This window comes from Lysinibacillus sp. TE18511, assembly GCF_054062295.1.
Map to the genome: position 1 here is coordinate 57,384 of NZ_JBSSFD010000009.1, position 57,671 is coordinate 115,054.

At 38.5% G+C, this 57,671-nt stretch carries 55 protein-coding genes, 1 pseudogene and 3 riboswitches (2 of these 59 cut by a window edge); of the genes and pseudogenes, 40 read left to right on the forward strand and 16 right to left on the reverse strand.

All coding sequences use genetic code 11. The features are described from left to right. Positions 1-78, reverse strand: partial view of a stressosome-associated protein Prli42 gene (gene prli42, locus ACVWXS_RS09070; protein WP_175401735.1) — the 5' portion only. It extends 18 nt beyond the left edge of the window; only the first 78 of its 96 coding nucleotides appear in the window; the start codon lies at positions 76-78; its stop codon lies beyond the left edge, outside the window. Positions 79-203: 125 nt separating this feature from the next. On the opposite strand from prli42, the gene mce reads away from it, so the two are divergent. The 7 genes from mce to ACVWXS_RS09105 all read left to right on the forward strand — a co-directional run bounded on the left by mce (position 204) and on the right by ACVWXS_RS09105 (position 6,552). After that, on the forward strand, positions 204-617 hold the full coding sequence (gene mce, locus ACVWXS_RS09075) for a methylmalonyl-CoA epimerase (RefSeq protein ID WP_068984742.1): 414 nt from the start codon (positions 204-206) through the stop codon (positions 615-617). Between the two features lie 5 nt (positions 618-622). Next, complete coding sequence (locus ACVWXS_RS09080) at positions 623-2,170, forward strand: acyl-CoA carboxylase subunit beta (protein WP_223553380.1); 1,548 nt, start codon at positions 623-625, stop codon at positions 2,168-2,170. A gap of 92 nt (positions 2,171-2,262) precedes the next feature. Beyond that, positions 2,263-2,496 carry a hypothetical protein gene (locus ACVWXS_RS09085; protein WP_456957754.1) on the forward strand — a complete coding sequence of 78 codons (234 nt, stop codon included), beginning with the start codon at positions 2,263-2,265 and terminating at the stop codon, positions 2,494-2,496. Positions 2,497-2,544: 48 nt separating this feature from the next. Beyond that, complete coding sequence (locus tag ACVWXS_RS09090; RefSeq protein ID WP_456957756.1) at positions 2,545-3,504, forward strand: hypothetical protein; 960 nt, start codon at positions 2,545-2,547, stop codon at positions 3,502-3,504. Between the two features lie 249 nt (positions 3,505-3,753). After that, complete coding sequence (locus tag ACVWXS_RS09095; protein ID WP_456957758.1) at positions 3,754-4,869, forward strand: M20/M25/M40 family metallo-hydrolase; 1,116 nt, start codon at positions 3,754-3,756, stop codon at positions 4,867-4,869. A 25-nt stretch (positions 4,870-4,894) separates the two neighbouring features. Beyond that, positions 4,895-5,389 carry a chemotaxis protein CheW gene (locus ACVWXS_RS09100; RefSeq protein ID WP_456957760.1) on the forward strand — a complete coding sequence of 165 codons (495 nt, stop codon included), beginning with the start codon at positions 4,895-4,897 and terminating at the stop codon, positions 5,387-5,389. A gap of 138 nt (positions 5,390-5,527) precedes the next feature. Then, positions 5,528-5,621, forward strand: a riboswitch (cyclic di-GMP riboswitch). Between the two features lie 43 nt (positions 5,622-5,664). Next, positions 5,665-6,552: an amidase gene (locus ACVWXS_RS09105; RefSeq protein ID WP_456957762.1), complete on the forward strand. Its 888-nt coding sequence runs from the start codon at positions 5,665-5,667 to the stop codon at positions 6,550-6,552. A gap of 42 nt (positions 6,553-6,594) precedes the next feature. On the opposite strand, the gene nspC is transcribed toward ACVWXS_RS09105, so the two are convergent. From nspC to ACVWXS_RS09125, 4 genes are all read right to left on the reverse strand, one after another. After that, positions 6,595-7,734 (reverse strand): carboxynorspermidine decarboxylase, encoded by a 1,140-nt coding sequence (gene nspC, locus ACVWXS_RS09110; protein WP_068984736.1) that lies wholly within the window; start codon positions 7,732-7,734, stop codon positions 6,595-6,597. Next, positions 7,731-8,960 (reverse strand): saccharopine dehydrogenase family protein, encoded by a 1,230-nt coding sequence (locus ACVWXS_RS09115; protein ID WP_374966181.1) that lies wholly within the window; start codon positions 8,958-8,960, stop codon positions 7,731-7,733. The genes nspC and ACVWXS_RS09115 overlap by 4 nt, the downstream gene beginning before the upstream one ends. A gap of 215 nt (positions 8,961-9,175) precedes the next feature. Continuing rightward, on the reverse strand, positions 9,176-9,412 hold the full coding sequence (locus tag ACVWXS_RS09120; protein ID WP_456957765.1) for a hypothetical protein: 237 nt from the start codon (positions 9,410-9,412) through the stop codon (positions 9,176-9,178). Positions 9,413-9,654: 242 nt separating this feature from the next. Then, the gene (locus ACVWXS_RS09125) at positions 9,655-9,849 is read right to left on the reverse strand and encodes a hypothetical protein (RefSeq protein WP_368636685.1); all 195 of its coding nucleotides are present in this window, start codon (positions 9,847-9,849) and stop codon (positions 9,655-9,657) included. 317 nt (positions 9,850-10,166) lie between these two features. On the opposite strand from ACVWXS_RS09125, the gene ACVWXS_RS09130 reads away from it, so the two are divergent. Both ACVWXS_RS09130 and ACVWXS_RS09135 read left to right on the forward strand, forming a co-directional pair. Further along, the gene (locus ACVWXS_RS09130) at positions 10,167-10,907 is read left to right on the forward strand and encodes a tetratricopeptide repeat protein (RefSeq protein WP_456957767.1); all 741 of its coding nucleotides are present in this window, start codon (positions 10,167-10,169) and stop codon (positions 10,905-10,907) included. A gap of 465 nt (positions 10,908-11,372) precedes the next feature. Then, positions 11,373-12,005: a LysE family transporter gene (locus ACVWXS_RS09135; protein WP_456957903.1), complete on the forward strand. Its 633-nt coding sequence runs from the start codon at positions 11,373-11,375 to the stop codon at positions 12,003-12,005. A 34-nt stretch (positions 12,006-12,039) separates the two neighbouring features. Here ACVWXS_RS09135 and ACVWXS_RS09140 read toward each other — a convergent pair whose 3' ends face one another. Then, positions 12,040-13,086, reverse strand: coding sequence for a Cj0069 family protein (locus ACVWXS_RS09140; protein WP_456957769.1), 1,047 nt, complete (start codon positions 13,084-13,086; stop codon positions 12,040-12,042). A gap of 535 nt (positions 13,087-13,621) precedes the next feature. Between ACVWXS_RS09140 and ACVWXS_RS09145 the strand changes: the two genes are divergently transcribed. Then, entirely contained in the window at positions 13,622-14,116 is a 495-nt protein-coding gene (locus ACVWXS_RS09145; RefSeq protein WP_456957771.1) for a MarR family winged helix-turn-helix transcriptional regulator, read from the forward strand. 1 nt (position 14,117) lies between these two features. Next, positions 14,118-15,155, forward strand: coding sequence for a beta-carotene 15,15'-monooxygenase (locus tag ACVWXS_RS09150; protein WP_456957773.1), 1,038 nt, complete (start codon positions 14,118-14,120; stop codon positions 15,153-15,155). A gap of 121 nt (positions 15,156-15,276) precedes the next feature. Here the strand turns inward: ACVWXS_RS09150 and ACVWXS_RS09155 are convergent, their stop codons facing one another. Next, positions 15,277-15,741, reverse strand: a complete 465-nt coding sequence (locus ACVWXS_RS09155) for a hypothetical protein (RefSeq protein WP_456957775.1) — start codon at positions 15,739-15,741, stop codon at positions 15,277-15,279. 372 nt (positions 15,742-16,113) lie between these two features. On the opposite strand from ACVWXS_RS09155, the gene bioD reads away from it, so the two are divergent. The 5 genes from bioD (at position 16,114) to ACVWXS_RS09180 (ending at position 20,605) form a co-directional block, all read left to right on the forward strand. Beyond that, entirely contained in the window at positions 16,114-16,818 is a 705-nt protein-coding gene (gene bioD / locus ACVWXS_RS09160; RefSeq protein WP_456957777.1) for a dethiobiotin synthase, read from the forward strand. After that, a complete protein-coding gene (gene bioA / locus ACVWXS_RS09165) occupies positions 16,799-18,205 on the forward strand; it encodes an adenosylmethionine--8-amino-7-oxononanoate transaminase (RefSeq protein WP_456957779.1) in 1,407 nt (468 codons plus the stop codon). The genes bioD and bioA overlap by 20 nt, the downstream gene beginning before the upstream one ends. Continuing rightward, the gene (locus tag ACVWXS_RS09170) at positions 18,169-18,759 is read left to right on the forward strand and encodes a biotin transporter BioY (RefSeq protein WP_456957781.1); all 591 of its coding nucleotides are present in this window, start codon (positions 18,169-18,171) and stop codon (positions 18,757-18,759) included. The genes bioA and ACVWXS_RS09170 overlap by 37 nt, the downstream gene beginning before the upstream one ends. 288 nt (positions 18,760-19,047) lie before the next feature. Then, a complete protein-coding gene (bioB, locus tag ACVWXS_RS09175) occupies positions 19,048-20,043 on the forward strand; it encodes a biotin synthase BioB (protein ID WP_068984723.1) in 996 nt (331 codons plus the stop codon). A gap of 361 nt (positions 20,044-20,404) precedes the next feature. After that, positions 20,405-20,605 (forward strand): hypothetical protein, encoded by a 201-nt coding sequence (locus ACVWXS_RS09180; RefSeq protein WP_402986262.1) that lies wholly within the window; start codon positions 20,405-20,407, stop codon positions 20,603-20,605. 239 nt (positions 20,606-20,844) lie between these two features. Here the strand turns inward: ACVWXS_RS09180 and ACVWXS_RS09185 are convergent, their stop codons facing one another. Further along, complete coding sequence (locus ACVWXS_RS09185) at positions 20,845-22,008, reverse strand: aminotransferase-like domain-containing protein (protein WP_456957783.1); 1,164 nt, start codon at positions 22,006-22,008, stop codon at positions 20,845-20,847. A 128-nt stretch (positions 22,009-22,136) separates the two neighbouring features. Between ACVWXS_RS09185 and ACVWXS_RS09190 the strand changes: the two genes are divergently transcribed. Then, positions 22,137-23,534, forward strand: coding sequence for an aminotransferase-like domain-containing protein (locus ACVWXS_RS09190; protein ID WP_456957785.1), 1,398 nt, complete (start codon positions 22,137-22,139; stop codon positions 23,532-23,534). A gap of 170 nt (positions 23,535-23,704) precedes the next feature. On the opposite strand, the gene ACVWXS_RS09195 is transcribed toward ACVWXS_RS09190, so the two are convergent. Then, a complete protein-coding gene (locus ACVWXS_RS09195) occupies positions 23,705-24,142 on the reverse strand; it encodes a hypothetical protein (protein WP_456957787.1) in 438 nt (145 codons plus the stop codon). 445 nt (positions 24,143-24,587) lie between these two features. Between ACVWXS_RS09195 and ACVWXS_RS09200 the strand changes: the two genes are divergently transcribed. Continuing rightward, the gene (locus tag ACVWXS_RS09200; RefSeq protein ID WP_456957789.1) at positions 24,588-25,502 is read left to right on the forward strand and encodes a DNA/RNA non-specific endonuclease; all 915 of its coding nucleotides are present in this window, start codon (positions 24,588-24,590) and stop codon (positions 25,500-25,502) included. Positions 25,503-26,309: 807 nt separating this feature from the next. Beyond that, positions 26,310-27,539: a DNA polymerase IV gene (locus ACVWXS_RS09205; RefSeq protein WP_456957791.1), complete on the forward strand. Its 1,230-nt coding sequence runs from the start codon at positions 26,310-26,312 to the stop codon at positions 27,537-27,539. A gap of 221 nt (positions 27,540-27,760) precedes the next feature. Here ACVWXS_RS09205 and ACVWXS_RS09210 read toward each other — a convergent pair whose 3' ends face one another. After that, the gene (locus tag ACVWXS_RS09210; protein WP_456957793.1) at positions 27,761-29,854 is read right to left on the reverse strand and encodes a hypothetical protein; all 2,094 of its coding nucleotides are present in this window, start codon (positions 29,852-29,854) and stop codon (positions 27,761-27,763) included. A 293-nt stretch (positions 29,855-30,147) separates the two neighbouring features. On the opposite strand from ACVWXS_RS09210, the pseudogene ACVWXS_RS09215 reads away from it, so the two are divergent. Next, positions 30,148-30,963, forward strand: a pseudogene (locus ACVWXS_RS09215) (alpha/beta fold hydrolase). 82 nt (positions 30,964-31,045) lie between these two features. Here the strand turns inward: ACVWXS_RS09215 and ACVWXS_RS09220 are convergent. Next, on the reverse strand, positions 31,046-31,588 hold the full coding sequence (locus ACVWXS_RS09220; RefSeq protein ID WP_456957795.1) for a DUF402 domain-containing protein: 543 nt from the start codon (positions 31,586-31,588) through the stop codon (positions 31,046-31,048). 302 nt (positions 31,589-31,890) lie between these two features. On the opposite strand from ACVWXS_RS09220, the gene ACVWXS_RS09225 reads away from it, so the two are divergent. Then, positions 31,891-32,331, forward strand: coding sequence for a GNAT family N-acetyltransferase (locus ACVWXS_RS09225; RefSeq protein ID WP_368636704.1), 441 nt, complete (start codon positions 31,891-31,893; stop codon positions 32,329-32,331). 262 nt (positions 32,332-32,593) lie between these two features. On the opposite strand, the gene ACVWXS_RS09230 is transcribed toward ACVWXS_RS09225, so the two are convergent. The 5 genes from ACVWXS_RS09230 to ACVWXS_RS09250 form a co-directional block, all read right to left on the reverse strand. Continuing rightward, positions 32,594-36,091: a S8 family peptidase gene (locus ACVWXS_RS09230; protein WP_456957797.1), complete on the reverse strand. Its 3,498-nt coding sequence runs from the start codon at positions 36,089-36,091 to the stop codon at positions 32,594-32,596. A 442-nt stretch (positions 36,092-36,533) separates the two neighbouring features. Further along, positions 36,534-37,370, reverse strand: a complete 837-nt coding sequence (locus tag ACVWXS_RS09235; RefSeq protein ID WP_456957799.1) for an energy-coupling factor ABC transporter ATP-binding protein — start codon at positions 37,368-37,370, stop codon at positions 36,534-36,536. After that, a complete protein-coding gene (gene cbiQ / locus ACVWXS_RS09240) occupies positions 37,370-38,140 on the reverse strand; it encodes a cobalt ECF transporter T component CbiQ (protein ID WP_456957801.1) in 771 nt (256 codons plus the stop codon). The genes ACVWXS_RS09235 and cbiQ overlap by 1 nt, the downstream gene beginning before the upstream one ends. 5 nt (positions 38,141-38,145) lie before the next feature. Further along, positions 38,146-38,418, reverse strand: coding sequence for an energy-coupling factor ABC transporter substrate-binding protein (locus ACVWXS_RS09245; RefSeq protein ID WP_068984711.1), 273 nt, complete (start codon positions 38,416-38,418; stop codon positions 38,146-38,148). Between the two features lies 1 nt (position 38,419). Further along, complete coding sequence (locus tag ACVWXS_RS09250) at positions 38,420-39,184, reverse strand: energy-coupling factor ABC transporter permease (RefSeq protein ID WP_456957905.1); 765 nt, start codon at positions 39,182-39,184, stop codon at positions 38,420-38,422. Between the two features lie 239 nt (positions 39,185-39,423). Then, a riboswitch (cobalamin riboswitch) is annotated at positions 39,424-39,608 on the reverse strand. A gap of 226 nt (positions 39,609-39,834) precedes the next feature. Beyond that, a riboswitch (cobalamin riboswitch) is annotated at positions 39,835-40,018 on the forward strand. Between the two features lie 141 nt (positions 40,019-40,159). On the opposite strand from ACVWXS_RS09250, the gene ACVWXS_RS09255 reads away from it, so the two are divergent. From ACVWXS_RS09255 to ACVWXS_RS09345, 19 genes are all read left to right on the forward strand, one after another. Further along, positions 40,160-40,531 (forward strand): (2Fe-2S) ferredoxin domain-containing protein, encoded by a 372-nt coding sequence (locus ACVWXS_RS09255; protein WP_402986292.1) that lies wholly within the window; start codon positions 40,160-40,162, stop codon positions 40,529-40,531. Between the two features lie 4 nt (positions 40,532-40,535). Continuing rightward, entirely contained in the window at positions 40,536-42,209 is a 1,674-nt protein-coding gene (cobJ, locus tag ACVWXS_RS09260) for a precorrin-3B C(17)-methyltransferase (protein ID WP_456957804.1), read from the forward strand. A 15-nt stretch (positions 42,210-42,224) separates the two neighbouring features. After that, the gene (locus ACVWXS_RS09265; RefSeq protein ID WP_456957806.1) at positions 42,225-43,154 is read left to right on the forward strand and encodes a sirohydrochlorin chelatase; all 930 of its coding nucleotides are present in this window, start codon (positions 42,225-42,227) and stop codon (positions 43,152-43,154) included. Then, positions 43,151-43,912, forward strand: coding sequence for a precorrin-6A reductase (cobK, locus tag ACVWXS_RS09270; RefSeq protein ID WP_456957808.1), 762 nt, complete (start codon positions 43,151-43,153; stop codon positions 43,910-43,912). The genes ACVWXS_RS09265 and cobK overlap by 4 nt, the downstream gene beginning before the upstream one ends. A 12-nt stretch (positions 43,913-43,924) precedes the next feature. Then, positions 43,925-44,584, forward strand: coding sequence for a precorrin-8X methylmutase (locus ACVWXS_RS09275; protein ID WP_053483787.1), 660 nt, complete (start codon positions 43,925-43,927; stop codon positions 44,582-44,584). After that, a complete protein-coding gene (locus ACVWXS_RS09280; protein ID WP_456957810.1) occupies positions 44,584-45,717 on the forward strand; it encodes a cobalt-precorrin-5B (C(1))-methyltransferase in 1,134 nt (377 codons plus the stop codon). Before ACVWXS_RS09275 ends, ACVWXS_RS09280 begins: the two co-directional genes overlap by 1 nt. Further along, entirely contained in the window at positions 45,674-46,894 is a 1,221-nt protein-coding gene (gene cbiE / locus ACVWXS_RS09285; protein WP_456957812.1) for a precorrin-6y C5,15-methyltransferase (decarboxylating) subunit CbiE, read from the forward strand. The genes ACVWXS_RS09280 and cbiE overlap by 44 nt, the downstream gene beginning before the upstream one ends. Then, positions 46,887-47,594, forward strand: coding sequence for a precorrin-2 C(20)-methyltransferase (cobI, locus tag ACVWXS_RS09290; RefSeq protein ID WP_068984704.1), 708 nt, complete (start codon positions 46,887-46,889; stop codon positions 47,592-47,594). The genes cbiE and cobI overlap by 8 nt, the downstream gene beginning before the upstream one ends. Then, a complete protein-coding gene (cobM, locus tag ACVWXS_RS09295) occupies positions 47,594-48,379 on the forward strand; it encodes a precorrin-4 C(11)-methyltransferase (protein ID WP_456957815.1) in 786 nt (261 codons plus the stop codon). Before cobI ends, cobM begins: the two co-directional genes overlap by 1 nt. Next, positions 48,372-49,493, forward strand: a complete 1,122-nt coding sequence (locus ACVWXS_RS09300; RefSeq protein WP_427419348.1) for a cobalt-precorrin 5A hydrolase — start codon at positions 48,372-48,374, stop codon at positions 49,491-49,493. The genes cobM and ACVWXS_RS09300 overlap by 8 nt, the downstream gene beginning before the upstream one ends. An 11-nt stretch (positions 49,494-49,504) precedes the next feature. After that, entirely contained in the window at positions 49,505-50,872 is a 1,368-nt protein-coding gene (locus tag ACVWXS_RS09305; protein ID WP_456957817.1) for a cobyrinate a,c-diamide synthase, read from the forward strand. Beyond that, the gene (locus ACVWXS_RS09310; protein ID WP_456957819.1) at positions 50,865-51,503 is read left to right on the forward strand and encodes a precorrin-2 dehydrogenase/sirohydrochlorin ferrochelatase family protein; all 639 of its coding nucleotides are present in this window, start codon (positions 50,865-50,867) and stop codon (positions 51,501-51,503) included. Before ACVWXS_RS09305 ends, ACVWXS_RS09310 begins: the two co-directional genes overlap by 8 nt. Then, positions 51,500-52,267: a uroporphyrinogen-III C-methyltransferase gene (gene cobA, locus ACVWXS_RS09315; protein ID WP_368636720.1), complete on the forward strand. Its 768-nt coding sequence runs from the start codon at positions 51,500-51,502 to the stop codon at positions 52,265-52,267. The genes ACVWXS_RS09310 and cobA overlap by 4 nt, the downstream gene beginning before the upstream one ends. Positions 52,268-52,306: 39 nt before the next feature. Then, a complete protein-coding gene (locus ACVWXS_RS09320) occupies positions 52,307-52,867 on the forward strand; it encodes a nitroreductase family protein (RefSeq protein ID WP_368636721.1) in 561 nt (186 codons plus the stop codon). A 14-nt stretch (positions 52,868-52,881) separates the two neighbouring features. Beyond that, the gene (locus tag ACVWXS_RS09325) at positions 52,882-53,418 is read left to right on the forward strand and encodes a cob(I)yrinic acid a,c-diamide adenosyltransferase (protein ID WP_368636722.1); all 537 of its coding nucleotides are present in this window, start codon (positions 52,882-52,884) and stop codon (positions 53,416-53,418) included. A gap of 269 nt (positions 53,419-53,687) precedes the next feature. Next, entirely contained in the window at positions 53,688-55,187 is a 1,500-nt protein-coding gene (locus ACVWXS_RS09330) for a cobyric acid synthase (protein WP_456957822.1), read from the forward strand. Next, complete coding sequence (locus tag ACVWXS_RS09335; protein WP_456957824.1) at positions 55,184-56,020, forward strand: class I SAM-dependent methyltransferase; 837 nt, start codon at positions 55,184-55,186, stop codon at positions 56,018-56,020. The genes ACVWXS_RS09330 and ACVWXS_RS09335 overlap by 4 nt, the downstream gene beginning before the upstream one ends. 95 nt (positions 56,021-56,115) lie before the next feature. After that, positions 56,116-57,048, forward strand: coding sequence for a ribonuclease Z (gene rnz, locus ACVWXS_RS09340; RefSeq protein WP_456957826.1), 933 nt, complete (start codon positions 56,116-56,118; stop codon positions 57,046-57,048). Positions 57,049-57,411: 363 nt separating this feature from the next. Next, positions 57,412-57,671 carry the 5' portion of a methyl-accepting chemotaxis protein gene (locus tag ACVWXS_RS09345; protein ID WP_456957828.1) on the forward strand. The gene runs 1,735 nt beyond the window's last position, so 260 of the gene's 1,995 nt are visible here — the first part of the coding sequence; it begins with the start codon at positions 57,412-57,414; the stop codon falls past the right edge of the window.

The window sequence follows — 57,671 nt, forward strand, 5'->3', positions numbered from 1 at the left end:
ACCAAATGCTAGAGATGAAATTAACATAATCGCGATCATAGTATAGATAACGATTTTTTGAAATTTTTTATTACTCATATGCTCGTTCGCTCCTTCTTTTCTTATAAATAGTTTAGCAAATCTGAAAAATTTCTCAAGTAGTAGAGTTTTGACGAAAAAGTCTGTAAAATAGATTATGTACCATAACAGAAGGAGATGTCACCATGGAGAGAGTAGATCATATTGGGATTGCAGTCCGCGATCTTGATGAACGCATTACATATTATACAGAAACTTTAGGCTTAAAGTTACTGAAAGTGGAAGAGGTAGAATCTCAACAGGTTCGTGTTGCATTCATTGATGCGGGTAACGTAAAAATTGAGTTATTAGAACCGATGAGTGAAAAAAGTGCTATCCACGGATTCATCGAAAAACGTGGGGAAGGTATTCACCATGTAGCTTTCGGTGTGACAGGAATTCGTGAGCGTATGGCAGAGCTTCGCGAAAAAGGCGTACGTCTATTATCCGATGAACCAGGACCAGGTGCTGGTGGTGCTGAGGTTGCTTTCATGCATCCGAAATCATCTTTCGGTGTGTTATATGAATTATGTGATAAAAGTGGAAAAGGGGATAAGTGATCAGTATGGATATGTTCGACAAAATTAATGACTTGTATGACCGTAAGACGGTAATTGAACTTGGTGGTGGCTATGAACGCATCGACAAGCAACATGAAAAAGGGAAATTAACAGCTCGTGAGCGTATTGAATTATTACTTGACGAAGATACATTTTTTGAAATCAACCCATTCATAACACACCGTACAGTAGACTTCGGTATGGACAAAATGGAAGGTCCTGGTGATGGTGTAGTCACAGGTTTTGGTAAGATCAACGGACGTCCAGTATACTTATTCTCTCAAGATTTCACAGTATTTGGTGGAGCACTTGGTGAAATGCATGCCAAAAAAATGGCAACAGTAATGGACCTAGCTGCGAAAAATGGTACACCATTCATCGGTATAAATGATTCAGGCGGTGCTCGTATTCAAGAGGGTGTACTTTCACTAGACGGTTATGGCCATATTTTCTATCGTAATGCAATCTACTCTGGAGTAATTCCGCAAATCTCCGTTATCATGGGACCATGTGCTGGTGGAGCGGTATATTCTCCAGCAATCACAGACTTTATTCTAATGGTTGATAAAACATCTCAAATGTTCATTACAGGACCTAAAGTTATCGAAACAGTAACAGGTGAAAAAATCTCTGCAGAAGATTTAGGTGGTTCTAAAGTAAACAACGCTGTAAGTGGTAACGCTCACTTCCGCGCACCATCTGAAGAAGAAGCAATTAATCAAATTAAAAAACTATTAAGCTACTTACCACAAAATAATAAAGAAAAAGCTCCAAGACAGCCACGTCCAGAGGTTGATGACTATCTTCCAGAAATCGTGGATACTGTGCCAATCGAAACAACTCGTCCTTATGATGTACGTAAAGTAGTGGAGCAAGTAGTGGATGAAGGTTCATTCATGGAAGTTCACTCGGAATTTGCTAAAAACGTAGTCGTTGGTTTTGCGCGTATTGCTGGTGAATCTGTTGGTCTAGTATGTAACCAACCTAAAGTACTAGCTGGCGGGTTAGATATTGATTCTTCGGACAAGGCTGCTCGTTTCATTCGTACTTGTGATGCTTACAATATACCAATCATTACATTTGAAGACGTTTCTGGCTTCTTCCCAGGCGTTAAACAAGAGCATGGTGGGATCATACGTCACGGAGCTAAAATCCTTTATGCATACTCAGAAGCAACTGTGCCGAAAATTACAGTCATTCTGCGTAAAGCATATGGTGGTGCATACGTTGCCCTTAACTCTAAATCAATCGGAGCAGACCTTGTATTTGCTTGGCCTAACGCAGAAATCGCGGTTATGGGAGCGGCAGGTGCGGCAAACATCATCTTCGCGCGTGAAATTGCAAAATCAGAAGATCCAGAAGCAACACGTGCAGCGAAAATTGAAGAATATAAAGAAAAGTTCGCGAATCCATACGTTGCAGCATCTCGCGGTATGGTAGACGATGTTATCGATCCACGTGATACACGTATTAAGCTAATTCAAGGGCTAGATATGCTATCAAACAAACACGAAACACGTCCAGAGAAAAAACACGGAAACATTCCTCTATAAGAATTGTACAAGTCTAGTAGTCATTCGATTACTAGGCTTTTCTTTTAATCTTGAACTAATTTGAGAAGTTAAAGCCTACGCGGATTACGCGAGTGGAGCGGCACATCGGACGCCCTCAGGAAGCTTTGCTCTTTGCGAAAGCGAAGCGACAGCGACAAATGTTTTATCTGTGCGAAAGCGAAGCGACAGCAACAAATGTTTTATCTGCGCGAAAGCGAAGCGGCAGCGGCAAATGTTTTATCTGCGCGAAAGCGAAGCGACAGCAACAAAGCGCCCAGCCGTTACGGAAATCAACCACACGTTATGGTGATGAGAAAGATAATTGAAACATATCTTCGTTTCATCCGTACATATATGTAGAGGAGTTGAGATGAATGGAATGGAAACAATTACAAAAAGAGCAGGAAATGATTCATGCACAATTAAGAACTGTCAGTAGGTTAAGTGAACAAAGGGATTTAATTGAAAAGCAAATCGAGCATGCACAACAGGAAATTTATAAACATTCTACAGCACTCAATCAAATTCGTATGAAACTCGATAAGTTAGAAGGCTTTTCTTTTATGAATATGATCCGAACGTGGACAGGGCAACAAGATGAGCTACGTGCAGAAGAAATCGACAAGGCAGCCGTGTTTGAATTAAAAATAAATGAAGCAAAGAAGATGGAAACTGATTTGACAGCTGATTTAGGGCAAGTAAACACTAAACTTACTCAAATTGATGAACAAGTGTTGCACGAAGCGTTAAGCGTATTAAATGCTAAAAAGAAAAGCTACTTACAAATACATGAGCCTAAACAGGCAAAAAGGCTTGAACAATTAGCGCATGAAGAAATGTTAACGAAACAACTAATTGTAGAAATAAAGGAAGCTGAAGAGGCTGGTGAAGCAGCACTTACTAAGCTTGGACAAGCAGCAGAGTCCTTACATTCCGCAAATGGATACTCAACATGGGATACGTTTTTTAGTGGGGGACTTATTGCTACACATTTAAAGCATGATGCACTTGATAAGTCGGAAAATTATCTTCATAATGCTCAAATAGCTTTGCAACGTTTTCATAACGAACTACTGGATGTACATGATATGTCTACGAAGACATTACCAGTTGAAACAGATGGATTTGTAAAATTTGCGGACTATTTCTTTGATGACATTTTTTCAGCTTGGTCCGTCCATTCCAAAATATCAACAGCAAGAGAACAGGTTTCTCGTGTACAAGATGATGTACATAATACGATTTGGCGTCTGCAGGATAAACATAACAAGGCAGAGGATTATTTGCAGTCTCTACAAAAAGAGAAAGAAGCTATTTTCCAAGCATCGATATAAAGCAACCTGTGAAAAGAATCTCCTTCTTTCACAGGTTTTTTCTTCATTTCGCAATAAAAAAAGTTAGCTCCTCGGCAACATTAGCGGAGGAAGCGGCTCGACGCTCGCTCGCGGGAAAGCGAGTAGACCGTACCCAGATAAAATAACGTAGTTCTTAAAAGCGAATGATTTAAACTCTGCAGACGTTGTGCTAAAATAAAATATATACTATAACGTGGAAAAACACGTAAACTAAGGGAGTCTTACAACATGACAAGTCGTTTAGTAGAAGAGTTTTTTGAACTCGTACAAATCGATTCAGAAACAAAACATGAACAAGTGATTGCACCGATTTTAATCGACAAATTAACAGCACTAGGTTTTACAGTAGAACAAGATGATGCACATACTCGTAACGGGCATGGAGCAGGGAATATACTTGCAACATTAAAAGGTTCGTTAGATGTCGAACCTATTTATTTTACTTCGCATATGGATACAGTTGTCCCAGGTAAAGGTATTAAACCGTCTCTTCGTGAAGATGGCTATATCGTATCCGATGGCACAACAATTTTAGGTGCTGATGACAAAGCTGGCCTTGCTGCTTTATTTGAAATGGCTAAACGCTTAAAAGAGCAAAATATTGAACATGGAGATATTGAATTTATTATTACAGCTGGTGAAGAAAGTGGACTCGTTGGAGCTAAAGAGTTAGATCCATCTAAAATTAAAGCAAAATATGGTTTTGCAGTAGACAGTGATGGCAAAGTAGGCGGTATTGTAACAGCGGCACCATTCCAAGCAAAAATCTTTGCAAAAATAATTGGGAAAACAGCTCATGCTGGTGTTGCTCCAGAAAAAGGAATATCTGCGATTACGGTTGCTTCTAAATGTATTGCACAAATGAAGCTTGGTCGTTTAGATGAAGATACGACAGCAAATATCGGTCGCTTTGAAGGTGGCCAGGCAACAAATATTGTATGTGATGAAGTGACAATACTAGCAGAAGCACGTTCTATCGACAAAACGAAGCTTGATGCACAAACTAAGCATATGCAGGAGACGTTTGAGCAAGTTTCTGCTTCATTAGGGGCAAAAGCTGAAGTAGAAGTAAAACTAATGTATCCTGGCTTCCGTGTAACAGAAAAGGATAAAGTTGTTCAAGTGGCAATGGCAGCTGCACACAGCATTGAACGTACACCAAAGCTTGGTATTTCTGGTGGTGGATCTGATGCCAATGTTATTGCTGGCTTCGGTATCCCAACAGTAAATTTATCTGTTGGTTATGAGGATATTCATACAACAAATGAAAAAATACCAGTAGAAGAATTAGAAAAATTAGCAGATTTACTTGTCGAAATTGTAAAAGAGTCTGCAAAAAAATAACAACAGAGTCTAAGGATGTGACCGCATGGAAAGTGTAAAGGCAGTAGTCTTTGCTTGTGGTACAGAGGAATATGCAGTACCTGTGGAGCAAGCGATTTCGATTGAAAAGTTAGAGCATGTAACACCTATTCCTCATTTACCCAATTATCTACTAGGCTTCACAAGAATTCGTGGTGAGCTAGTGCCTGTGCTTGATTTTGAACGTATTCTTTACAATCGTTCTTCAAATACTGCAACAGCACGTGTTATCGTATTGAACACGGATGTTGTGAATTATGGATTACTTGTGACAGAAGCTCGTGAAATTCTTGATTTTGATGAGTCTGTATTAAAGCAAGTGGGACTTGTCAATTATTCAAAAACACGCTACTTTACAGCTGTGGCAAATCTGGAAAATCGTATGATTACATACGTAGACCCAAAAATACTTGTGAATTCATTAGAAGGTATTCGTGAAATTATTAATTATTTGCACAAATTGCTTGAAAATGAAAATGAAAAGGAAAACGTAGAGGCTTGAGTACTCTACGTTTTTTTTTTGTTGCTATAGTAAAAATCACCTGTGTTTATACGATTTTATCGAACAGTACTCCCGATAATTATCAATTGGACCTACAGACATTTTCGTTATAACTGCGTATTATGTAATGTAATAAAACTACTGTAAAGGCAAACTTCACCGAAAGGGAAGGACGCAAAGCCATGAGTCTAAACACTATATTAGTATAGTGCATGATTGTCAGGTTGCCAGGTTCTGTTCTATGAGCCTTGGTAAATAGAATGGAGATGTAACATATGGTAAGTCGTTCACTATCAAAAGCAATCATTGCTTTTATAGTAACAATTGTAAGTACGCTAGGATTAACAATAGGAAAGGTAGAGGCAACGGCCATGCAAGATAGGGCTACTTGGTTATGGGATACGACGAAAATTGTTGAAGATGAAACAGGCGTACTCCAATTTTTAGAAAGCAAAGATGTTAACAAAGTCTATTTACAGATTAATACTGATATAGCAAATGACAATTATAAAAGCTTTATTGACAAAGCAACAGCAAAAGGTATAAAAGTATATGCATTGGATGGTGCTGCAAGTTGGGTGTCAGAGGATGGCTATAAAATGCAGGATCAACTGTTTGAGTGGTTAAATACATATAATGAGAGTGCATTAACAACAGAGCAATTTTCTGGGGTCCACCTGGATGTAGAGCCCTATCTAAATAGTGGGTGGAGCTCGAATCAAGTAAATACAATCGAATCCTATCAAGCGCTCCTTACTAAAGCGAAAGAGGAGGCCAATCAATTACAAATACCTTTGGAAGTCGATATGCCATTTTGGTTTGATGAGATCGCTTATAGCAATCAATATGGCAATGGTATATTAGCTGAATGGGTTATCGATCAAGTGGATAGTGTTTCGATCATGGCCTATCGAGATGCAGCTAAAAACATTATCAAAATCGTTGAAAATGAAATAGAGTATGCACAAAAAGTAAATAAATCAATTGTGATTGGTGTAGAAACAGGCGCTTCTAATGAGGGGAAAACAATTACCTTTTATGATAATGGAGAAGCCTATATGAATAAACAATTAGCAACGGTTCATCGTCATTATGCCAATAAAACAAGCTTTAATGGTTTTGCTATTCATCATGTCGATAGTTGGATGAATATGCGGCCATAATAAAAAATCCTCTCCAGCTGAAGTTGGAGAGGATTTTTTCTATTAGGAAAGTCGACCGCTATAGTCTTCAAATTTAAATTCACGAATAACTTTAATGCCTTCTTCATCGTTATAAGAAACGATTGATGGAAGGTTTACCCCATTAAACATATGGTTTTTCACCATTGAGTAATGTGCCATATCCGTAAATACAAGACGATCTCCTGGTTTTAAAGGTTGTTCAAATGAATAATCACCAATAATGTCACCAGCAAGACATGTAAGTCCGCCTAGACGATATGTGTGTGCTAGCTCATTTGCTTGACCAGAACCGATAATCATAGGGCGGTATGGCATTTCTAGAACATCTGGCATATGACATGTTGCCGATGTGTCTAAAATTGCTAAGTCCATACCGTTTTTCTGAATATCAAGAACAGTTGCTACTAAATAACCAGTATTTAGTGCAACAGCTTCACCTGGCTCTAAATATACGAGAAGGTTATACTTGTCTTGGATGTAATTAATGATATTCACTAGCTTTTCTACATCATAATCTTCACGAGTGATATGGTGACCACCGCCAAAGTTTAACCATTTCATTTGATGCAAAACATCACCAAATTTTTCTTCGACAACTTGTATAATACGCTCTAACGTATCTGAATTTTGCTCACACATTGCATGGAAGTGTAAGCCATCAATACCGTCAAGCTGTGACTTGTCGAAGTTGGCTAATGTTGTACCTAGGCGAGAATTTGTGTAGCAAGGATCGTAAAGAGCTGTTTCAATTTCAGAGTACTCAGGATTAATACGAATACCACATTCAATTGTTTTACCAGCAGATTTTACTTTATCCTTGTACTGTGCCCATTGGTTAAATGAGTTAAACACGATGTGCTCAACATAGCCCAGAAGCTCGTCCATCTCATGCTCCATATAAGCAGGTGCATAAACGTGTACTTCCTTGCCCATTTTTTCATAGCCAAGTCGCGCTTCGTGAAGTGAACTTGATGTAATGCCGGCTAAATATTTACCTACTAAAGGGAATGTTGAATGCATTGAAAACCCTTTTAAGGCAAGTAAAATACGACAGCCAGTGCGATCTTGAATTGATTTTAAAAGCTCAAGATTTTTTGTTAATAATCGCTCATCCACTACGTAAGAAGGGGATGGAACTTTTGAGAAATCAATTGGTTTCATTGGTTTATTTCCTTTGCATCTAAATCAAGGTCAAGTAATTCTGGATTATGGCTTTCTTGCCATGGTAGACCCCATTTATTTAGCGCATCCATGAATGGATCTGGATTGAAATCTTCGACGTTCCAAACGCCTGGTTTACGCCATTCACCGTTCATCACAAGCATCGCGCCAATCATTGCAGGTACACCAGTTGTGTAAGAAATCGCCTGTGAACCAACTTCGTTATAACATTCTTCGTGGTCACATACGTTGTACACATAATACGTTTTTTCCTTGCCATCTTTTAGACCGCGAACGATACAACCGATATTTGTTTTCCCTTTTGTACGTGGTCCAAGTGATGCTGGATCAGGCAGTACTGCTGTAAGGAAGTGGATTGGTTGAATCATTTTTCCTTCAAACTCGATAGGCTCGATAGAAGTCATACCAACATTTTCTAATACTTTTAAATGTGTTAAGTATTTTTCTGAGAATGTCATCCAGAAACGGATTTGCTTTAAGCCTTTAATGTTTTTAGCAAGAGATTCTAACTCTTCATGGTATAACAGGTAAATATCTTTTGGTCCAATTTCCGGTAAGTTATACACTTCTTTTTTCTCAAGTGGTGCAGTTTCTATCCACTTGCCTTCTTTCCAGTAACGACCATTCGCAGTAATTTCACGAATGTTGATTTCTGGGTTGAAGTTTGTTGCAAAATGATAACCATGATCACCAGCATTTGCATCCACAATATCAATGTAGTGGATTTCATCAAATTCATGTTTTTGAGCATGAGCTGTGAAAACGCCCGTTACACCTGGATCAAAACCACTACCAAGTAATGCAGTTAAGCCAGCTTTTTCGAACTTCTCTTTGTAAGCCCATTGCCATTTATATTCAAATTTTGCCGTTTCAGGTGGCTCGTAGTTTGCAGTATCCACATAGTGTACACCTGTCGCTAAGCAAGCATCCATAATCGTTAAGTCCTGATAAGGTAGTGCTACGTTAATGACAACATCTGGTCCAAAGGCTTTAATAAGCTCAATAACCTCTTCTGTATTGTCTGCGTCTACCTGTGCAGTTTGGATCTTTGTTTTTCCGCCTTCTAGTTTTTCTTTTAGAGCGTCACATTTTGAAACAGTTCTACTTGCGATACAAATTTCCTCAAATACGTCCGAATTTTGAACACACTTGTGTACCACAACACTGGCTACTCCGCCAGCTCCGATAATCAATGCTTTACCCAATTGTCTACCCCCAAGTTCATAAAAGTATTGTCAAACAAGCTGATTATACAGAAAATTGATTTACTACTCAATCATTGTTTTTAAATTTTCTACAAAAAAATTTATTTTTCTACAACAATCAGTCGTATTCAGAGGGGAATACCACGAAAAAAGAAGCTTTCTATGAAAAAAAATCCCTTTACTACTGCTGTAGAAAAGGGGAAAAATGAGGCTCATCACCATAACGTGTGGTTGATTTCCGTTCCGACTGGGCGCTTTGTAGCTGACGCTTTGCTTTCGCTACAGATAAAACATTTGTCGCTGACACTTCGCTGTCGCGCAGATAAAACATTTGTCGCTGACGCTTCGCTTTCGCGCAGATAAAACATTTGTTGCTGTCGCTTCGCTTTCGCACAGAGCAAAGCTTCCTGGGGGCGTCCGATGAGCCGCTTCGCTCCAGGATCTCGGGCCAACAAATGTTTTCTGTGCGAAAGCGTAGTGCAAACGCAGCGTCAGCGACAGGATGTTGGTCACGAAGGCGTTATCACAGGACGTGATGCTATTAGCCTTCGTTCCTCTATATCGCTAATCCCCAAGGAGTCGCCCAGTCTCCACTCCAATCAACTAATATACAGTCCATATATTTAAAAAAATGATAGCTCATCACAATTCTAGTAATAAGCTTCAAAACTATATTTTCCACCCAGCGATTTATTTAGAAAAACGATTTGAAATTTTCATCCCGCCATAAATAAAAAAAGATAATGAGTAATGTACTTAAAATTCCCGTCACAAGGGCATAAGTACTGAGGGCCACGTCCACTTGACTTTGCAGAGCATAAATGAAAATAGCTCCTAGTGTAAATAAGTTTCCAATAATAAGCGATATAAAATGAAAGCGACTATTCATAGCAAGCCCTCCTTTATATTGAATGCACAAATGATGTAGATAGAACACTTCAATTATCTCATAATTCAGAACTTTATCAACCTTTTTTGATAAGGATAAATAAACAGTACTTTTCTAATACAATGTCTTGCTATTGAAATAGAATGATAAGAGAAAAGTCCTGGTAGAGATGTTAATACCAGCTCAACAAATGGAACATACGGCATATTAAATTAGTTGAATTGAAAGAATTTTTAGATGATAATAGCTCCTTTTCTCTCCAAAGATGGTAAACTACCTATAAGACTTTTCTTTTGGTGAAGGTGAGGATTTTAATAGTGATCAAACAGTTTGATGAGCAAGTCCAACAGATAAATGAATTATTTTTAAGTGGAAAAGTGAAAGAAAGCTATCAGTTAGCGAAAATAGTTTTAGCTGATAGAGCGTTTATTGAACATGAATCATTGGCAACAATTCAACAGCACGTCGCGTTGTTAGAAGCGAACGGCTATGCAAATATGCCTGTTCCGTCTGCTGAGAAGGAGAAGCAAAGTGTTGAACGGGCAGATGGCTCCTACCCAGAGCGTGATGTACTCGCTGCTTATTTAGGAAGTCAGGATGATGAACAGTTTGCTAAAGTGGTAGACGAATTATTAGCTGGATCCATTGAAGCGCAAGCGAATGCCTACTATACAATGGCTGAATATTTTGTTCTTGCTAAGGAGCATGATAAGGCAATGGCGCAATTTGCTGAAGCGGTAAAATTACAGCCAAATAAAGCGCTTTACTGGGGAGCCTTTGCACAGTTTTTGAACCGTAGTGAAGGCAGTCCGTATTTGGCACTGCGTCTCATTGAAGAAGCAATACAGTTAGATAGCATGAACCCACGCTGGTACTATATTCAAGGAAATATTTTCTTGCAACTTGTTGCAGCAACAAAAAATTTAAGCTATTTACCGGCTTTAGAAGAAGCCTGGGAAAAGGCTAAAAAACGCTGCTCTGCTAAACAGATTGCCCTAAAAGTGGACATTGCGAAATCCAATGACCTACTATTGCAATGGAAAAAGCAAATGTTATAGAAAGAAAGGATACCTCTCGTAGTTAGGGGGGCTTAGAAAACTATAAGTCTGACTCCAAATAATGTCATATAATTAAGGAATCATAAATAAAATAGGGAATGAACAATCAGGTTTAATAATATTAATAATTATTCCATAAAAATGAATAATTATTAATATTTACGTCTTTTTCCGTATTTTTATGCTATAATACAACTATAAACGGACGTATGAAACTTATTTTATCTTCATTCAAGCAGATCTTTTCTGTAGCGAAAGCAAAGCGACCGTTACATCCACCTTTCTAGGTGAAGAGATGAATGCGGATTTGGTTCCTTTTCAGTGGGTACCCAAGCACCGACTGAATGAAGATAAAGCCTCCGGCGGATGTCATGGATTTTGAAAGGAATGAATTGTGCGTGCACAATTCAAAATCCGGACGCAATTACGCCAAGGCGAAATTGATTGCATGAAAGAAGTGTTGCTTTGAGTTTATATGTAGCGTATGTGTTGGTAGGACTTGCAATTGCCATGCCTGTAGGAGCCATTACAGTAGAAATGACAAAGCAAGGACTAAAAAATGGTTTTATGCATGGCTGGGCTGTAGGGCTTGGTGGTATGACAATTGATGTTGTATTGGTTTTTGCTTTGTATATGGGACTAGCCTCCATTTTAGCAATGCCCATCATTCAAATTCCTATGTGGCTTATAGGGGCTGGCTTCTTATTCCTTTTAGGTTTGGATTCAATAAAAAATGCTGGCCAGGATATTACGCTGGCAGGAGAGAAAGTAACAAAATCGTTTTTCACTTCTTATCGAAATGGTTTACTAGTAGCAATTTCGCCTGGAAATCTAGTTTTTTGGGTAAATGTTTTTGGTGTCGTACTAGCCAAATCATATGGGCAAGGGGAGTCGGATAATTTTTTAGTCATTGCTGCAGGGGTTCTGAGTGGCATATTGTTACATGATATAGGCTTGATGACCATTGTTTCTGTTACCCGTAAAGCGATGAGTCGTAAAGTCATTAAGTCGCTTACAATAGTAGCGGGCGTATTATTAATTGGCTTTGCAGGGTATTTTATTTATGAATTTATACAAGCCATCAAAGTGTATATATAAAAAGTGCGATCCCAAAAGATCGCACTTTTTCATTTTATGCTGAAATATCGATTTTTTCATTAATACAAGCCAAAATTTCTTCTGCTACTTGATGTGCTAAAGAGAGTTCAGAAGTGAAGCCTACACATGAACAATTCATTTCCCCTAAAATATAGCAATCCTCGCCAGCCTCGTTTGTATCTAACATGAAATCGGCTGTCCAAATGAGTGGTAAGTCATAATTGCCGAGTAGGCTAGTAACGAGAGGGAGCTGGGTTAAAAAGTTTTGTACAAGCTCTTCCCAGTCTTCCGGTGCGTCATAGCGATATTGCGCGCCTGAGAACAGTGTTGCACTAAAAGCGTCTTCGGAATCTGCTGGTTTTTTATGTACTACGTGAACTGCTTTATCACGCAACATAAATAAGCGGATTTCACCTTCAGTAATACGAGGAAGGAAGCGCATATCAATTAGCATGCCATTTGGACCTGTAATGTACTGTTCACAGAACGTCATGAAATCTCCAAGTTTCCAATATTCCACATGATTATCTTTTGCTTCGGTACATTTAATCTCCGCATCAAGTGGCACTTCTGTGATCCCTTCAGCAAGAGGTTCAACTAATTTTACTCGCCATATCCCTTCGCCTGTTGAACCACGATTTTGCTTTAGAACTCGTTCAGTAATAGCAAGAGAGGTAGGGAATTGGGCTTTAAATGCTTCAATCGTATAATAAGCAAATGTATCATTGGGCACTAAATTTGTAGAAGACAGCTTTGATAATACATCTTTAGAGCCATAGCCAATCATTGCATCTGGATGAGGCATACCGATGACACCCTCATTACATAGCTCGCGTAACATATCAAAATATTCTTCCTCATGCTGTAAGTTTCCTGGATTTATACGTGATACATAGGCTGCACCATGCTCTTTGACATAATGATAAATTTCCTCTTTTTTTGTAACATCAAAGAAAATGACTTCTGCATCCTGTCCTCGTTGTTTTAGCGCATTCACCATTGGCATTGTATCTTGTCGATAGCCATCTGGTCCCTTATCTGTGCCGCCACGAACTTCGAAAAAAATAACTTTTTTATCCATAAAAAATACCCCTTTAAAATGATTGATGATATTTTCAGTATACTGGACAGACAAGGAAAAAGGATATATAAAATAAGTAAATTTTATGTATAGATTTATAATTTTATGATCTTTTATAGGAATTAACGACTAATATTTTTCGGAATAATCAAAATTTATTGAATTTATGCTAAGCGTGTTTTTTTCTGAAAAACAGTGAGGTATAAAATCATACATAGAATAAGCAATGTTCCGATAAATTGAAAACCACCGAAGGAAATTTTAAGCCAAAATACATTTGTTATAACAACTGTAAGGGGTTCTAGGCTGCAAAGCAAGAATACCCGCGGAAGAGAGGTAAATATCCGCGCGAAGCTAGGGAATAGCCATGAAATGAGAATCAAATCCCCATTTGTGAAAAATTATTGAAAATTATAGGTAAAAGGATGGAGCCTTTTGCACTGGATTTATTTACAGCTATAACCAAATGTAGTAAAGTAAAGTTAATAGTAAAGAAGACTTTACTATTAACTTCACTTAAAGGATTTGGTTTTTAATGAAAAAGGATGAAGAACTTCTATATCACCTTGTACAGGAAATAAATGATGCCATTTATTCGATGGATAGTCATTTCATTAAGTTACATCAGAATTTAGTGACTGATGATTTATCACCTAAGCAACTAATTTTATTAGATTTTATTGAAAAAAATAGCCAAGTGACGATAGGACAGATTGCAAGTTATTTGAATATTACTTCAAGTGCTGTCGGTCAATTGGTTAGTAAACTTGAAGAACAGCAATATGTAACTCGGCGTATTAATCCTGAAAACCGACGTGAAATATTTGTAAGTCTAGATACTTCAGGCTTTAAGTATTTTGAACGAGAGGAAGAAATAAAACGATTTATTATCTCTAAATATTATTCAAAGCTCGAATTAAGTGAGCTTGTGCAATTAAAAGAGGTTATTCAGAAACTCAATCAAATTGTCATTAAGGAAGGCACTATCGATGCATTAAATGATCATCATTTGAAAAAAGGGGAGCTGTAACATGATCGCTTTAAAGAAAAAGCAAAATATATGGCTAGCATTTTTGTTAGTCGTTCTTGCTAGTAATTACACACTCTATAACACGGGACTTGGCTTATCTATTTTACCAACTGAAACAAATGGAGTTGTCATAGGTTCATTAATTGATTTTCTCCTTGTAATGCCTGTTTTATTTATGCTGTATAAGGGTAAGTTTTCTGTAAAACAAGCGGTAATTTTAGCAGCGTCTGGTTGTATTGCAGCCCGTTTTATTATTCCAATCGAGCATCTACAGCCTTTTGTTGCGGTTACGTGGGTTGGATTTGCCATTGAAGGTTCGATTATTTTATTAGAAATATTACTAGTTGCAACTCTTGTTCGTTACATGCCAAGAATTCTAGCAGATGTACGATCAAATACTTTACCAGATCTGTTCACATTTCCACAAGCAGTTGAAAAACATGCCCCAAAGCATCTTATTATACAAATGCTGTGCACAGACTTTTTAGTACTTTACTATAGTTTGGCAAGCTGGAAGAGAAAAGAGCGTCCAGGATTAACCTTACATAAAAACTCCAGCTATATTGCTTTTCAAATTATGATCATCCATGGAATTGCCATTGAAACAATAGGAATTCACTGGTGGCTACATGAGAAATCAATGGTTCTTTCTATTCTATTGCTTATTTTTAATGTATACTCTGTTGTATTTTTTATTGCAGATATGCAGGCAATTCGTTTAAATCCTGTCTATGTAACATCTGATAAGCTGTATTTGTCTTTAGGTTTGATGAAACGTGCAGAAATTCGCTTTGAAGATATTGAAGAACTTATTGAAGATAAGGAACAATTGGAAGGGAAATTATCTAAAGATACGATTGATTTTGTAGCACGTGATTTTGGTGAGGCCTACCCACAGTTTATTTTAAAGATGAGGAAACCTGTGGAAGTGACTTTTATGCTTGGACTAAAAAAACGTTATAACAAAGTGGCGATTAAAGCGGACCAAGTGCAGGAATTTAGAAATATGCTATTATACGGAATGGAAAATAATAGATAATAAACTACAGGTGCTAGCAACTAAGCTAGCACCTGTTTAATTTACAAGACTAAAATAACTAAGATAGCAAGAACACACAATAATTAAACCACTTCTAGCTATATGAATTTGTTCATTTTATTTAATCTATGTGGGCAATTGCATTTAATATATCTTCACTGACTGCATCCCAAAATTGTTGCTGTACAGAATCACAATATAGATATAGCTCTTTATTTTGAACATGCTCATATAGCTCCGTAATCGCTTCCTTTTGGAAATGGAGTCGATGGTTTAATGCTTCTCGTTCTTCCTCGATACAAAACGATTTAAATATATCTGCGAGGCGCTCAAGCTTTGCCAATTGTTGTTTCGTTACCTCATATTGTGTTTTGTGAAAGCGACCTACTGCTGTAGTCATCGTAATCTTTGCTCGATGCTCAGTATTTAACGTTCGCAATTCTTCCTGACGAATAGCCACGCGATACCAAAATTCATAACGAATAGGTAAGTCTTTTAGCTCGTATGTGAGCAAGTATTTTAAAATAAAAGAAACTTGCTCATATGTATCTATAATCTTTTCTGATTCTTTAAAAATACCAAACATACAACCACCCCCGTCTAGTTTTAATACTACGAATGAAGAAGGAAATCCTTTAAATTTTTGATAATATACGGAAAAGTACCAGTCGGAACAGAAATCACCCCCTCGTATTGCCGAAGAGTCACAATTTATTTAATTGGACAAATATCATTGACATAATATAGTTTTTTAACAACATGGCACTAGATTTTTACCTCAAGGTAAGAACCTAGTGTTTTTTGTGAATTAAAAAATTATTAAATTATCACAAAATTCCTTATTTTTTGTTAAGAAAAGTATCGTTTATGAAGAAATATGGAAATAGCATTTACAAAATAAAAATATATGTGTTAACTTTAGAAATGTAACTAGTTAACTTAAAGGGGGAGGTTAACAATGCAACATTTTTGGATTGTTGGGACAGATACAGATGTCGGTAAAACGGTTATCACCACATTACTGATGCGACAATTACAGCAGCATGATCTACAAGTCACGCCTTACAAGCCTGTGCAAACTGGCGAGGTACATGAGAATGGGCATTGCTATTACTACGATACAGCAATGTATGAAAAGTATTCATTACAAAGACTGGAGCCAGATAATTTAAATGGCTATTCGTTTAAGGAAGCCGCATCACCACATTTTGCTGCGCAACTGGAGGGCCAGCAAATTAATGTGGAGCATTTATTACAACAAATTCAGAAGTTACAGCAATCAAACGATGTCGTGATTTGTGAGGGAGCAGGGGGACTTTTTGTTCCATTGGATACATTTGGAGAAAATACGCTCCTTGATGTAATCGTTCAAAGTAAGCTTCCAGTTGTTATTGTCACACGAACAACACTAGGAACGATTAACCATACATTGCTAACTCTTGAGGCTTTACATACTCGAAATGTTGAGGTTCTTGGCATTGTATTTAATGGAGACACAGGCAGTAAAATGGAACAAGATAATGTGAAAACGATTCTACAACATCATGATTTACCATATGCGACGATTCCAAAGCTTCAAGATATTTCACAAGCTGTTGACTATTCCATTTCACGTACATCTTTGTTTGAAAGGCTGGTCAACTATGAAACAAGCATTAACTGAATTGCAGAAAAGAGATTTACAACATGTCTGGCATCCGTGCTCACAAATGAAGGACTATGAGCAATTTCCACCTATTGTACTTAAAAAAGGACAAGGTGTTTGGCTTTACGATGAAAATAATCATCGCTATTTAGACGCTGTATCTTCTTGGTGGGTTAATTTGTTTGGACATGCGAATCCTCGTATTAGTCAAGCATTAAGTGATCAAGCATTTACATTAGAACATGCGATTTTTGCAAACTTTTCACATGAACCTGCGATTAAGGTGGCAGAAAAATTAGTAGCCTTAACGCCAGATGGTCTAAATAAAGTATTTTTTGCAGACAACGGCTCATCGGCTATAGAAGTCGCATTAAAAATGAGTTTTCAGTATCATATGCAAACTGGAAAAACAACGAAAAAGCGGTTTTTAGCTTTAACGGATGCTTATCACGGTGAAACACTTGGTGCCTTATCTGTTGGAGGAGTAGGGTTGTATAACGAAGTGTATCAGCCACTTTTATTGGATACGGTGCGAGCACAAGGGCCAGATTGCTTCCGATGTCCTTTCAAAGAGAAGCCTGAAAGCTGTCATGCCCAATGTATACAATTTGTTGAAGAAGAGCTTCATCAGCATCGTGAAGAAATTACAGCTGTTATTATTGAGCCACTAATTCAAGCGGCAGCGGGTATGAAAATGTACCCTCCAATTTATTTGAAGCGATTACGAGAGCTTTGTACAAAATACGATATTCATTTAATCGCAGATGAAATTGCAGTTGGTTTTGGACGTACAGGTACATTATTTGCCTGTGAGCAAGCGGATATTGCTCCAGATTTTATGTGCTTGTCAAAAGGTTTAACAGGTGGATATTTGCCACTATCCGCTGTATTAACGACTGATGATGTTTATAACGCTTTTTATGATGATTACGGCACGATGAAAGCGTTTTTACACTCTCATAGCTATTCTGGTAATACCCTGGCTTGTCGAGTAGCTCTGGAAGTTTTGACAATGTTTGAAGAGGAGCGTGTGATCGACATTGTACAAAACAAGGGTGAACGTATGCGGAAGCTAGCTATGCAGGCATTTGAACAATTGCCATTTGTTGGCGAATATCGACAGGTAGGGTTAGTTGGCGCTATTGAACTAGTCGCCAATCGTGAAACAAAGGAGCCACTTCCAAGTGAGGAACGTATCGGTTATCAAATATATAAACGTGCTTTAGAGAAAGGCTTACTGATTCGTCCTCTTGGCAATATATTATATTTCATGCCTCCTTACATTATATCTGATGATGAAATGCGTTTTATGATTGATACAACAAAAGAAACGCTTATGCAATTTTTTGAGGAGTGGGAGGGAGTAGTTTGTTCAAACGACAATCAACACTGTCACTTGTCATGATTGCGATGTTTGCCGCTTTAACCGCAATCGGGGCGTTTATTAAAATACCACTACCTGTAGTGCCCTTTACATTACAAATTGTCTTTGTTTTTTTAGCAGGTTGCTTGCTCGGCAGTCGCAATGGATTTCAAAGTCAGCTCGTCTATATAGGCGTTGGTTTAGTTGGTTTGCCCGTTTTTACACAAGGTGGAGGCATCACCTATGTACTGCAACCAACATTTGGTTACCTGATTGGCTTTGCACTGGCAGCTTTAGTCATTGGTTTCATCATTGAAAGAGTGGATACTCCAACGAAAAAACATTTTATCGGTGCAAATATTGTCGGGCTTATCGTTATTTATGCGGTGGCCGTTCCATATTTATATGTGTCTTTGAATTTCTGGTTACACATGGAAACTAGCTGGTCACATATTTTCTTAGTTGGCTTTTTAAACAGTATTGTTGCAGATTTTTGCTTAGCAATCGCTTCTGCACTTCTGGCTGAGCGACTTTACAAAGTATTTAATTCAGCAAGAGCAATAACTTCTTTCAGCGGAAGTCTCCCACCTCTATAGGTGGAGAGATAAATGCAGATTTAAGTTGTTTTTTAGCGGATATTCAACATTAGCTGAAATAAGTTATAGCCTCCGGCGGATGTCACGGAATCGGAAAGGAATACTTAGGGGATGTTAGCCTAAAATCATCGCATCCATGCGATAACGGCTAACTGACCTGCATCGGTGCTGCTGCCGCTTCGCTTTCGCGCAAAAAACATCTGCAGGCCTAAGCACAAAGCCGATTCCGGACACAATTATGCCGAGGCATAATTGATAGATTGTACAAGTAGAGAGGGAGAATGTCTAATGAATTGGTTACAGTTAGCAGAGGAAGTTATTGAGGGGAAGATCATTAGCAATGAGGAGGCTCTTGCTATTTTAAATAGTGACGATGATGAGCTTTTGAAGGTGATGGACGGAGCTTTTGCCATTCGTAAGCACTATTATGGGAAAAAAGTAAAATTAAATATGATTATGAATGCTAAGAGCGGTTATTGCCCAGAGGATTGTGGCTATTGTTCACAGTCATCTAAATCAACAGCTCCGATTGACAAATATCCATTCATTACGAAAGAGGAAATTTTAGCGGGGGCAAAACGAGCATTTGACAATAAAATTGGTACTTATTGCATCGTGGCAAGTGGTCGTGGTCCGACTCGAAAGGATGTCAATGTAGTAAGTGAAGCTGTGTCAGAAATTAAAGAAAAGTATGGCTTAAAAGTATGTGCCTGTCTTGGCTTATTAAAAGAAGAACAGGCACAGCAATTAAAAGAAGCGGGGGTAGACCGTTACAACCATAACTTAAATACATCTGAACGACATCACTCCTATATTACTACGTCCCATACGTATGAGGACCGTGTGAATACGGTTGAGATTGCGAAAAAGCATGGAATATCACCTTGCTCAGGTGCCATTATCGGTATGAAAGAAACAAAAGAGGATGTCGTGAATATTGCACGTGCACTTCATCAATTAGACGCGGATTCTATTCCTGTCAACTTCTTAAACGCGATTGACGGTACGAAACTAGAAGGAACGAAAGAATTAAATCCACGCTATTGTTTAAAGGTTTTAGCGTTGTTCCGTTATATTAATCCAACAAAAGAAATTCGTATTTCTGGTGGTCGCGAAGTCAATCTTGGGTCACTTCAGCCACTAGGTCTATATGCAGCAAACAGTATCTTTGTAGGGGATTACTTAACAACTGAAGGTCAAGAAGCAAACAGTGATTATCGTATGCTTGAGGATTTAGGCTTTGAAATTGAATTATCAGCAAAGCAAGAAGAAGCATTCTGCTAAATAAAACTTATGAAATAAAATTTACTACTACTACTTAATTATCATCGAAATTAAAAAGCCGTATGTGCGTCGTGGAAAAGGCGTACATACGGTTTTTTGTATTGGACAGATAAGAAAGGAGAAAGTGATCGATAGAGTACCCCGAACGACGGATAGAAAGGGTAAAGTGACGGAAAGATCTCAAGTGACGGATAGACAATATTAAAATGGTAGAAAGATTGTTTTTATGCCTTGAAAATTCAGGTTTTCACAAATTGTTCAAGTGAAAGCGTTTTGAAATTGAACAGTTTGTGAAGGGCTTCACATAATACTTTCTTTTTAAAAAAATCGGCGTAAAATAAGAATTGAGCAAGAGGTTATTGTGAAACAGTTAGAAAAAGTAGCACGATTTTCATTGGTTGTTATATTACAAAAACAAGTTGGAAGGGAGATTTTATTAATGTGGGTTATTACAGTATTTGATAAAAAGGACGTTCGAATTTTTGAGTATACAAACAAAAATGAGGCAACACAAGCTTTAGCTAAATTTAAAAAAAATGCCGTTTTAACATATACAAAATAATATAAGTAGTGAAAGATCAGCAACCCTCTTTGTGCGCTATCGCGTCGAAGAGGGTTGCTTTTTACGTTGTACAAAACTATGGATGAATGAGAATTGAAAGGGCACTATACACTAATAAAAGCGCCATCGAATCTAGGGATACTTTAACACGATTAAGTATGACCATCTATTATCCTGAATAATGTAGAAAACCGTATGAGCGTTATGCAGAACGCTCATACGGTTTTCTCTTGTCTTGACTATAAAATACTACCTAAACGTTTAATACCTTCACGGATCACTTCTGGTGTTGCATTTGTATAGTTTAGGCGCATTGTATTCACATTCGTTTTCGAAGTGTAGAATGGGTCGCCAGGTACGAAAGCAACTTTTTGCTCCATTGCTTTATGGAAAATATCTACGGATGATGCTCCATTGTTCATTGTAGCCCAAATGAACATTCCACCTTCAGGTCGTGTGTAGTCCACATGTGCAGGGAAGAACTCTTCCATCGCATCTAGCATTGCCTGTGCTTGATTTTGATATAATGCTTTAATTTTTTGGACATGCTCCGTATAGTCATTGTTTGCTAAATAATCATAAATGACATATTGAGAGAAAATATTTGTGTGTAGGTCAGTTGCTTGCTTCGCTGTTTCGATATGTTCCATTAATTCTTTATTTTTTGTAATGATAAAGCCAAGACGCATTCCTGGTGTGACTGTTTTAGAGAAAGAACCTAGCAAAATACTATTTTCTAATTTACCAGCCCCGATGTATGGTAGTGGCTCACCTTCGAAGCGTAATTCTCCATATGGGTCATCCTCGATTAACGCTACATCGTATTTTGAAATGATTTCGTAAATTTGCTGACGTTTTTCTTTAGAATACGTTAGTCCTGTTGGGTTTTGGAAGTTTGGTACTGTATAAATGAATTTTACATTTGGTTGCTGAAGGGCTTTCTCTAACTCTTCTAAGTTTAAGCCATCATTTTCGAGAGTTACTCCATAAAATGTAGGTTCACTTAATGTGAAGGCTTGAATGGCGCCTAAATAACCAGGTTCTTCAATAATAATGCCATCACCTTTGTTAATCAGTACTTTCCCAATTAATTCAAGAGCCTGTTGTGAGCCTGTTGTAATAAATACATCGTCAGCATGGATGTCTAGTCCGTGTACACGTTGATATTTTGCAGCGATGTATTCACGTAAAGGCGCGTAGCCCTGCGTAGATGAATATTGGAATAGACGACTGCCATTTTTAGCAATGGCATTGTTCGCAGATGCCTGTAACGCATCAATCGGGAACGAGATTGGGTTAGGAAGACCCCCTGCAAAGGAAATGACATCCTCTGCATCAGTTACTTTCAAAATATTTCGGATGAATGAAGATGGGGTTTTTAAAATTCTTTCTGAAAATTGCATAATGTATCGGTCCTTTTTTCTGATTTTTTAAAAATTATATCATTGTAATCATTTGCATACAATATTATCATTGTATGCAAGACAATTAAATATTGTATGCAATCAAAGAGAGAGAAGGGGCTGTGCTAATGCCAGTAAATTCATTTGAAGAATATCCGATGAGTTGGAAGCCAGATATAAGCAATATTTCGGCTCCGTTATATATAGCAATTGCCGAACAGCTTGAACAAGATATAAAGGATGGGAAATTATCTCCAGGAACTAAGCTTCCTCCACAGCGGGAATTAGCTGACTTTTTAGACGTTAATTTAAGCACGATCACAAGGGCCTTTAAGCTTTGTGGGCAGAAGGGGCTTATTTATGCCTCGATTGGAAGCGGAACATTCGTTTCATCAGACGCCGCGACGAATAAAATTTTATTACCGACTAGTAATTCTTCTCATATGATTGAAATGGGGTCTGTATTACCAGAAAATCATGCAAATGAGGACATTACACGGTATATGAAAAAGATGATGAATGACCCGAGTTTTAGCAAATTATTTCAATACGGACGCCCTGAAGGCAATGCGTGGCAAACGGAGGCGGCAATGAAGCTTTTGGAAAAAGTCAACTTTCAAACGGATCAACCTGTATTGCTTGGGGCGGGGGGACAAAATGCCATTGTTGGAACGTTAGCTGCATTGTTTCAGCCAGGTGATCGAATTGGTACAGATCCCATTACATATGCTGGTATCAAAACAGCGGCAAATATGCTTGGTATCCAACTCGTAGCAATCCAACAAAGAAACGGAGAAATGACAAGAGAGGGGCTATTATACGCTTGTAAAAATGAGCATATTAAAGGTCTTTATGTTATTCCTGATTTTCATAACCCTACTACCCATACAATGTCGATGGAAACAAGAAAAATGATTGCGGTAGTTGCAAGGCAGACAGGCTTAATCGTCATAGAAGATGCGATATATAGTTTTCTTAAGGAGCAGCCATTTGCACCAATAGCTTCCTATGCACCAGAAAAGGTTATTTATATTGCCAGTGTGTCAAAAACAATCTCGCCTGGCTTACGACTATCCTTTATTGTTACACCTTTAACGCTTCGAAAGAAAATAATGGAAACACTGTATAATATAAATATCTCAGTGTCTCCGATGATGGTGGAGTTAACAGCGAGGATGATTCATGATGGTGTTGCACAATCCATTTTAGAGAAACATCGATTGTATGCAAAACAACAAAATTCACTAGTCAATCAATATTTAGGGGATTATAACATTTTAGGGGAAGAAGAATGCATGTTTAGATGGCTTATACTTCCTGAAAAATTTACTGGTGTGCAGTTTGAATTACTTGCATCAAAAGCAGGTGTGCAAGTATATGCAGCTGAACGCTTTGCTGTCGGAAATGTGAAGCCGATCAATGCGGTGCGTTTGGCCATCACTGCTCCGGAAAATCAGCTTGAACAAGCACTAATTATTTTGAAGGATTTACTTGAAAGTGATGGGGATTATTCATTTGTTGATTGAAATATTTTAGGACAAGTAGAGATACGATAGCGTCAACAAGAGGCTGGGACATAAGTATATTTTTCAAGCGAAATTAAAAAAATTCACATCAGAAAAGCGAGGGAAATCAACGTTTCTAAAATTGATTTCCCTCGCTTTTTAAGGTTTTAACCAGTTATGTCCCAGCCTCCTTATTTTGTTGCTTTTTCTAAAATACTAAAAAAATCGCTATCATTTACGATGGCATAGTTTTTGTTGGTACTGTCTTGGTTGGTTCTAATGATAGTTAGTGATTTTTTATCTGAATCAAGGTACATTGAATAACCTGCATTTAATGTAATGGTGATTCGGTAATCGTAATTAGTGGTGTTTATAGTTGTTTTTTTAAATTTTGCGTTTTGAAAAGCCTTTATAAGTTCTTGTTGTGTTTTTTCTGGAATTTCAATTTCCGTAAATATATCTTTTTTTTCTGTATTGACACTAAAAATAGTTACAGTTGGATTTTCCGCATTAAAATCAGCGTTTTCTAATACATCTGTTGCAGAGTCGTTATGGTCTTTCATTGCAAAAAAAAAAACAACAGCAATAATGATTATGAGTAAAGGTAATATAATTATAAATTTTTTCATATAGACCCCTTCTTTATCCTTTTTTAATAATTGAATTATAGCAAATTTTGGTAATTGAAGGGCTTTTTAAAGGTATAATGAGTGTTATTTAAGAAGGATTTTTTTGTTGTTATTTTGCCGATATATTCCTATTTTACTGATTTCCGCTACGGTCTACTCGACTCCAGTGGAAATCAGCATCTTCGAATTTAATTCGAATGTATAAAAATGGCTAATCAACACACCTGTTTTTTTCATAACAAATGATGAATTAGTTATATCGAAGTAGCTTGAGGAAGTCATATATGCTGCTCAGTGCAAATATATAAATAGAAACAAACAAAATTAGGACATGCCCATCCTTTTGTTTTATTTTCTCGAGCGAAATATTTCTGGTTTATTTGTAATGTGCAAGAGGATCTAGTTGATAGGTTTGATTTCAAGATAAGAAGGAGGTCGTTCAAAAATGGGTTTAAACAAAGGCTTTGATACTACCTTTTTAGGAGAAGAGTTTCCTATCCCATTTCCACGTTTACGTGAAGATATAGGCCAAGTAGCATTAGAAGGAGGTAAAGTTTATCCATTTACGCACTTTTCAATTGTGATGAATAAAGAACGGAAATTTGCCATTTTTGGAGCGAACAATACGGATAAAGAACGGGATATACAACTTAGGAGATGTAATAATTGGCATAATGACGATCGGATTGGAGAGGAAAATCAGGTAGGTGGATGGTTATATGAAGGAGGACAAGCAGATTTGTGGGATAGAGGTCACCTTGTCAGAAGAGATGATGTAGGTTGGGGAGAAAGAGATGAAGCAAAGGATGGAGATTGTGATTCATTTTGCTTTGCAAATATTGCCCCTCAACATAAGGAGTTTCATCATACAAAATGGGGTGATATCGAAGGATGGATTATTAATCAAACTAAGAGCAAAAATAAAAAATTCTCAATTTTCACTGGGCCGATCTTTACCGAAAATGACAGGGAGTACTGTGGATATCAAAAACCCTTAGGTTGCGGTATAAAGATACCGGCCGGATTTTGGAAAGTAGCTTTTTATATTGGGATTGACGATAGGCTCCGTTCAGTCGCATTTAAAATATTACAGGATGATTATTGGAGACATAACTTAAAGGCGGAATTTCGTTCCTCGACAAAAAATCGCTTACTGGAGAAAATGGATGTACTAACACAATACCAAGTTCCTTTAACAACAATAACTGAAATTACAGGAATACAATTTGATGATTATCTATATGAGACAAATCCCTTATATTATCATGCTAACGCTTTGACTGAAAGAGCCAATATCGCTACTCCAGAAGCATACATTATTCGAGATCAAACAGATTTAATATTAGATCGGACCAAATGATATGCAGTGTTGGCTTTCTGAATTGCTTACATCCTAACACGTCCACATGGAGCATCTTTTGGCGACTACTTGTCACAGTCTCGCGAAGCAGGTGGTCGTAATCACCTCTGGTTTCCGTAATGCAAAAAAGCTGAGAGTTTTCATTTAATTGAATACTCTTAGCTTTTTAATTTTTACGATATGTTTCAAAAATATCACTAGTAAGTCTTAGGATTAGACGCATTTCTTTAGCGATTTCAAACATCGAGATAAGTTTTAATGTTCCTGTGGTATTAAAATAAAGTTTGATAAGAAATCCTATTAGCTTTCATGTTAGTAGGATTTCTTATAGTTTACTAACGAGCGGAATCAAGAAAATGAAAAAAAATTTGTTGTCTTACTTTTGTTAATTTCAGTTGGAGCTGTCGAGAAAGTACCTGCTTGTTTATTAACTGAAGCTCATTTGAAGTCGATGTACACCAAGAATGATCAATAAAACAAGTGATTGAAGTATCTCCACCTACTTTGAAATGGAATAAAGTGTCATAAAAATGAATACTGCGGGCTTTAACGCTTTAACAGGAGAATACATTAAACCAAGTAGCTAACGTGGACAGTTTCCAATGAGAAAATGGTGAGGAATGTCGGTTAGTGATAGCCAAAACATCCCTTTTGATGATAAAATAAGAACAAATATTCTTTTTTTACGAAGCCTAGAATCTATGTTATTCAACAAAGCCTAGCGTTTCGCATCTCTCTAAACAAGAAATACACATCATCAAAACGATTAGATGTTGCCGAAAATACGTTATTTATGGAGGGAATATTATGGTTAATAAATCAAGAATCATTCTCCATATTGACATGAACAGTTTTTATGCTTCAGTAGAACAGATTTATGACCCGAGTTTAAAAGGCAAGGCCATAGCTATAGCAGGGAATCCTAAAGAGCGAAGAGGTATTATAATTACTTGTAGTTATGAAGCAAGGGCAAGAGGTGTTTATACAACTATGAATGTCGGGGAGGCGCGGCGAAAGTGCCCGGAGTTAATTGTATTACCTCCTAATTTTGAACGATATAGAGATGCGTCCAAGTCTTTTTTTAATTTGTTAAAAGAGTATAGCGAAATTCTTCAACCAGTTTCAATCGATGAAGGTTATTTGCAACTTCCTATAGTTGATGGCCAAAATGTATTGCAACACGTACAAAATATTCAAGATAGAATCTGGAACGAACTGCAACTCCCTTGTTCAATCGGCATTGCGCCAAATAAATTTTTGGCGAAAATGGCAAGTGACATGAAAAAGCCGATGGGTATTACAATACTCCGTAAGCGAGATGTACCAACAATACTATGGCCAATGAATGTAATTGAGATGCATGGGGTTGGCAAAAGTACAGCGGAGAAATTGGGTAATTTAGGTATTCAAACAATTGGAGAACTAGCTGTAACTGATGAATATGTATTAAAGCAAAACTTCGGTATTAATGGTCTAAGGATGAAACAAAAAGCAAATGGCGAAGATGACAGACCTGTTGATCCAGAAGCAATATACGATACGAAAAGTGTAGGGAATTCTACAACACTTTCTTATGATACAACAGATAGAGATGAATTATATAAAGTAATCGCAACACTTTCTGAAAAAGTAGCGGAAAGATTAAAGGCTAAGAAACTTGCAGGGGTAACTGTAAGTATCATAATTCGTTCAGCAGACTGGGAAACATGTACACGGAGTAAGTCCATCAATAACGCGATTCATTCAAAAGAGGATATCATTGAGCTAGCGTGGTATTTATTTAATAAGCATTGGGGTGAAGAGCCAGTTCGATTACTAGGTGTTACCGTATCGAATGTCAGTGATATTAAAGAAACGACACAGCAGCTAACGTTATTTAACTTTGAAGAACATATAAAAGAAGAACCAATCATTAAACTCGTTGATCAAATAGAACAAAAGTTTGGAAAAGGAACGATCGTTAGAGGGTCAGATATTGCCAAACCAGTTGGGAAATATCATGCAAATACGAGTTTCAGTAAGGACTTTTGGGAATAGAGAATTTAGTTTCTTAAGGAATACTATATAATCATGGCACCACTTACGTCTTATTAAGCTAACTAGTGCTTGTTTAATTTCATAAAGAAATAGTTATATAAAATCAAAAAGAAAACCGTCATTTCGATCAAGCTTTTTTCGAAATAACGGTTTTAATTTGTAGTTTTCTATATCATAATTAAATATCTTTGTCGATGAGTAATGTTTTAACTTAAATTATTTTAGCTGTTCGTAAAGTGTTCATTTTCCTTTTGTCCATAAGTTTCGCGGCGATTTTTGATTTTTTGTAATACGCTGTCTAGAACATTCCGTTCAGACAGCGTTTGATAAAGGACATTCTGTACCTCTGCGGCTTCCTTGTTTTCTTCTTGGTTACTTAGAAATTCACTATATGTTCCCATATATTCATAATAGTCTATATTGGAAAGTGTCTTAGCAGCTACTTGTTTGTGCTCTGTTAAAGCAGAAGTAAACTGTTTACGTGCCTCATCTGGTTGGGCAGGTATTATTTTGATTTTACCTCTTGTATCTGAGTCTCCTGTGAAGTCAAGGAATTGATAATCGAACGCCAATGGTTTAGCAAGAGCGATATGAGCGTGAAGAGCAACAGCATGGTCAGGAAGTTTTTCTGTTACCTCACGAAGGATATCGTTCCCTTTTTCAAAAAAACGGCTGCCGTCAAATGCAAGGATACGGCCGACTTCTTCAGAGAAATAATCTTGAGCAAGGAATTCCTGATCGTATCCGGTAGGTGGTAAAACTCGTAGCCTTAAGTTGTTAGATACGATGTTATTGCCGTTTATTTGCAGGGCTACTTGAATGTTATAGAATCCTGGATCATCAATTAACCAGCCATTTTTCCCTACGGAAGCGAAAATGGTTTCATACAGTGATTCACCAGGCATAATTACCTTGTTCTCTATGTTCCTTAAAAATTGAACATAAGGTAGTAGCCGACGACCTTGTTTGCCATCTTTTTTAACCATTACAGACATTCCATATAAATCGGACAAGATATGTTTATTTATTGACTGAGGTTGATTTGAAGTATTAGTTAGTTTGATTTCAATAACTGTAGGTTCTAACCATTGGAATATAGGTGTTTTACGGTTAACCCTCAATTCAAGATTAAAAGAAGGGTGAATAGAATTGATTGGTTGTTCAAAACCATGATCTACAGCCCAGTCAGCATTACCCATTTGTACGAAGCGCTCAGGAGCGTGTCGCAAAAATAAAAGCTCTTGATCACTAAAACGATACTCAAAGTGTTTAAAGAACTCCTGTTGGTTGCCATCAAATTTGAAAGGATAATTCATAAAGCTTAGAGCCTTTGGTTCTGGGGTAAGAGGGCGCTCCAACGGTTCCCAAGGATGACCTAGGTGTTTTTGCCAAGAGTGCAGGAGATTGAAAGCATGTCCCATCTCATGGCAAGTACACCAAAAACGATAGCGCTGTACCCAAGCTTCTGGGGAGGCGTCACCTTTAGGAGGATCTGAAATAAATGAATTATTAAAAATTGCTGTCCCTTGACGATGATTCGGACCTATGCTATCAAACATAATACCGCCTAGACCATGGCCTTCTTCAGCTTCCGAATTTGCAAAGAATGTCCACATGGACCATTGAGGCTTATTACCAAAGTGTGACCAATATACTTGCATGGCATCATGCATCTCTTGAGTGTTCCACTTTTTATCAGTCCCTGTATAGTCTTTGGAAACAATATTATTACCTTCTGATATTTTCACGTCAAACCCAGTGCGTTTAAAAACTTCTGAAATTGACAAAGTTTCATCCGGCAAAGATGTTGGCTTGTCTGGATGTGCGTGTGTTTGATAGGTCGTGACTGGCGTTGTACCTTCTTCAGCATCGAATTCAAATTCCACAGGGTGGAAGTGGGGAGATTGAAACTGGAAAGTGCTAGTTCTGTCTGTCTCCCCTCCGATAAGAAATGCGACTTCGGCAGTATGTTGTTCAGGGATTGAACCGCGTGTTACCTGTATTTTTACATTTGTATAAGGAAATGATTGTATTTCGTCTAGGTATTTATTTCGAATATTGCCTATCCAAGTATTTGGACCATTAGCTGTTAACTTGGCAATCCAATGAATAGTAGAAGACGTGTTTGAAATAATAGTTCCGCTTGCTACCATTTGTGGGTAGTATCCGTCTACATCAAGGCGAAGTTCCTCATGGAATTGCTGTTCGCTCCATGCATATAAACCACTAATTGGTGAGAGGGGAAATTCTCCTAAACTGGAAGGGCTAATGGCTTTTAATAATTCTTTTGGTTCGTTTGTTTTGTTTTGATCCATCTGTATTACCTCCATGTTTATTATTTTTTGTCTTTCTTCCTCAATCCCAAGAGCCACAATGCTTCATTAAAAAATGCAAAATGTTTTTCAAGTATTATATATGCAACAGTAACTATAAATATGACACTAAAAATAGTAAAATAAATACAGTGTGTAAAATAAAAGAATAATCTAATTATTTCCCGAGAAATACAACAACGAAGAAAGAAGGTGTGGTAATGCATTATAAGGAGTACGGTGATCTACATAAGCCACTCATGATGTTGATTCATGGGGGTGGTGTTTGAGGGTGGATGTGGGATAAACAAGTCCAATATTTTTCCGATTATCATTGCGTTGTACCAGAATTAATCACTGATGACGCTGATTTTTCAATTGAAGATTGTGCAAAAAAACTTCTAACGATAATCGAGGAGAAAGCAGAAAATAAACGTGTCATGGTGATCGGTTTTTCATTAGGGGCACAGATTGCTATTCAAATGATTAGTTTAACTTCATTCAGCGGAAGTCCAAACAACCGCTGAATGAAGTTAAAGCCTCCGGCGGATGTCACGGAAATCGGAAAAGGAATTCTTTGTGCAAGCACAAAGCCGATTCCGGACACAATTATGCCGAGGCATAATTGATAGAAGCATCTAATAGATTATGCCATCATCAACAGTGCCTTAGTGATACCTTCTCCGATCGCAGAAAAATTGATTAGACCGTTCATTAAATTATCTTTTCCGCTGATAAAAAATAAATCATTCGCGAAGCTTCAAGCTAAAACATTGTATGTAGATGAGGAATATTTTGAGCAATATTATCAAGATAGTTCAAGGATGAAATTAGATACCCTTATTAAAATATTGCAAGAAAATATGTCATTTGCAATTCCTCACAATTTTTCGAAAGCTCAATGCAAAATATTAGTAACGGTCGGTGAAAAAGAGAAGGGCAACATGAAAAAATCAGCCATACATCTAGTGAATAGTAATCCTAATTGTAAAGGTGTTGTGCTATCTAACATCGGCCATGGTGTCTCTTTAGCAAACCCAAAGTTCTTTAACCGTTTTGTAGAAGAGTGGATGAAGGATGGCAAATTACCAGATGGCAAGGTGATCAATTAGTGCTAGTTAGTCAATTTGAAAGAGTGTTCTAAAAGTTACATAAAATCTTCAAAATGGAGTTTTGTAAGGAGAAGAACCAAAGTTAATTTATTTTATTTACTAAAATTTCTTTATGCTGTTTAGAAAGGTTAACCAATTTAAATTCACCTTTGCTTATATCTCTTTTTATACTGTTTAGTTCGTTCCAAGCCAATTCATAAAGAGATTTATCAATGATACTATTCGCATAAGCTTCCTCTAATTCATCAGCATCTTTTTCAATCAGTTCTCCTGACGGCAACAAGATGAGGTCTAAAAATAAATCATCCATCCAAGGCACATTATTTTCGATTGAGTTTTTATTGCACATATCAATATACCATTGAATTATTTCTCCGTTCGCATCAAACATTGTTGTTACTGCATGGTTTTTCTCAAGAGGAAATTGTTGCAACCATATATAGCCATTATCGACAATACATAATCTTTTCTCTCCATAATTCACGGAAAGGGGTTCTGTCACTTTTACTGTTTTTAATAAAGTGATAAATCCCTTAAAATCTTTAGTATCAAGGTATGACTGGCCATATTTTCTTTCTATAACTCGTTGCCATTGTGAATGGTCTCCAAACTTTCTTTTTAGCATACGAATCCTCCAAACTTATATAAAATAATAAGGATACAAAACTTTCGGTACGGTAAAAAATCTTTCTTAAAGAAGGAACCTGCAAATACATACGGGCACCTCCAAGCATTCGCAATCGGTGGAATAGAATCTGAAAACATATTGGGCAAATTGTTGCCGAAGTTTTAGATGAAAAGCTGTGCTAAAGTATCTCCTTGCTTGAATAAGATGGATATTCTTTTATTTATTCCATTATTTCCTTTATAATGAAAACTAGATTCATAATTTTAGACGATCATGGGTAGACACAAGGGGAGAACAGGATGGAAATACTTCAAGCAACAATGAATGAACTAGAGGAGCTAACAGTGCTTTTTGATGAATATCGCCAGTTTTATGGGATTGAGTCAGATGTAAGCAGTGCGAAGGCATTTTTACAATTACGAATGGCCTTAAAAGAATCCATTATTTTTGTAGTTGTAGAAAATGGGAATACAATTGGCTTTGCACAATTATATCCGACATTTTCGTCCATTGCCTTACAGCGTGCATATATATTAAATGATATTTATGTAAAAGAAGATGCTAGAGGCCTAGGGGTGGGCAAGGCATTGATGGAAAAGGTATTTCAATATTGTGAGCAGCAATATGCTCGCTATGTGACGCTTCAAACGGCAACTGATAATGTTCATGCACGGAAGCTATATGAGAATCTTAATATGAAACAAGATCAATACTGTAATTATGTAAAGTATTTTAGTTAAAAGAGGCATCTCATCCATCACGGATGAGATGCTTTTTTAGTATTGCGCCTAACATGGATGAAATCGATAATGATCAAGAAATCCCCTAGATTTTATTATCTAGGGGACAATCCTTCAACTTATTTTATCCCGCTTTAACGGGCAGTAATTTATCTGTATCGAAAGCAAAGAAGATAGGTGGTAGAAAAACTGCCCATAAAAGCCCGATTGGTGAAGACTAATAATCAGTGGGGGATGAAAAACCCCCCCACTGATTAAAGTTTCACTTTATTTCAAGTGTATATGGTTGTGTACTTGCTTTGCCGTCAGCTTCACTTACTTCAATATAGTAAGTTCCTTCATCCAGTTCAACTGTACCTACTTCAGCATCTTCTGCGCCGTAAAGATCTAAGGTTTCTACTGTTTTTCCTTTTGCATCAATAATACGGATGACGCCATCTAGTGCTTTTTCTGTTTGTAGAGAGAAGAGCACATCGCGTTTGCGGTCATTATTAAATTCGAAATAGTCTTTATCTCCAAATGGAACACCTGCATTTAGATAGTGAGTCGCTACCCATTTGTCGTCTTTTTTCGTAAGTGTAGATGGTTTTGTTGGTATACCATTCACTACCTTGGAATCTGCATCTTCATCTACTTTTATATGATCAACCAATGTTAAATTATATGGTTGAGTTGATACTTGTCCAAGTTTCATGCCGTTAACAACAATAAAATAACCGCGGTCCTTTTTCGCTTTAAAAGAAGTATTTACATCTGATGTTCCTGATATACCAAGTAGCAATTCAAAGATATTTTCAGGTTGTCCAAATGTAATTTCTGTTGCCATTTCTTGTGGATCAATTTGCATATTACCATTTGTATCTTCAATAATGGAGCCTGTGAATTTTAAGTTATTTTGAAGCTCTTTAGGTAATTTATCTAGCTGTTCATTTGTAAGTAGTTCAGAAGAAACAAGAAGACTCATGACTTCATCTTTGCCTTGCTGTTTGTAATAGTAGAAATCACTATCATCTTGATAAACTAGATAATCTTTATAGCTGTTACCAGGTTGAATCGTTTGAGCTGTTTTTTCTGTATTATTTTCTTTATTATAACCTTCTGGAATAGCTGCCACTTTACTTGTTTTAAGTGTATATGGTTCAGAAGAACGGTCACCAAAATTACTTACTTTTACAACATAGGTTTTGTCCTTTTTCAATGAAATTGTCTTTGCAACGTTTTCATCACTTGTTGATCCAAGGAATAGACCCATTGGCCCTAAATCATTTGTTAATGAAGAAATCGGTAATAATTCTTTTGTTTCTTCATCATATTCAAATACAGTACCAGCTGGCATTTGGTTCATACCTTTTTTAATGTTGAAACCATATATGCCATCTTCTTGGGCTTTAAATAAGAAGTAATCTTTATCATAATCTGATTGGAAGTATGCTTTTTGATCTTTACCAATATTAAAACGAATCGCTTGCTTTATAATTGCATCCACGTCTTCTGGATTTTCCATAGCATCGGGATTCATGAACATATTCATTAAATCATCTATTTCATTGCGTTTTGTTATTTTAGATTCAGCTAAAGGTACAGAATCCATTTGTACATTTTCTTCTGGCATTTCCTCAATTAATGGAAGTCCGTCTTCATCTTTAGGAAGGGTAACGGCTGCTCCTGTTAATGTGTAAGGAATAATTGATTCACTTACATTTTCTTTCGTATCAATGCCGCCGCTCAAGAACATTTCAAGCGAGAAGTCGTTTCCGTTTTCATTAGATACGCTTAGTACATACTCTTCTTCAGGCATAGCATCGACAAAAAGGCTTACTCCGTCGCCTTTATCCATACCGTAGGATGCTTGGAGAGGATATGCCTCTTCTGGTTCCTCAGTATCGACTGGTTCTTTTGCTACATTATCTAAGTCTTCTTTTAAATAAAGTTCCATAGAAGCTGTAACACCTGGAATACCAGATAAATCAAATTTCAGTGTCGTTGGTTCTTTTACTGAAAATGTAAAATAATCTTTGTCACTTTGCTGATCTTTAGAAAGTAGGGTATAGTTTTTCCCTGCTGTATTGAATGGGAATTTTGCAATTTTCTCCATTTTGTCTATTTCTAATGAATCAACTGGTAATTCTTTAGTTGTTTGAGCTGTGAAGATGTAGTTAGATTTACCCTTTAAGTCGTAGCTGCCATTATGATCCTTTACGCCAACAAGAAGGGTTCCTTTTTGATCTGCTTTATATAGGTATCCTTCTTGCTTTCCAATACGAACATCATTCACATTGATTGGTTCTGCTTTCCCATTTTGACCTTCAGGGTAGAAGTACAAATCAAATGCATAATCGTATTTATTTGCACCTTTTAATGTCAGTTGTGCGTATTCATTTGCTTCTAAATCAACCTTGTACCATTTCTTTTCGTCCGGCTGCTTGAATTCACCTTTTTCTGTATTTAGTGTATTCTTTTTGAGGACTTTTGCGTTTTTCATACGCTCATCTGTTGTTTCTGAATACTGTTTAGGAAGATTTTTTAAATCAAACTGTAATGCTTTCACAGGGTTGACAAGGCCATTTCCATATGTCAAATCATAGTCCTTCTCACCTAAATCTTTTGCCGTCATTTCGAGAATAGCTTCTATTTCATGAGGCTTTAAATTTGGATATTTTGATTTTAGTAGGGACGCCACACCTGCAACAACGGGAGAAGCCATCGATGTCCCACTAAATTTTACATAGGATGATCCTTTTTTCTCATCGTGAACTGTACTGTATACATCTTCACCTGGAGCTACTAGGTCAACCGATGGACCATAGTTTGAATAGCTTGATAGTTTGTTTCTATCATTCGTAGAACCTACGCTAATGACGCCTTCGAAAGAAGCAGGGAAGGAGTAATTATCTGTCGATTCATTTCCTGCAGCCGCTACAACGGTAATTCCATGATCAATCGCTTTCTGAACAGCTTCTTTCACTAGTGGAGATTCTCCATAGCCACCAAGGCTCATGTTAATAACATCTGCGCCTTGCTCAATAGCGTAAAGTATACCTTGTGCAATGACGAAATCACTGGCACCAGCTTTTCCGTTGAATACATCAATTGGAAGAAGCTTAGCATTTGGATTAACCCCATGTCCTCCTACAGCATTATCTTTTGCCGCTCCAATAATACCTGCTACGTGTGTTCCATGGTCACCAGTATTAGTAGTATTGGCAGGTGCTGCTGCATTATATGGTGGAAGCACTTGCGATTTTAAATCTGGATGTTTAAAATCCACACCAGAATCGATAACCGCTACTTTTACTTCGTTATTGCCTGCTAATTCTAGGGCCTTATCAATTTCAAGCAAGTTTAAATGATACATATCATTTTTCTTTGGGTCTCCGCCATTGCCAAAGGAATGATACATGTAACTAGGGGAAACATTTTTAACCCCTTTTTGATTTGCATAATATGAAACTGCTTTTTCTAAAGTTACTCCTTTGTTAAGTTGGATAACATCGTAACCTAATGAAGGAATAGAGCGGATTACTTTTGCGCCAATTTTTTTATGGACATTCTTATCAAGACCAGAATGCTTGACGATAATTGTATCCTTACTGATCCATTCTTTTTGATTCTTTTCTGCTTGTTTCTGATTGCTAGCTACTTTCACTGACTCTGGGTTCTTCTCTGTTTTTTGTGGTGCTTCAGCAAAGGCAGAAGCAGTAGGCACCATTAGTGCAGCAGATGCTACTATAGCAAATGATTTCTTTTTCCAGTTCTTCAACTGTATTACCTCCTTGAATGTTTTGATTTAAGTCACATCTATACTATTACGGATGAATGATAGAAAAGTTTCGTAAATAAGGAGTTATTTTTCCAAAAGTACCAATCTATATTTTTCCATTATGTAAAATCTATGAAAATTTGTATCAGTAAACTAGCCTTAGTGAAAGGGAAGGGAGAACGAATACTCTCATTAGGACTATAAAAAGTCTATGATTTCACATCCTTGAGACAACAGGTAATATTCGTTACTGAAAGGCACTGTCCGTACGGTGGTGCGAGAGGTCGGGGGGAGTCACTCTTTTAGATTGTAGTTAAGGGAAGTGTATCAGCTATAAGCGCCCAGCCTTCACTACAATCAACCACACGTTATGGTAATGAGCCCTACAAGTGGAAAACACGCAACTATAGTCCAAGAAATGTTATATCCTTAAAACATCGTCTTAAAGCTGCTCAATAAGTTTTTGTAAATCTGCCTTCGAACGAGGCATTGTACTGTTTTTCTCAAATAGTTTCTTATTTTGCAAGGCAATCGCCATTTCAAAGACCCATGGGCGTTCGAGATGGGCCTGTTCAAGCAACTGCTCTTGATAGAACAACTCAACAGGGTCCCCATTATAAATGATTTTTCCAGCTTCCATCACGATGATTTGGTCTGCCCATTCATAGGCTAATGGGATATCATGCGTTGCTAGTAAAATAGTACGTTCACCATTCTCTAATTTAGCTAAATACTGTAAAACTTGTGCAGCATAATAATTATCAAGTCCAGCTGTTGGTTCATCTAATAATAAAACAGATGGTTCCATCGCTAGTACTCCAGCCATTGCAACACGTTTTTTCTGGCCAACACTTAAAAAATGGATCGGTTTATCGAGTAATGGTTCAACTTCAGTTTGAGCAACAGCCCATGCAATTTTCTCTTCAATTTTTTCAGTTGTCCAACCAAGGTTTAAAGGTCCAAATGCAATATCTTGCATAACAGTACCTGAAAAAAGCTGGTTGTCTGCATCTTGAAAAACAATTCCAACCTGTTGGCGCAATTCTTTTAATGCTTTTCTACTATAGTTAAGTTCCTTGCCACAAAACGATATATTTCCAGTGGTAGGCTTTAAAATGCCATTTAAATGCTGAAATAAAGTCGATTTCCCAGCTCCGTTATGACCAAGTAAAGCGATTTTTTTTCCCTTTGGAATTTGGAGTGTAAGATCTGTCAAAGCATGGGTTCCATCTGCATAAGCGTAGGATAATTGTTTTAGTTCAAAGTATAAATCAGTCATCAGAAAAAACCTCCATAAATGATAAGGGAAATAAAAATAGCAGCCATACCTAGCCAGTTTTTCATGCAATAGGTAACATTCTCCTGCCAATAGACAGTTTCTCCACCGCGTGCCTGCATTGCATTGTTTAGTTCACGACTTCGCTGAAACATCTCGGCAAATAAAGCTGCAATCAGCATTGAAATTGAGCGCAGCCATTGCATAGGGGAGCGGTAACCTAATCGAGCCTGCTGGGCAAGATGAATTTTTTGCATACTGTCTAAAAAAATAAAAATAAATCGATACGTTAGTTCCACTAGCTCTACAAATAAAGTGGGAAGTCGCCAAAGTCGTAGAACATAGCAGATCGATTGTACGGATGTTGTAAGAATTAAAAAATACAAACAGCTAATGCTGCCAAGTACGATGAAAAAAAGCTGCTGTGCTGTTTCTATACTCGCGCGCCCTACAAAAATTGTCCAACCGTTAATAGAAAACGACCAAATATGTGTAGGGAGAGTGCTTGTTGATGGGGCTATAGAAATTAATATTGATAGTAAACTAGAAAGTAAAAAAAATCCCGGTAGTAATAGCAGTTTTGCATAATATTTAACTGGGATTTTTGCGCTTAAAATGGTAAAAGCACTCATTACAATAAATGTAATGAGTGAAATTCGTTCATCTCTCATGATAAGCGACAATAATAGTAGTCCTATGGATAACGTCATTTTTTCTAGCGGATGAACAGACGCTAGCTTATTCAAATAAGCATACTTATCTATGAGTAACATATCGTTTAACCTTCTTTATGTTTGCCGCGCATAAAGCCGATGAAATAGCCGATAAATCCAGCGCCGATAGCAGCTTGTAGAGCGAATAATAAGCTTTCAATTTCACCACTTGGTGGCTCCCAAATGCTTTCAAACCATGGTTCGTAGTCAGCGTTAATTTCACCAATTGCTGCTTCCGCTTGGCCATCAGCACCCTCAAATTCTGCACCCTTTTGGATAAATAGAGGAATGATAGCTAGAAACACAACAATTGCCAAGAGCAGTAAATTTTTTTTCATTTTAGTGTGCCTCCTTAGCTGAGAAAACACGTAATGCTTTTAGTTCGCTCACATTATATTTTTTCAAGAAATTCATAACGATCACTGTTAAAATTCCTTCACTTACCGCGAGCGGAATTTGTGTTATTGCAAAAATACCAGCAAATTTTGTGAATGATGCCATAAACCCTCCTACTTCAGAAGGGAAGGCAAGAGCTAATTGTACAGATGTAACAACATATGTACCTAAGTCACCAAGCATTGCTGCTAAAAAGACAGCTACTGAAAATGATAGCCCCATTTTTTGTGCGCCCTTAAATACAGAGTAAGCAATAATAGGACCAACAATTGCCATGGAAAATGCATTTGCCCCTAATGTTGTAAGCCCACCATGTGCTAAAAGTAAAGCTTGGAATAATAAAACGATTGTCCCGATCACACTCATAGCTAGTGGTCCAAAAAGAACAGTCCCAAGTCCAACTCCTGTCGGATGCGAGCAGCTCCCCGTTACAGAAGGGATTTTTAAGGCTGATAATACAAAGGTGAAGGCACCGGATAAACCTAGTATCATTTTTGTTTCAGGATTTTCATCAATGGTTTTACGAATAGAGCGTAATCCTAAAATAATAAATGGAATCGATAAGACCCACCAAAAAATTGCCCATTCAATCGGCAAAAAGCCCTCCATGATATGCATAGCAAATGCACGATTTGGCACAAATAAAAATGCCAGCAAGAAATAACTAAGCTTCCAAGGTGAGAATTTCAAAATCTCTCCTCCTAACATTATATTTTTCGAATGTAGCGTGCGAACGATATCAATTTCGCCTTGGCGTAATTGCGTTCGAGGCTTTATTTTCATTCAGGAGGTGTTTTGGCTATATCTGTAAACATCTACCACCATGAGATGGAGTCTCTTCTGAATGAAAATAAAAAGCACTTCTCCGACTTTGGAAAAGTGCATAGCTAAAAGAGGCAAATAAAATTTTAATCTGCTAAGCCGCACACCTATCCTCGTAGGTTGAAACGATCACATATTTTTCGGCAGGTCTCCTGGCTTTAGTTCAACGTTTTATAGGCCTTCCCATCCTTTGGACAGTGACATGATCTATAAAACTCCCTAGTACAGTGGCGGGACCGCGCCGGACTTGAACCGGCTTCCCTTTTAAGCGAAATGGTATACACTTCGCACCGAAAAAGAATGAAGTTGTGAGATTTCACGACAAAGTGTAACATGAATTTCCACATATATGCTATACTTTTTATAAAAATTTTAGAATTAAAGGTCAATGTCGAAAATTCAGATAAATACAGATAAAAATTTCGCGTTTTCTCTGAATTTTTAATAAAAATGTCACAATTTGAGAAAGAAATATTGAAATTTTTAAAAATTAAGATATGATAGAGACAGTTTTCTATTACATAAAAAGTACAATTTCATATAAAACATCAATAAGTGCTTGAATATTTTCGAGATAATAGGGAAATCGGTGAAAATCCGATACAGCCCCCGCTACTGTAATAGCTGATGAAATCGCAAATGCCACTAGTGAAAACTTAGGAAGGCGCGAAAGTAAAAGGATGCTTAAGTCAGGAAACCTGCTTATTGTGATGATGCATGCAAACTTTTCGGAGGGAGAAGTTGAAGCGAGAGCGAGTAGCTGTATATATTCGTTTTTTATTTAGCTTCTACAAAACCTTTACTCTTCGTCTAGAGTAAAGGTTTTTCTTTTTCCTAAAAGCAAATGAGGGGAGAACAACAATGACAACTTGGAATTTAGAGGGGATGAAAACGCATCTTTTTATTTGCAATGGCAGTAGCTGTATGAAAAAAGATGCAGAGGAAATTACACAGGCAATCCGTGATGAAATACAAATGCAAGCGCTTGATCAGGACATACATACGACTAGGACACGCTGTAATGGTAGATGTAAGGATGCATGTGTTGTTATCGCTTATCCTCAGGGGAATTGGTACCGTGTGCCGACTACAGAGCATGCGCGGGCACTCGTACAAGATTTAAATCATGAAGCATTACAAAATGAGCATGTCTTTACATTGCGTGAAGGTTCGTTACAGCGTACAGCACAAACAACAGCCATTAAAGGCATTGAAAAGGTGAAAGAGGGGTAACAAAATGGCGCAAAAAGGAAAGATTTTCGTAGTTGGTTTTGGACCTGGGGATTTTAAACATATTACGACTCGTGCTGTTGAGGCACTTCAACAAAGTGATATGATCATAGGCTATAAAACATATGTTGAGCTTATTCAGGATTTAGTTAGTGCAAAGTCAATTGTTAGTACTGGTATGACAGAAGAAGTTTCACGTGCACAAGAAGCAGTGCGCCAAGCAGAGGCAGGAAGTATCGTATCGGTTATATCGAGCGGTGATGCTGGCGTTTATGGCATGGCAGGCTTAGTATATGAAGTTTTAATTGAGCTAGGCTGGACGGAAGCAACTGGTGTTGAGGTAGAGATTGTTCCAGGTATTTCTGCTATCAATTCATGTGCAAGTTTACTAGGTGCTCCGATTATGCATGACGCCTGTACGATTAGTTTAAGTGACCACTTAACACCTTGGAATTTAATTGCAAAGCGAGTAGAAGCAGCGGCAATGGCTGATTTCGTTATTGCTCTTTATAACCCAAAAAGTGGCCGTCGTACGAGACAAATCGTAGAGGCACAACGAATTTTATTAGAATATCGTTCTCCGGATACACCGGTAGGACTTGTGAAAAGTGCGTATCGTGAACGTCAGGAAATTACGATGACGACTTTAGCAGAAATGCTAGAACATGATATTGGCATGCTAACAACTGTTGTTATCGGGAATTCATCAACGTTCTTCTATGACAATAAAATGATTACGCCACGTGGTTATCAGCGCAAATATACACTCGGCGATGAAAAACAACCGTTACGACCACATCAACGTCTAAAAGAAGAAAATGAACCATGGGCAATGAATCAAGAAACAGGGATGGCTCGTAATGATTTTGCGACAGATCCCAATGCAAATCGTATTAAGCCCAGTTTAGCCATAACATCAGAACCAAAGCCTAAAAAAAAGTCATCACTTGAAATGGCGACATCAGCACTAGCAATGGTGAAGGGAACAAGTGCAGTGAGGGTAACACCGAAGCTTGTTCAACAAAAAATGGAATCCATTTTTGAATTAGCTGTGAGTCCAGGAGTAGCTAATAAGTTCTTTACTCCTCAACAAATGATGACGCTAGCAGAGGTAGTTGGAGAAGAAGGAACGATGGAGTATACACCAGACCATCAAATTCATCTGAAAATTCCGACGACTGATCCTGCAGTGATTACAGCAAAGCTTCGAGAAGTTGGCTTTTTACTAGCACCGATTGGTGACGTGCTATCGTTAAAGGCTTGTGATTTCTGCTATGGAGAAAAGACTGATTCGATTCCTTATGCGGAAGAGATTCAAGAAAAGCTTGGTGGTATGTCGTTACCGAAAACGTTGAATATAGGTTTTAACGGCTGTGGTATGGCATGTTATCGAGCGGTATTTGATGATATTGGTATTGTTTATCGCAAAAGTAAGTTTGATGTTTTTATTGGGGCTAAGCCAGTTGGTCGTACAGCACATGCGGCCCAGCCTGTTGTGGAGGGTTTAGAACCTGAGCAACTTATACCGCTGATCACAGATATTATCGAAGAGTATAAAGCAAATGCACATCCGAATGAACGTTTGTTTAAATACTTTAAGCGTGTGAAAAAGATACTTCATTTTACGTATCAGGATATGTCTTCAAAAATAAAAGTTGAGCCAGCTCCGTGCGGCGACTAGTGAGGAGTAATGAGGATGAAAGCAATTTTATTTGTCGGCCATGGGAGCCGTTTAGCAGCAGGAAATGATGAGGTACGTACATTTATTGAGCAAATGACACCTCGTATTGATGATAGTTTTTTAGTAGAAACATGTTTTTTAGAGTTTGCTTCGCCAAACATTGAAGAAGGTATTACGAACTGTGTCAAGAAGGGCGCTACTGAGGTACATGTTATTCCGATTATTCTTCTTCATGCGGGACATTCAAAACTGCATATTCCTGCAGAAATCGAGCATGCGCGTGAGCATTATCCAAATATTACATTCACATATGGCCAAACAATTGGTGTCCATGAAGAAATATTTGCGATTCTAGAAGACCGCCTAGCAGAGACTGGCTTTAATGCGGAAGAAGACCATAAGGATACTGCCATTTTATTAATTGCACGAGGCGGCAGTGACCCATATGCGAATGGTGATTTTTATAAAATTACACGTCTGCTATGGGAAAAACTACCTGTACAGTACGTAGAAAGCGCCTTTATGGGTGTAACAGATCCTCGTGTTGAAGAAGGCATTGAGCGCTGTGTAAAACTTGGTGCTAAAAAAATTATTATGCTACCGTACTTTTTATTCACAGGTATCCTAATGGAACGCATGAATGGTATGTGCGAGCAATTTAACGAGAAATATCCAGACAGTGATATTCAAATCGCTAACTATTTTGGCTATCATGAGCGTTTGCAAAATGTGTTATTAGAGCGTATTGAGCAAGCTGTGAATGGTACATCAACAGGTATGCAAGATTTAGAAAACTATCGTGCTTATGCGGCGGTACATGGACATGCGCATCATCATCACCATCACCATCATGACCACGACCATGGGCACGACCACCATCACCACGATGATCATGACCATGACCACCATCATGACCATGACCATGAAGAGGAGCCAGTGAAATGATTTTCATGTTAGCTGGGACGAGTGATGCAAGGAATCTAGCACTAGAATTACAGTCAGCAGGTTGTGCTGTGACAGCTACAGTCGTTACTGAATCAGCCGCTTCAAGCCTTACAGAAGTGGGCCTGCCTCATTTAGTCGGTCGATTAACGGCTGAAGAAATGGCGACAATCATCACAGAGCAAGGGTATCGTTTAGTTGTAGATGCCTCTCATCCATTTGCTGAGGAAGCTTCAAAAAATGCCATGGCTGCAGCTGAGCAAGCAAATGTACCGTATATTCGCTATGAACGAGCACATGAGCATTATACACATCCACTAATTACGGTTGTGAAAGATTATGAGGAGGCTGCTCACTTAGCAGCGGAAAAACGTGGTGTCATCATGTTAACGACGGGCAGTAAAACACTTGCAACATTTACAAAAGTATTACATGGCTTAGACAATACACGAGTAATTGCTCGTATGCTTCCTCGACTCGATAATATGGAAAAATGTGAAGCACTTGGTGTGGCACAAAGAAATATCGTTGCGATACAAGGTCCGTTTTCAAAGGAATTAAACGAAGCGCTCTTCCGTCAATATGATGTGACACTGATGATTACGAAAGAAAGCGGCAAGGTTGGCTCTGTGGATGAAAAGCTAGATGCTGCCCTTGCATGTGGCATTGAAACGATTTTAATTGCAAGACCAAATATAAAATACGGACAGCAATATTCTACATTTGAAGATGTATTACAAGCTGTACAAAACACACTTTAGGAGGCAATCCAGATGGACTTTAAAACAGATTTCAAACCATTAACAGTAGACCCAGATAAAATTTACGATTACAGTTTTTCAATTATTGCAGAGGAAATGGGCGAGCATAATTTCTCAGAAGACGAGTGGAAAGTAGTACGTCGCATCATCCATGCTTCTGCTGACTTTGAACTAGGACGTAGCGTAATTATTACACCAGGTGCGCTTGAAGCAGGGATTAAATCAATTCTTGCTGGTCGCCATGTCATTGCAGATGTGCAAATGATTGAAAGTGGTTCGGGGAAAAAACGCTTCCAAAAACATGGTGGCGATTTACACTGCTATATTGCAGATGAAGACGTGTCGATCGAAGCGAAAAAACAAAACACTACGCGTGCGATTATTTCTATGCAAAAGGCTGCTAAATTACATGAGGGTGGCATTTATGCAATCGGTAATGCACCGACAGCATTGCTGGAATTAATTCGTTTAATTAAAGAAGGCTTAGCGAAACCAGATTTAATTATCGGTATGCCAGTTGGCTTCGTTTCTGCTGCTGAGTCGAAAGAAGAGTTATTAAAACTAGAAGGTATTCCGTATATTACAAATGTTGGTCGTAAAGGCGGTAGTACAGTGACGGTTGCCGCATTGAATGCTGTTTCACTTTTAGCGGATGAACAGGCGAAAAAATAATGGAGCGGAAGCCTAAAAAGGATCCCAAGGACATGCGTCACGGTTATACAACGGGAGCCTGTGCAACTGCAGTAACGAAGGCTGCATTACTGGCCTTAATCACAAATGACGAGCAAGAAACAAGTACGATTCATTTGCCGATTGGGCGAGATGCAACATTTACGATAGAAAAATGTACATTTGAAAATAATGCTGTAAGTTGTGAAACCATTAAAGATGCTGGTGATGACCCTGATGCAACACATAAGGCACTCATTATTGGGACAGTGAGCTGGGCTGATACACCTGGCATTCATTTAGACGGAGGGATTGGTGTCGGGCGCGTAACAAAGCCCGGCTTACCAGTGCCTGTTGGAGAAGCAGCGATTAATCCTGTGCCACGGAAGATGATTCATAGTTCTGTACAGGGTGTGCTTGACGATTTTGAAATTGACAGAGGCGTCAATGTAGTGATTTCAGTACCTGAAGGTGAGGAAATTGCAAAAAAAACGTTAAATGGGCGACTTGGTATTATTGGAGGCATCTCCATTTTAGGCACAAGGGGAACCGTCGTGCCTTTTTCGAGTTCCGCTTATATGGCAAGTATCGTTCAAGCTATTAGTGTTGCAAAGGCAGCTGGCTGTGAGCATTTAGTCGTGACTACTGGTGGGCGCAGTGAAAAATTTGGGATGACACAGTACCCTTATTTGCCAGAGGAAGCGTTTGTAGAGATGGGCGACTTTGTTGGCTTTACATTAAAGCATTGTAAACGACTTGGTATTAAAGAAGTATCACTAGTTGGTATGATGGGTAAGTTTTCGAAGGTTGCTCAAGGTGTGATGATGGTGCATTCCAAAAGTGCTCCGATTGATTTTAACTTTTTAGCACAATTGGCAGTGGATATAGGTGCAGACGAAGAGACAGTAGCTGAGGTACGAGAGGCCAATACTGCTTCACAAGTCGGCGAAATTATGGCAGAGAAGGGCTATGATGCATTCTTTCACCGTTTATGTGAGGCTTGTTGCTATTCTTCGTTACATCATGTTAGAGGCGGTTTAACGCTTTCCACATCGATCTATTCGATGCAGGGACAATTATTAGGAAGGGCTGATGACATTGCATCGATCGATGAAATTGATTGGGATCGGGGATAACGGACAAGAAAGCTTGCTACCACAATATGTACAGTGGATAGAAGACTGTGAGGTACTTGTTGGCGGTGAGCGTGTTCTAGAATTTTTCCCGAGCTTTACTGGAGAAAAAATAATAATCAAAGGTGGTCTTTCAACGCTTGTTGAAAGATTATCTACAGAAACAAGAAACACCGTTATTCTAGCGTCAGGTGATCCACTATTTTATGGAATCGGTGGTTATTTAGCGAAAAAGCTAAACGTTGAAGTTTATCCATATATGAGCTCGGTACAGCTTGCCTTTTCGAAGATGGGGGAAAGCTGGCAGGACGCTTATGTAACAAGTATTCATGGGCGCTCTATGAAAGGCTTAGCACAGCGCATTGATGGCAAAAAGAAAGTGGCGCTTCTAACAGATGCTGAAAATAACCCGAATGCACTAGCACGCTATTTAAAGCATTTTGGTATGACAGAATACAGCGCATTTGTGGCAGAAAATTTACAAGGCATTAATGAAAAATTTGGCTCGTATTCTCTTGATGAATTAGAGACTACAGACTTTTCTCCTTTAAATGTCGTGATTTTAAAACAATCATCCGAACCAAAACGCTATACACTCGGGATTGATGATGAAGAATTCTCACAGCGTAAGCCAGATAAAGGGCTTATTACGAAAAAAGAAATTCGTGTCTTAAGTTTACAAGCAATGCAGCTACAAAAGGATAGTATTGTATGGGATGTCGGTACATGTACAGGATCTATGGCGATTGAGGCTGGTAAGCTTGCGCCAGAAGGTCAAGTATTTGCGGTAGAGAAAAATGCACCTGATTTAGAAAATTGCCTGCAAAATCAGCAAAAGTTCCGTGTTGATATAACAGCTATTCATAGTAAAGCACCTGCAGGACTTGAAAACTTCCCTGATCCGGATGCGATTTTTATCGGTGGAACAGGAGGCGAAATGGTGGAGCTATTGCAATTATGCTGTACCCGCTTGAAGCCAAATGGTCGTATTGTCTTAAATGCTGCAACAATTGAAAATTTATATAAGGCAGTCGAAGCGTTTAAAGCTTGTGGCTTTGCCGTTGACATCTTACAGGCACAGCTTGCGCGCAGTAAACCAATTTTAGATATGACACGTTTTGTCCCATTAAATCCGATTTTTATTATATCTGCATATCGAAAGGAAGAAAATCATGAGTAATCTTGGTATTTTATATGGCTTGGGCGTAGGTCCTGGCGATCCAGAATTAATTACAGTTAAAGCATTCCGCGTTATTCAGGAGTCGCCTGTTATTGCGTATCCAAAAAAATTAAAAGGCAGTAAAAGCTATGCACATCGTATTGTAGATGTTTACATTAATCCAGAAGAAAAGGATATGCTTGGCCTAGTATTCCCAATGACAAAGGATGAGGCTGTATTAGAACGTGAATGGACAAAATCTGTTGAACTTGTCTATGGAAAATTAAAAGAAGGCAAAGACGTCGCATTCGTAACAGAGGGAGATCCACTATTATATAGTACGTTCATCCATATGATGAAGCTTATGCAGGACATGCACCCAGAGGTTGAAATCCAAACAGTACCAGGAATTTCTTCGTTCAATGGTTCGGCATCGCGTTTAGGAATTGCGCTCGCAGATGGTGATGACCGTGTTGCCATCGTACCTGCCTATGATAACTATGATGCAATGCGTGAAGCGATTGAAAGTCACGATGCGGTGGTATTCATTAAAGTGGCGAAGGTGATTGATTTAATGTTAGAGGTGCTACGTGATTTAGATTTACTTGATAAGGCATCTGTCGTAACTAAGGTCACATCTGACGAGGAGATTATTTGGGATGTACGCGAGCTAGACGGTGTCGATTTAGAATACTTAACATTAATGGTGGTGCGAAAATAATGAAGAAAATATATATTGTCGGTGCTGGTCCTGGTGATCCAGATTTAATTACAGTAAAAGGTTTACATATGCTACAAACAGCGGATGTTGTCATGTATACAGATTCGTTAGTAAATGAAGAGCTTATTGCCAAAGCAAGACCGGATGCGGAAGTTATTCGCACCGCGGGTATGCATTTAGAGGAAATGGTAGCCGTAATGGCAGATCGTGTCAATGCAGGTAAAGTAGTGGCTCGTATGCATACAGGAGATCCCGCTATGTATGGTGCCATCATGGAACAGGTTGCATTATTAAAAAAAGAAGGCATTGGCTACGAGGTCATTCCTGGTGTTAGCTCTGTCTTCGCTTCGGCGGCAGCAATTGGGGCAGAATTAACGATCCCTGACTTAACGCAAACACTTATTTTAACGCGTGCAGAAGGGCGTACACCTGTGCCAGAATTCGAAAAACTACGCGATTTAGCAAGTCACCATTGTACAATTGCCTTATTCCTAAGTGCAACGCTAACGAAGAAAATCGTAAAAGAATTGCAGAGTGCAGGCTGGGCTGATGATACACCTGTAGCTGTGATTCAACGTGCTTCTTGGCCAGATCAAAAAATCGTGCGTACTACATTGATTGAGCTAGATGAAGCAATGCGTGTGAACGGTATTCGTAAGCATGCGATGATTTTAGCTGGCTGGGCATTAGATCCTACTATTCATGATAAGGATCAATATCGTTCGAAGTTATATGATGCTACCTTTACACATGGTTTTAGAAAAGGTGTGAAGACAAGTGATTGAGTTACAAGAGGGTGTTTTACCAGCGGTTGAGCAACGAAATGCTTATGCTGTTGTAGCCATCACCAAACATGGTGTTCAACTCGGACGCCGCTTGCAGCAAACTTTTGCTGCAAGCGATTTATACTATATGAGCAAATTTGAGCAGGGCGATGAAGCGGAAAAGCATATTCAAATGTTTACAGGGACAGTACGTTTGCTGCTGCCAACCTTGTTTAAGCAATATAAAGGTTTAATTTTAATCATTTCACTCGGTGCAGTTGTACGCATGATTGCACCGATATTAAAGGATAAAAAGACAGATCCAGGCGTTGTTGTCATTGATGACCGTGGTGAAAATGTGATTAGTGTGTTATCTGGACATTTAGGTGGTGCCAATGAGCTGACACATGAAGTTGCCGCTGCACTTGGAGCCAATCCAATAATTACAACAGCTTCAGATGTGCAAAAGACAATCCCTGTTGATTTATTTGGCGCACGTTTTGGTTGGATTTGGGATAGTGCCGATAAACTAACACCAGTAAGTGCCTCTGTTGTCAATGAGGAGCATGTCGCAATCGTACAGGAAACGGGTGAACGCGACTGGTGGATGCGTGACACACCAATGCCTGAGCAAATTAAAGTCTATCCGTCAACGTATGCTGCGATTGAAGCTAAACCACATGCGACATTGCTTATTACAGATCGCATAATAGAACCTGAAGAAGAAGTACTTCTTGAAAATGGTGTCATTTATCGACCAAAATCGGTTGTGCTTGGCATGGGCTGTAATCGTGGGACATCTGTGGAAGAAATTGAACAGGTCATTGATGACACACTTGCAGAGCTTAAACTTTCGAAAAAAAGTGTCAAGGCACTATGTACAATCGATTTAAAGAAAGATGAGCAATGCTTCCTTGAGATAACAAAGAGATATGATTGGGAATTTGTAACATATTCACCTACTGAATTAAATGAAATCGATTTTCCAACACCTTCAGAGACGGTCTTTCAATATACAGGTGCATATGGAGTGAGTGAGCCTGCAGCGATGCGTTATGCGCAGGTGGAGTCGCTTGTGTTACAGAAGAAAAAATCGGGCAATGCTACGATTTCTGTTGCTAGATTAACATTTTAAGGAGGAAGCCTATGCAAACAAATCGCTTTGTACTTGCTGGTACTGGCAGTGGAGTTGGTAAAACGACTTTTACCATTGGACTCATGAAAGCATTACAAGAAAAGGGCAAGACTGTGCAGGGCTTTAAATGTGGTCCCGATTATATTGATCCAACGTATCATACTGCAGTAACAGGACGGGTATCGCGCAATATCGATAGCTGGATGTTTTCACATGAAGCCGTGCGTGATATTGTTGCGCGCGCAAGCGTTGATGCGGATGTTTCAATTATTGAAGGCGTTATGGGCTTTTATGATGGTAAAAGTCCATTATCTGATGAAGGTTCTGCAGCAGATATTAGTGTAGTAACAGAGAGCCCTGTTATTTTAATTGTCAATTGTGCAAGTATGGCACGAAGTGTAGCAGCGGTTGTGAAAGGCTTCCAATTGTTGTCTGATAAGCCGAATATCGTTGGTGTTATTGCCAATCAGGTCGGTAGTGTCGGACATTATGAAATTGCGAAAGCTGCCATTGAGCAGGAATGTGGAATCCCTGTTATCGGATACTTGAAGCGTGAGGAAGGGATTGATATTCCTAGTCGTCATTTAGGGTTAGTGCCTGCGATTGAACGAGGAGAACTCGATACATTTTTTGATAAGCTAGGCTCATTAATGGCAGAGACGATTGATTTAGATCAATTACTTGCCTTAACAAAGGCTCCTGTTTTACAAGAATCAGGGCAACTATTTGTGGAAGAACCCTCTAAAAATATCTGCATTGCTGTAGCAAAGGATGCTGCGTTTAACTTCTATTATGAAGAAAATTTGGCACTGTTACGTGCAAAGGGAGCAACACTGCAATTTTTCTCTCCACTAGCAAATGAACCTGTTCCAGCTGAAGCAGACGGATTGTATATAGGTGGGGGCTTCCCAGAGGAATTTGCTGATATCCTGGCAAAAAATACTGCTGTAAAAAAATCTATTCGTGAAGCAATCGACAAAGGGTTACCAACATTAGCAGAGTGTGGGGGCTATATGTACTTGACGGAGGCTATTACGAATAGTAATGGGGACCGTTATGACATGGTAGGTGTTATTCCAGGTGAAGTTGCAATGCAAACAAAATTAGCGGCCCTTGGTTACCGTGAAATTTTTGGCACACAAGATAATTTCTTAATTGGTACGGATGAAGAAGCAAAGGGGCATGAATTCCACTATTCAAAGTATAGCGGCACACATAACACACCAGCTTACCAAACGAAAGGGCGATTTGGTAACAAACAAGAGGGCTACCAAGCAGGAAATCTAGTGGCTGGCTATACGCATTTTCATTTTGTATCTAACCCAAAACTTGTTGACAACTGGTTAACAGCTTGTAAGAAGGTGAAAAATTATGACTAATTATTTTCCTATTCATATTAATGTTGAATATAAAACGGTAGTAATCGTTGGTGGAGGTCATGTAGCAACACAGAAGGTAGCATCACTGCTTCCGGCTAAAGCAAATATTGTTATAGTAAGTCCAACCCTAGATGATTCATTACTACCTCTTGCTGAATCAGGTCAAATTACATGGCGTGAAAAAGCATTTGAACCACGTGATTTAGATGATGCAATTCTCATCATTGCGGCAACAAATGATACGACAATAAATGAAGCTGTACAAGAAGCAGCACAGCATTGGCAGCTGATCAATCGTGCTGATGCACAAGCGGAGAGCGATTTTATAACGCCAGCAACAGTGCGCCGTGGTCCATTAGTGTTAACTGTATCAACGTCAGGAGCCAGTCCATCACTAGCACGTAAAATCAAAGCGGATCTCGAAGAGCAATTTGATGAGGTTTATGATGACTATGTATGCTTCTTGCAGCAGGCACGTTTAATGATTGCTGCTAAGTTTGAGAAAGGCCCACAAAGACGTGCTTTATTACAAGGATTACTTGAACCAAGCTTACTAGAATGGACACGTAGTGGAGAGATTGATAGACGTGAAGCTTATTTACAACAATTACTGATGGGAGAAGCGCGATGAAAGACGGAATTGTGTATTTAGTTGGAGCTGGACCAGGAGATCCAAAGCTCATTACAGTGTACGGGCTAGAATGTATTCAAAAGGCTGATGTCATTGCGTATGATCGTCTTGTGAATCCTAAATTGCTAGAGTTTGCAAAAAAAGATGCTGAGCTTGTGTACTGTGGTAAATTACCCGGTAAGCATCACCTCATTCAAGATGAGATTCATACATTACTTGTCGAAAAAGCACAAGAAGGCAAGATTGTCACACGATTAAAGGGTGGCGATCCATTTGTTTTTGGTCGCGGTGCAGAGGAAGCCGAAATCTTAAAAAATCATGGTATTGCTTATGAAATCGTCCCTGGTATTACTGCAGGAATTGCTGCGCCAGCATATGCAGGTATACCTGTAACACACCGAGACTTTGCGACAAGCTTTGCTCTAGTAACAGGGCATGGTCGTGAGGAAAAAGGACAGGACTTTTTAAATTGGTCTGCACTTGCAACAGGTATTGATACAGTTGCCTTTTATATGAGTGTTGGCAACATTGCGTATATCTCTAAAAAGCTCATCGAGAATGGTCGTAAGCCAACTACCCCAGTAGCAGTGATTGAGTGGGGAACAACAGATCAACAGCGTACCATTACAGGGCAACTTGAGGAAATTGCTAGCATTATTGAACGTGAAGGCTATCATAATCCTTCTATGATTATTGTGGGTGAAGTAGTAAATGTCCGCGAGAAAATTAAATGGTTTGAAGAGCAGGGACTTGCTTTATCGTAATGAAATGAGTGCAAAGATTTCAACAAAGGAGGAAACATCATGCCAGTAATAGAGGCTTTAAAAAATCGACGGGCGATTCGCAATTACACGACACAGCCTGTTGAACAAGAGAAAATCGAGAAAATTTTACAAGCAGCTACTTATGCTCCAAACGACCGTATGCGTGAGCCTTGGCATTTTTATGTTATTCAAGGCGATGCGATGAAACGCTATGAGGAAATGGCTAGTGCTTATTTACAGGAGCGATTCCCAACAAAGCCAAATTTAGTAGAAAGCTCATTAAAAGTTGTGCAAACGACGCCTGTTGCCATTGTTGTTACGGCAGATATGGTGGAAGACGATGCGGATGCGACAGAGGATAATGTCTTTGCTGTATGTAGTGCGATCATGTCGATGTGGCTTGCTGCGGAGGAGCTAGGGCTTGGCTTTGTATGGCGTACACGCGGAGTAGGGCTTGTTCATGATGCAAGAATGCATGCATTTATCGGAGCGAATGAATCACAAAAAGTAGTAGGTACTATTTTTATTGGCTATCCAGAAGAGCAGGAGCTTAAAGACAAGAAACGCACACCATTTGAAGAAAAAACAACATGGCTTTAAGGGAGGCTTGAACAATGGCTAGAAAAGGCTTGTTTTTAGTTTATACAGGTGAAGGGAAGGGCAAAACAACTGCTTCTCTAGGTGTCACACTGCGCGCAGTTGGTCGAGGTCTAAATGTACGCTATATGCAGTTTATTAAATCACCAGAGCGTACATACGGAGAGCAAATCGCACTTCGTAAGCTTGGCGTAGAAATGGAGCAGATGGGGATCGGCTTTACTTGGACAAAAACACCGGAAGAGCATCGTGCTGCTTTAGCAAAAGCATGGAAGAAAACAAAAGCAGCCTTACAAGACGACAGTATCGATTTACTCGTGCTAGACGAGCTGAATAATGCACTGGCAATAACAAAATTCCCTATTGATGATGTGCTACCACTAGCCGAGGTCATTGAAGCCATTCAACAACGTCCATCGACAATGCATTTAGTAGTTACCGGACGAAGCGCAAATCCAGCACTTATCGCGATGGCAGATTTAGTATCGAACATTGATGCGACAAAGCATTATTATGACGAAGGAATTCCAGCAGTCAAAGGCCTAGAATTCTAAGCAGTTATTAATAAGGGGAATATCCGCGATTCGGGGGGAAAATACCCGCGGAAGTAAGGAGAATATCCGCGATTCGGGGGCAAATACCCGCGAAAGCAAGGAGAATATCCGCGATTCGGGGGCAAATACCCGCGGAAGCGAAGAGAATATCCGCGATTCGGAGGGGAATACCCGCGGAAGCAAGGAGAATCCTCGCGCATTGGCAGGAGATATCCGCGCTAAGAAGCTGAGTACCTACGCTTCAACTATAGATACGGAGGAAAAAGACTATGCCAGCAAAATCTATTATGATTCAAGGAACGGCTTCTGATGTTGGGAAAAGTATGATTTGTACTGCGCTGTGCCGTATTTTCTCAGATGATGGGCTAAAGGTAGTACCGTTTAAATCGCAAAATATGGCCTTGAATTCATTTGTAACTCATGATGGTGGAGAAATCGGCCGTGCACAGGGTGTACAAGCAGAGGCGGCACGCGTTGTCGCCACTACGGATATGAATCCGATATTGCTTAAACCGAAGCAGGATATGGTATCAGAAGTGATTGTTCATGGCAAGCATTTTTTAAATATGAACGCTAAAAGCTATCGTAATCAATTCGTACAAGAAGCGATGCCGATTGTTGAAAAGTCTGTGAGAACTTTACAAAATACATATGATGTCATTGTCCTTGAAGGAGCAGGAAGCCCGGCAGAGATCAATTTAAAGGATCGTGATATTGCGAATATGCGAATGGCCCATTTAGCAGATGCTGCAGTTGTACTAGTTGCTGATATCGATAGAGGTGGTGTATTTGCATCGATTGTTGGAACACTCGCGTTGCTTGACGATGCAGAACGTGCACGTGTAAAGGGTCTCATCATTAATAAATTTAGAGGAATGCGTGAATTACTCGATGATGGAATTGAATGGGTAGAGCGTGAAACTGGCATTCCTGTACTTGGTGTTGTGCCGTATGTAGAGGTCAATATTGAAGCTGAGGATTCGTTAGCACTCTCTTCATTGCGCTTTAAAAAGCCAAAGCCTGGGGAATTCTCTGTGGATGTAGCTATGATTCGCTTGCCGCGCATTTCAAACTTTACGGATGTTGATCCATTTTTTGATGAGCCAGAGGTTGGTGTACGATTAATCGGCAATGTCAATGAGCTAGGTACGCCCGACTTACTCATACTACCTGGAACAAAAAGTACAATGGATGATTTAGTATGGTTAAGGGAGCAAGGCTTTGATCAAGCGATAACTAATTTACGTCAAAGAGGTACAAAAATAATTGGAATTTGTGGTGGCTTCCAAATGCTCGGTGAAACGTTATTAGACCCGGATGCAGTTGAAGGGAACGGCGATTCTGCACAAGGTCTAGGGTTATTGCCAATGGAAACTGTTTTTGTTGGTGATAAAAAAACGGTTCAAATGACAGGAACAAGAGGACAAGATACGTTTACTGGCTATGAAATTCATCTTGGACGTACCAAGATTTTACGTAACGAAGTGTCACCATTTTTACAACTTGCAGATGGGCGAGTGGATGGAGCGGTAAGTGCTGATGATCAAGTTGTCGGAACATATTTCCATGGCTTATTCCATAATCGCACCTTTACACGACAGCTTGTCAATGACATTCGCGTGAAAAAAGGGCTTTATGCTCTACCTAGCGATGTGAAAAGTGATGCAGAACGTAGAGAGGACGCTTACAATATGCTTGCAAAGCATGTGCGCGCAAATCTTGATATGAAAAAAGTATACGAAATCATGAATATAGAGGTATCTGTATGACAAGAAAAGGACCGTTAGCTATTAGTTATGAGGCATTATGGCAGGAAGGTATGAAGGACTGGCATGGTCATATGCCCGAAAGAATGGTTAATGATCAGTTAGAGGAGCAATTTTGGGCGCAGTCAATTGCCCGAAAGAAAACGGGACAGACAGATCCTTATGCTGCAAGAATTTTTCAAGAAATAAATAAAAGTATTGAGTCGGAGCACTCTGTATTGGAAATTGGTCCAGGCTGGGGCAATTATACGTTTCCTCTAGCTAATAATGTGCGACAGCTAACTTGTATAGATAGCTCCGAAAGCATCCTTAGCTATTTACAAAATTGCATGCAGGATAAGCAGCATGTGTCTTATATTCATGCGAAATGGGAAAGTCTTGCTGAGAACGAGGTAGATGCTCATGATATCGTGATTGGGGTCAATTGTTTTTATCGTATGTATGAAATCAAATCAGCACTTTACCATATGAATCGCCTAGCTAAAAAACGTGCTATTATTGGCATGACAACAGGGCCTATTCAACCCCATTATGAGGTTTTGTATGAAAAGTATGGTTATGATATTAAATTTCCACGCCGAGATTATATCGAATTTTTAAATTTGCTATATGAGATGGATATTTATGCAGAGTGCAAAATCATCCCATTAGAACGAGTGTATGAATATGAAAGCTATGAGCAGCTTGTAACAACACAAAGTAAAAAAATATTAAATGATACTTTTGATAGAGCACATGTTGAGGAGTCGCTCTTGCCGTTTATTGAGGAAAAGAACGGACGTTATTATTATCGTCATGATTTCCATGCTGCACTCGTATCATGGGAGCCAAAATAATATCAAAACCTTTGGAAAGCTAGTCACCAAAGGTTTTTCTTATTGTCAACGATAGGGTACAATAAAGCGATAGAAATAGAAATGAGGTGGCATATGTGCAACTACATTTTTTAGGGACAGGCGCAGGAATGCCTTCAAAGGAACGAAATACAAGTGCCCTGATGGTAAAGCTTTTAGATGAAGTGGGCGAAATGTGGCTTTTTGATTGTGGGGAGGCGACTCAACATCAAATATTGCATACATCGTTAAAGCCCCGAAAAGTAACGAAAATATTCATTACGCATCTACATGGTGACCATATTTTTGGATTACCTGGCTTTTTAAGCTCTCGTTCATTTCAAGGTGGGGATGAGCCATTAACAATTTTTGGCCCGCAAGGTTTACAGCAATGGGTAGAGCAAACCTTTGCCTTGTCAAAGACGCATTTAACATATCCATTACAATTTGTTGAAGTCCATGAAGGTGTTATTTATGAAGATGAACATTTTACCGTAAGCGCAAGTGAATTGCGACATGTAGTTCCATGCTTTGGGTACCGTATTGAGCAAAAGGATTTGCCTGGTGAGTTATTAATGGAAAAAGCTCAAGCTCTTGGTGTTCCAAAAGGTCCTCTGCTAGGACAATTAAAAAGTGGGAAAGATATTGTACTAGAGGATGGCACCATTGTTCATGCGCAAGATGTTGTTGCTCCGCCGAAAAAAGGCTTTACGCTCACTATCTTAGGAGATACAAAATATTGCGAAGAGGCAATTTTATTAGCCAATGGTGCAGATATCGTTATTCATGAAGCGACTTTTGATGGCACTACGACAGATTTAGCAGCCAGCTACGGACACTCTACAAATCTCGAGGCGGCAAAGGTGGCACAACAAGCAGGAGCAAACTATTTACTCTTAAATCATTTAAGTGCCCGCTTTCTACCTCACGATTTACCACTATTATTAGCGGATGCACAGGAGATTTTCCCACAGACCTACCTAACATCTGATCAATCAGTGTTTACGTGGCACAATAATAAATTATCTTAAAATAATAATTTCGATAAGAAAGGACCTTTTAGATGTTTCGTCATTTAAAAGGTTCTTTTATTATAAATGGTACTATAAGACTAGTGAGATTGATTCATTTATTATTAAGATTTTGTTTGAAAACGTCTTGTTTATGTTACTCTATTGCCTTTATTTCTCTTTTATGAAATTGTTTATTTTATAGTCTTTTTTATCTAAGTATTTTCTCCTGATTTTAAAATGATATAATTATTACAAATTTGTGACGATTTTTTTGTTATTGAAAATTATTATATAAAATTCAATAAAAAGTAATGAAACATTTAAAATTGATATTGTATGATGAAATGGAAATAATCGCATATTTTAGGGGGGATTGCTAAGATGGGGAAAACAATGAAATGGAAAATGATGCTAGAAATAATGTGCATTGTCGTATTTATTATCGGTGCATTTTCTGTTTATATTTATCAAGCTACATATAAAAGTGTAAAGAATAACGGGGAGGGGCTCGCTAATTCCATTGTTATGGGGATGGAGGGTGCTATTCAATCAAGAGAAAAAGCGGAAGAAATTATGGAAAAGGAAATGATTGCTGAATCAGTCATGGCCTCTTACATTATCGATAAAGGCGCAACATATGA

Excerpts from the sequence above, each read along its gene's own strand:
- mce (WP_068984742.1), top strand. The coding sequence starts at position 204 with ATGGAGAGAGTAGATCATATTGGGATTGCAGTCCGCGATCTTGATGAA.
- ACVWXS_RS09080 (WP_223553380.1), top strand. The coding sequence starts at position 623 with ATGGATATGTTCGACAAAATTAATGACTTGTATGACCGTAAGACGGTA.
- ACVWXS_RS09090 (WP_456957756.1), top strand. The coding sequence starts at position 2,545 with ATGGAATGGAAACAATTACAAAAAGAGCAGGAAATGATTCATGCACAA.
- ACVWXS_RS09095 (WP_456957758.1), top strand. The coding sequence starts at position 3,754 with ATGACAAGTCGTTTAGTAGAAGAGTTTTTTGAACTCGTACAAATCGAT.
- ACVWXS_RS09100 (WP_456957760.1), top strand. The coding sequence starts at position 4,895 with ATGGAAAGTGTAAAGGCAGTAGTCTTTGCTTGTGGTACAGAGGAATAT.
- ACVWXS_RS09105 (WP_456957762.1), top strand. The coding sequence starts at position 5,665 with ATGGTAAGTCGTTCACTATCAAAAGCAATCATTGCTTTTATAGTAACA.
- nspC (WP_068984736.1), bottom strand. The coding sequence starts at position 7,734 with ATGAAACCAATTGATTTCTCAAAAGTTCCATCCCCTTCTTACGTAGTG.
- ACVWXS_RS09125 (WP_368636685.1), bottom strand. The coding sequence starts at position 9,849 with ATGAATAGTCGCTTTCATTTTATATCGCTTATTATTGGAAACTTATTT.
- ACVWXS_RS09140 (WP_456957769.1), bottom strand. The coding sequence starts at position 13,086 with ATGGATAAAAAAGTTATTTTTTTCGAAGTTCGTGGCGGCACAGATAAG.
- ACVWXS_RS09145 (WP_456957771.1), top strand. The coding sequence starts at position 13,622 with ATGAAAAAGGATGAAGAACTTCTATATCACCTTGTACAGGAAATAAAT.
- ACVWXS_RS09150 (WP_456957773.1), top strand. The coding sequence starts at position 14,118 with ATGATCGCTTTAAAGAAAAAGCAAAATATATGGCTAGCATTTTTGTTA.
- ACVWXS_RS09155 (WP_456957775.1), bottom strand. The coding sequence starts at position 15,741 with ATGTTTGGTATTTTTAAAGAATCAGAAAAGATTATAGATACATATGAG.
- bioD (WP_456957777.1), top strand. The coding sequence starts at position 16,114 with ATGCAACATTTTTGGATTGTTGGGACAGATACAGATGTCGGTAAAACG.
- bioA (WP_456957779.1), top strand. The coding sequence starts at position 16,799 with ATGAAACAAGCATTAACTGAATTGCAGAAAAGAGATTTACAACATGTC.
- bioB (WP_068984723.1), top strand. The coding sequence starts at position 19,048 with ATGAATTGGTTACAGTTAGCAGAGGAAGTTATTGAGGGGAAGATCATT.
- ACVWXS_RS09185 (WP_456957783.1), bottom strand. The coding sequence starts at position 22,008 with ATGCAATTTTCAGAAAGAATTTTAAAAACCCCATCTTCATTCATCCGA.
- ACVWXS_RS09190 (WP_456957785.1), top strand. The coding sequence starts at position 22,137 with ATGCCAGTAAATTCATTTGAAGAATATCCGATGAGTTGGAAGCCAGAT.
- ACVWXS_RS09195 (WP_456957787.1), bottom strand. The coding sequence starts at position 24,142 with ATGAAAAAATTTATAATTATATTACCTTTACTCATAATCATTATTGCT.
- ACVWXS_RS09200 (WP_456957789.1), top strand. The coding sequence starts at position 24,588 with ATGGGTTTAAACAAAGGCTTTGATACTACCTTTTTAGGAGAAGAGTTT.
- ACVWXS_RS09205 (WP_456957791.1), top strand. The coding sequence starts at position 26,310 with ATGGTTAATAAATCAAGAATCATTCTCCATATTGACATGAACAGTTTT.
- ACVWXS_RS09210 (WP_456957793.1), bottom strand. The coding sequence starts at position 29,854 with ATGGATCAAAACAAAACAAACGAACCAAAAGAATTATTAAAAGCCATT.
- ACVWXS_RS09220 (WP_456957795.1), bottom strand. The coding sequence starts at position 31,588 with ATGCTAAAAAGAAAGTTTGGAGACCATTCACAATGGCAACGAGTTATA.
- ACVWXS_RS09225 (WP_368636704.1), top strand. The coding sequence starts at position 31,891 with ATGGAAATACTTCAAGCAACAATGAATGAACTAGAGGAGCTAACAGTG.
- ACVWXS_RS09235 (WP_456957799.1), bottom strand. The coding sequence starts at position 37,370 with ATGACTGATTTATACTTTGAACTAAAACAATTATCCTACGCTTATGCA.
- cbiQ (WP_456957801.1), bottom strand. The coding sequence starts at position 38,140 with ATGTTACTCATAGATAAGTATGCTTATTTGAATAAGCTAGCGTCTGTT.
- ACVWXS_RS09245 (WP_068984711.1), bottom strand. The coding sequence starts at position 38,418 with ATGAAAAAAAATTTACTGCTCTTGGCAATTGTTGTGTTTCTAGCTATC.
- ACVWXS_RS09250 (WP_456957905.1), bottom strand. The coding sequence starts at position 39,184 with ATGTTAGGAGGAGAGATTTTGAAATTCTCACCTTGGAAGCTTAGTTAT.
- ACVWXS_RS09255 (WP_402986292.1), top strand. The coding sequence starts at position 40,160 with ATGACAACTTGGAATTTAGAGGGGATGAAAACGCATCTTTTTATTTGC.
- cobJ (WP_456957804.1), top strand. The coding sequence starts at position 40,536 with ATGGCGCAAAAAGGAAAGATTTTCGTAGTTGGTTTTGGACCTGGGGAT.
- ACVWXS_RS09265 (WP_456957806.1), top strand. The coding sequence starts at position 42,225 with ATGAAAGCAATTTTATTTGTCGGCCATGGGAGCCGTTTAGCAGCAGGA.
- cobK (WP_456957808.1), top strand. The coding sequence starts at position 43,151 with ATGATTTTCATGTTAGCTGGGACGAGTGATGCAAGGAATCTAGCACTA.
- ACVWXS_RS09275 (WP_053483787.1), top strand. The coding sequence starts at position 43,925 with ATGGACTTTAAAACAGATTTCAAACCATTAACAGTAGACCCAGATAAA.
- ACVWXS_RS09280 (WP_456957810.1), top strand. The coding sequence starts at position 44,584 with ATGGAGCGGAAGCCTAAAAAGGATCCCAAGGACATGCGTCACGGTTAT.
- cbiE (WP_456957812.1), top strand. The coding sequence starts at position 45,674 with ATGACATTGCATCGATCGATGAAATTGATTGGGATCGGGGATAACGGA.
- cobI (WP_068984704.1), top strand. The coding sequence starts at position 46,887 with ATGAGTAATCTTGGTATTTTATATGGCTTGGGCGTAGGTCCTGGCGAT.
- cobM (WP_456957815.1), top strand. The coding sequence starts at position 47,594 with ATGAAGAAAATATATATTGTCGGTGCTGGTCCTGGTGATCCAGATTTA.
- ACVWXS_RS09305 (WP_456957817.1), top strand. The coding sequence starts at position 49,505 with ATGCAAACAAATCGCTTTGTACTTGCTGGTACTGGCAGTGGAGTTGGT.
- ACVWXS_RS09310 (WP_456957819.1), top strand. The coding sequence starts at position 50,865 with ATGACTAATTATTTTCCTATTCATATTAATGTTGAATATAAAACGGTA.
- cobA (WP_368636720.1), top strand. The coding sequence starts at position 51,500 with ATGAAAGACGGAATTGTGTATTTAGTTGGAGCTGGACCAGGAGATCCA.
- ACVWXS_RS09320 (WP_368636721.1), top strand. The coding sequence starts at position 52,307 with ATGCCAGTAATAGAGGCTTTAAAAAATCGACGGGCGATTCGCAATTAC.
- ACVWXS_RS09325 (WP_368636722.1), top strand. The coding sequence starts at position 52,882 with ATGGCTAGAAAAGGCTTGTTTTTAGTTTATACAGGTGAAGGGAAGGGC.
- ACVWXS_RS09330 (WP_456957822.1), top strand. The coding sequence starts at position 53,688 with ATGCCAGCAAAATCTATTATGATTCAAGGAACGGCTTCTGATGTTGGG.
- ACVWXS_RS09335 (WP_456957824.1), top strand. The coding sequence starts at position 55,184 with ATGACAAGAAAAGGACCGTTAGCTATTAGTTATGAGGCATTATGGCAG.